The following is a 57,671-nucleotide window of genomic DNA, read 5'->3' as shown; positions in this document are numbered from 1 at the left end:
TCCAGGACCTCGGCGCCGCGGGTCTGTCCTGCGCCACCTCCGAGCTCGCGTCCAACGGCTCCGGCGGCATGCGCGTCACCCTGGACGACGTACCGCTGCGCGACTCCACGCTCTCGCCCGAGGAGATCCTCATGAGCGAGTCGCAGGAACGCATGTGCGCGGTGGTCGAGCCGGCCAAGGTCGCCCGTTTCCTGGAGATCTGCGAGAAGTGGGATGTCATCGCCACCGTCATCGGTGAGGTGACCGACGGCGACCGTCTGGAGATCTTCTGGCACGGCGAGAAGATCGTGGACGTCGACCCGCGCACGGTCGCGCACGACGGCCCGGTCTACGAGCGCCCGTACGCCCGCCCGTCCTGGCAGGACGAGCTCCAGGCGGACGACGCGAACAAGCTGCCGCGACCCGCCACGGCGGCGGAGCTGAAGCAGCAGGTCCTGCAGCTGGTCGGCTCCCCGAACCAGGCCTCGAAGAAGTGGATCACCTCGCAGTACGACCACTTCGTGCAGGGCAACACCGTGCTGGCCCAGCCCGAGGACTCGGGCATGATCCGCATCGACGAGGAGACCGGCCTCGGCGTGGCCATCGCCACCGACGGCAACGGCCGGTACGCCAAGCTGGACCCGTACGCGGGCGCCCAGCTGGCCCTCTCCGAGGCCTACCGGAACGTGGCGACCACGGGCGCCAAGCCGCTGGCCGTCTCCGACTGCCTGAACTTCGGCTCGCCCGAGGACCCGGCGGTGATGTGGCAGTTCGCCGAGGCCATCCGCGGCCTCGCCGACGCCTGCCAGCAGCTGGGCACCCCGGTGACCGGCGGCAACGTCTCCCTCTACAACCAGACGGGCGAGGCGGCCATCCACCCCACCCCGGTGGTCGCGGTCCTCGGTGTCATCGACGACGTCGCCCGCCGCACCCCGGTCGCCTTCCAGGAGGAGGGGCAGCTGCTCTACCTCCTCGGCGACACCCGTGAGGAGTTCGGGGGCTCGGCCTGGTCCCAGGTCGTCCACGACCACCTGGGCGGCCTGCCCCCGAAGGTGGACCTGGAGCGGGAGCGGCTGCTGGCCGAGATCCTGATCTCCGCCTCCCGCGACGGCATGATCGACTCCGCCCACGACCTGTCCGACGGCGGTCTGATCCAGGCCGTGGTCGAGTCCGCGCTGCTCGGCGGCAAGGGCGCGCGGCTGGTCGTACCGGACGGGCTCGACGCGTTCACCTTCCTGTTCTCCGAGTCGGCGGGCCGCGCGGTCGTCGCCGTGCCGCGCTCGGAGGAGGTCCGCTTCAACGACATGTGCGGCGCCCGGGGTCTGCCGGTCGCCCGCATCGGTGTCGTGGACGGCGACGCGGTGGAGGTCCAGGGCGAGTTCAGCCTCACCCTGGCGGAGCTGCGCGAGGCCCACGAGGGCACGATCGAGGCGCTGCTGGCGTAGCCGGCCGCAGAACGGACGAAGGCCCCGCCCGGATGCTCTTCCGGGCGGGGCCTTCTCGGGTCGCCACCCGGAGCCCTCGGCCGTGGGTACGGGTCGGTGACCGCCCGACCGTCGGACCGACGGAATACGCTCGCCGTCATGCCTACCGTCAGGAAACGCGCCAGGACGTACGACCCCGTCAGGACCCGTACGGCGGTCCTCGACCAGTTCTCGCACGTGCGGGACGCGGTCCGCGCCCTCACCCCCGAGCAGCTCGCCCTCCCCACCCGGCTCGGTGAGTGGAGCGTGCGGGACCTCGTCGCCCACCTCGGGATGGCGGTCACCGCCGTGCACCGGGCCCTGGCCGAGCCCGAGCCCGCACGGGCGGACGCGACCCCGCTGGACTGGCCGTTCCGGACCGCCGCCAACTCCGCGGCCATCGCCGACTTCACCCGGCGGCTCGCCGCCGAGCACCCCGACCTCGACGCCTACCTCACCGACATCGACGCGAGCTTCCGCGCCCTGCTCGCCGAGTACCCCGGCACCCGGCTGCTCGCCACCAGCGCCGGCGCGATGTCCCTGGACGACTACCTGGTCACCCGTGCCGTCGAGCTGGTCGTCCACACCGACGACCTCGACGCCGCCGTGCCGGGGCTCCAGGTGGCGTACGACCGGCAGGCGCTGGCCGCCTGCACCCGGCTGCTCGCCGACGCGCTCGCCGTGAAGGCGCCCGGCGGCTCCACCGAGGTGCGTGTGCCGCCGTACGCCGTGGTGCAGTGCGTCGAGGGGCCCCGGCACACCCGGGGCACCCCGCCGAACGTGGTCGAGACCGACCCGCTGACCTGGATGCGGCTGGCCACCGGGCGGCTGGGGTGGACGCAGGCGGTGGCGGACGCGATGGTCGACGCGAGCGGGGAGCGGGCGGACCTCGGGGCGTACCTCCCCCTGATGGGCTGACGGAACCGATCACCCCGTGCGTTCCGTCGAATCGGTATGTACGGGTACAAGCAGCGCACGCGGCCCAGGGCCCCGGCCATGACGGCGGTCGCCGTGCTCGTCACGCTCGCGGCGGCCTGCGCGGGCGGGAAGGACGGCTCCGTGAGCGACCGGCAACCGGTGACCGGCATCGAGTGGACCGTCGACAGCGTGACCGTCGACGGCACCACCCACCGCGCGCCGGCGCCCGCCCATGTGAAGATCGAGGACGGCAGGGCCGCCGGCAGCTACGGCTGCAACCGGTTCAGCGCCACCGCCGAGGTCACCGGCGACCTGATCCGGCTCAGCCACGCCCGCTCCACCCGGATGGCCTGCGACGAAGCCCGCATGACCTTCGAACGCGCCCTCGCCCGCACCCTCGCCGCCGGCCCGCTCACCACCCGGACCGAGGGCCGGAACCTCACCCTCACCACCCCCGGCGGAGACCGGGTCCAGCTGTCCAGGAAGTGAACCGGGCCGCCCGAATCATGTGCGACACCTCACTCAGAGATACGGTACGAGGGGGTTGCGCCGACCGCGGTCCGCACGAACAGGGCCCGTCTGGAGAATCCTCCCACCGCGCTGACCAGCAAAAATGGAGAAAGCTACGACCGCGGTCGCGATCGTAGATCCATTACGGCCGGGAATCCCCAATTCGGACCAGTGGTCGACCTCGCCTACACTCGGTGTCGTGCCACGTGGTGACGGTCTCCTCAATCACGATCTGCTCCCCGGCGAGAAGGGCCCCCAGGACGCTTGCGGCGTCTTCGGTGTCTGGGCTCCCGGTGAAGAGGTCGCCAAGCTCACGTACTTCGGGCTGTACGCCCTCCAGCATCGGGGCCAGGAGTCCGCGGGTATCGCGGTCAGCAACGGCTCCCAGATCCTCGTCTTCAAGGACATGGGCCTCGTCTCCCAGGTCTTCGACGAGACTTCGCTCGGTTCCCTGCAGGGGCATATCGCGGTCGGTCACGCCCGTTACTCGACCACCGGTGCCTCCGTGTGGGAGAACGCCCAGCCGACGTTCCGTGCCACCGCGCACGGTTCGATCGCGCTCGGCCACAACGGCAACCTGGTCAACACGGCGCAGCTCGCCGAGATGGTCGCCGAACTCCCCAAGGACCACAACGGCCGCTCCACCCGGGTCGCGGCCACCAACGACACCGACCTGCTCACCGCGCTGCTCGCGGCCCAGGTCGACGAGAACGGCAAGCCGCTGACCATCGAGGAGGCCGCGCACGTGGTCCTCCCGCAGGTGCGGGGCGCCTTCTCCCTCGTCTTCATGGACGAGCACACCCTCTACGCCGCCCGTGACCCGCAGGGCATCCGCCCGCTGGTCCTCGGCCGCCTCGAGCGCGGCTGGGTGGTCGCCTCGGAGTCCGCCGCGCTCGACATCTGCGGCGCCAGCTTCGTCCGCGAGATCGAGCCGGGCGAGTTCGTCGCCATCGACGAGAACGGCCTGCGCACCTCCCGCTTCGCGGACGCGAAGCCCAAGGGCTGTGTCTTCGAGTACGTGTACCTGGCCCGCCCCGACACCGACATCGCCGGGCGGAACGTCTACCTCTCCCGCGTGGAGATGGGCCGGATGCTCGCCAAGGAAGCCCCGGTCGACGCCGACCTGGTGATAGCGACCCCGGAGTCCGGCACGCCCGCCGCCGTCGGCTACGCGGAGGCCTCGGGCATCCCCTTCGGCAACGGCCTGGTCAAGAACGCCTACGTCGGCCGGACCTTCATCCAGCCCTCGCAGACCATCCGGCAGCTGGGCATCCGCCTGAAGCTGAACCCGCTGAAGGAAGTCATCAAGGGCAAGCGCCTGGTCGTCGTCGACGACTCGATCGTGCGCGGCAACACGCAGCGCGCGCTGGTGCGGATGCTCCGGGAGGCGGGCGCCGCCGAGGTCCACATCCGGATCTCCTCGCCGCCGGTCAAGTGGCCGTGCTTCTTCGGCATCGACTTCGCCACCCGCGCCGAGCTGATCGCCAACGGCATGACCATCGAGGAGATCGGCACCTCGCTCGGCGCCGACTCGCTGGCGTACATCTCCATCGACGGCATGATCGAGGCGACCACCATCGCCAAGCCGAACCTGTGCCGCGCCTGCTTCGACGGCGAGTACCCGATGGAGCTCCCGGACCCCGAGCTGCTCGGCAAGCAGCTCCTGGAGACCGAGCTGGCGGCCGGTCCGGCAGCCACGGCCGCGGCCGACGCGATCCGTCGTCCGTAAGCCCTGTCATCAACCCGAAAGATCCCAGGCAATGTCTGCTGTGTCTAACCAGTCGTCTCCGGTGACGGGCACCCCCTCCGGCGCCTCCTACGCGGCCGCCGGTGTCGACATCGAGGCGGGCGACCGCGCGGTGGAGCTCATGAAGGAGTGGGTGAAGAAGACGCGGCGCCCCGAGGTCCTCGGCGGCCTCGGCGGCTTCGCCGGCCTCTTCGACGCCTCCGCGCTCAAGAACTACGAGCGTCCGCTGCTCGCCTCCGCGACCGACGGCGTGGGCACGAAGGTGGACATCGCCCGGCAGCTGGGCGTCTACGACACCATCGGTCACGACCTGGTCGCCATGGTCATGGACGACATCGTGGTGTGCGGCGCGGAGCCGCTGTTCATGACCGACTACATCTGCGTCGGCAAGGTCCACCCCGAGCGGGTCGCCGCGATCGTCAAGGGCATCGCGGAGGGCTGTGTGCTGGCCGGCTGCGCCCTGGTGGGCGGTGAGACGGCCGAGCACCCGGGCCTGCTCGGCGCGGACGACTTCGACGTCGCCGGTGCCGGTACGGGCGTGGTGGAGGCCGACCGGCTGCTCGGCGCGGATCGTATCCGTACGGGTGACGCGGTGATCGCGATGGCGTCCTCCGGGCTTCACTCGAACGGGTACTCCCTGGTCCGGCACGTGCTGCTGAACCAGGCCGGCCTCGCTCTGGACGCCCACATCGAGGACCTGGGCCGCACCCTCGGCGAGGAACTCCTGGAGCCGACCAAGATCTACTCGCTGGACTGCCTGGCGCTGATGCGGACGGCGGAGGTGCACGCCTTCAGCCACGTCACCGGTGGCGGTCTGGCCGCGAACCTGGCCCGGGTGATCCCCGACCACCTGCACGCGATCGTCGACCGTGCCACCTGGACGCCGGGCCCGATCTTCGAGCTGGTCGGCCGCACCGGGGACGTCGAGCGCCTCGAACTGGAGAAGACGCTCAACATGGGCGTCGGCATGATCGCGATCGTCCCGCAGGAATCCGTGGACGTGGCGCTCACCACCCTGGCCGACCGCGGGGTCGAGGCCTGGGTGGCCGGCGAGATCACCGAGCGCGGCGAGCACACCACCGGTGCGGAACTGGTCGGCGACTACGCCTGACGGCCGCTGCGGGCCGGTCGGTGTCGGCCGACCGGTGCCTCACGGTCGGCCGCGCCGGTCGGTGAGTGAACGCGACAGCACGAAACCCGGTCCGGCGTCGAGGCCCCGGACCGGGTGAAGTGCAGTTGCTATGAGAACTGCTGGGAGTGGTACGTCAAGCACCACGACGATGTTGCGACTGGGGACTGGACTGGTCGTCCTCGTCCTCGTCGTCATCATCGTTATAGAGATCCGCGTACTGGGCGTACGGGTCGTCGTCCTCGTCGTCGTCCTCGAACGGCTCGCCGTTCGGCGGCTGGCTCGAAGTCGATGCGCCCAGCTCGCTGGCCAGACGTGACAGGTCAGTCCCACCGCTGTTGTACTTCAGCTGGCGGGCGACCTTCGTCTGCTTGGCCTTGGCCCGGCCGCGCCCCATGGCTCGACCCCCTCGGTGACGGGGCTCGACGGCCCCAGAGTCTGACACGCGTTCATGATCCGGAACGGGCTCTCCTCGGAGAGACCGGTCCGTAGGGCTTCCACGGTACCTGAGCCCGCGCCCATACGGTACGTCGCCCGCACCACGCGCCTGACTCCGTGACCCGCGGAGTGCCCCGTCCCCGCTGGTCAAGGACGATTTTAACCACTTCGTGGCGAGCGACCCGCCGACGAACGTGAGAGTTCTCTCCAACTGTCCGCCGACGGGTACCGAAATCGTGTCCGGGGACCCGGCTTCGGTCAGCGGACACCGGCCGTTCTCGCGTCGTGCATCCGCTGTTCGGCGATCCGGTCGGCCGCCGCGGCCGGCGGGATCCCGTCCTCCTTCGCACGTGCGAAGATGGCCAGCGTGGTGTCGAAGATCTTCGCCGCCTTCGCCTTGCACCGTTCGAAGTCGAAGCCGTGCAGTTCGTCGGCCACCTGGATGACCCCGCCCGCGTTCACCACGTAGTCCGGCGCGTAGAGGATCCCGCGGTCCGCGAGGTCCTTCTCGACGCCCGGGTGGGCGAGCTGGTTGTTGGCCGCGCCGCACACCACCTTCGCGGTCAGCGCCGGGACGGACTCGTCGCTCAGGGCGCCGCCGAGCGCGCAGGGGGCGTAGATGTCGAGCCCCTCGACCTGGATCAGCGCCTCGGTGTCGGCGGCGACACCCACGCCCGGGTGCCGGTCGGCGACGCGCCGCACGGCTTCCTGCCGTACGTCCGTGATCACGACCTCGGCACCCTCCGCCAGGAGGTGCTCCACCAGGTGGTGGCCGACCTTGCCGACGCCGGCGATGCCGACGGTGCGGCCGCGCAGCGACGGGTCGCCCCACAGGTGCTGGGCGCTGGCCCGCATGCCCTGGTAGACGCCGTAGGCGGTGAGGACGGAGGAGTCGCCGGCGCCGCCGTGCTCCGGGGAGCGGCCGGTGGTCCAGCGGCACTCGCGGGCCACCACGTCCATGTCGGCGACATAGGTGCCGACGTCGCAGGCGGTCACGTACCGGCCGCCGAGCGAGGCCACGAAGCGCCCGTAGGCGAGCAGCAGCTCCTCGGTCTTGTCCCGGTCCGGATCACCGATGATCACGGCCTTGCCGCCGCCGTGGTCGAGCCCGGCCATGGCGTTCTTGTACGACATCCCGCGCGCGAGGTTGAGGGCGTCGGCGACGGCCTCCTCCTCGTTCGCGTACGGGTAGAAGCGGGTGCCGCCGAGGGCGGGGCCCAGCGCGGTGGAGTGGATGGCGATGACGGCCTTCAGGCCGCTCCTGCGGTCCTGGCAGAGCACGACCTGCTCGTGACCGCCCTGGTCCGAGTGGAACAGGGTGTGCAGGACGCCGGTGGAAACGTCGGTCACTGTGGTGACTCCCGGTTGTGTTCGGCGGGTGGAAGCTGGGCTCCCGTAAGGGTGGCGGGGGCTTGGCATGAGCGTAGAGCTATTGGCCGCCCACCATCCGCGCAGTGTCAAGGATCACTCTGCCGTGCCGCGTGCGCACGTATGAGCGTGGGACCATCTGACGCTGGTTTCGAGACCGGTCCGATGGGGAGGGAGCAGGCGTGCCCAAGGTGTCCTCGGTGGTCGTGCCCTACGCGACATACCTGCGCGTGTACGAGCCGCTGGCCGCCTTTCCGGAGCCCGAGCGCGCCCACTGGGCGCGGTACGCCCGCCGCTCGGACCGTCCCTCGTACCAGGACGAACTGCGCCGCTCGCTGGCCGACCTGCTGCCCACCCCGCCGATCCCGGTGCCGGTGCAGGAGAGCGCCGACGCGTTCGTGCTGGAGGTGGACGGCGTCGTCTGCGTCTGCCCCTGGCGGACCCGGCTGCGCGGCTGGCAGGCCCTCCAGGAGCTGCCGCAGGAGCTGCCGAAGCCGGTCCTGGACGCGATGCTGCCTCCGGTGGTCCGGCGCCAGGCCGCGGTGGACTACGAGCGCTGGCTGGTGCGCAACCCCGACTCCCGGCCGTGGATCCGCACGGCGACCTGGCAGGTGCCGCTGAACTGGTTCGTGCTGGTCTCCGACGAGGAGCGCCGGTACGAGAAGGGCACCGGGGAGATCCCGCCCATGCTGCGCTACCGCACGCCGATGGTGCAGGCCCGACGGCGGGTGGCCCGGGCGTTGCGCACGCTCAAGGACACGGTGGAGGAAGGGCCGCTGATCGACGGCCTGGTGGACGTCGGCCGCTGGCTGGAGGAGTTCCACCCGCGCTCGCTGGTCGAACTGGACTACGGCGGGCTGGTGCACGCGCTGCCCGCCGGTGATCTGGAGGACGACCATTCGGCGGCGGACGTGGCGGCCGGTGTGGCGGCGCTGCGGCAGGGGGACGGGGCCGCGGCCGGGGAGGCGTACGGGCGGCTGGTGGAGCGGTGGCGGTCGGTGCGGGACCGCCGGTCGGCGAACTGACCGCCGGCGTGAGCAGCCGTGCCCGGTGATCCGTTCTGACTGACGAGTTGGTACAGGCAGAGTGACGTACGTCACGGTCGAGATGCCGTGAAACAACGTACCTTGACGGCACTTCAGTGAACTCACGGACGTTGGGCCCGATCCGGGCTTTTGTGGCAAGGGTGATGGATCACACTTACCCGGCCCTTGCGTCCCTTGCTACTCCTCGTGCCAAAATAGGACAAGGAGTCCGGGGAAGGCTCCTTCCGTCCAACTGTGGTGCACTGTGGGCGGATTCTCCGCATTACGTGCTTTGGGGGGTCTGGTGACTCCTGATCGCCCCTGTGACTGATCGTCACAGTGGCGTGACTGTCCGCTATGGCATGGTCCATCGGCTTCCGCGGCTGATGACTACCTGGGAGGGCAATTCCATCGGTTTGGCCGACGCGGCTGGACAGATGGTGTAGTTGTAGTGCCGAGGACAAGCCGTTCGTCCTATAACCGACTCGACTCGCGTCCGCCATTTCGGGCAACGCGGGTCAAGGTGCAGAATTTAGAGGAAAGAACCGAGAAGGTTCGGTTCTCCCGAGGAGGCCGCTCATGACCGCTCGCACCCCTGATGCCGAGCCGCTGCTGACCCCGGCTGAGGTCGCCACCATGTTCCGTGTCGACCCCAAGACGGTCACGCGGTGGGCGAAGGCCGGCAAGCTCACGTCGATTCGCACGCTCGGCGGACACCGCCGTTACCGCGAGGCTGAGGTCCGCGCCCTGCTCGCGGGTATTCCGCAGCAGCGCAGCGAGGCCTGACCAACTGAATAGCGGGCAAACCGACCGGTCCCCCACTGGTCGAGGTGCCCCGAACCCTAGCTACAAGCGACGCGGGACCTGCCCCAACAGGGCCCACGCCCAGGCCGACAAGAACTTCTCAGGCAAGCGACACAGGGTGCGTCGTAGATCGCGCTGGACTCCGCCGGGTCCAGCGCGATCTTTTTTGTGCGCCCGTGTCGTCCCTGTGAGCGGGCTTGGCGGAGTCTGGGGAGGGCTGTTGGAGTGAGTCGATAGGGTGGTGCAATTGCACATATTAAATTGACCGGTTGTAGGAGGGGGGTAAGTACCGCTGTTTCCTGAACTCATGCGGTGACTCCCGTCACATACCGCACGGGTTGTTTGTGTCGCCCCGGGTGCGCTAATGGGGGCGGGGGACGCCATCGCCCCACGGCCGCAAGGGCGTTGGGTCCCGCCCGGCTCAGACCCCGGCCGGCCGCTCGTCCTCCGGGGCGTCCTCGGAGGCTTCCGGCGGACGGGGGGCCGAGTCCATGGCCAGCCGCAGCAGCTGGTGGCAGACGGGACAGTGGCGGGTCAGGTGCCGGTACGACGAGGCGGCCGCCAGATGGGCCCTCAGAAGCGCCCGCGTCTCGTGCCGCACCGAAGCCGCCATACGCCACCTCCCGAGGGGGCCGAGGAAACCGGGCCCTGCTCCCTGAGTACCGACGGAATGTGACCCCGTCAATGGCACGGCTACGACTGAGGCCCGCACCTCTTGGGCGATGCGGGCCTGCGGTGTGGTGGATACGACCGAGGCCCGCATCCCTTGCGGGTGCGGGCCTCGGTGTGTTGCGGTCCTGACGGGATTTGAACCCGCGGCCTCCACCTTGACAGGGTGGCGAGCACTCCAAACTGCTCCACAGGACCAGGTTTCGCGGCACTTTCTCTGCGCTGTGCTGCGAGAAGGACTGTACAGGAGTGAGCGGGTGCTGGTCGAACTCACCCTGCGTGAGCGGTCTGTTACGGTGCCGCCGCGTCGATCGCCTTCACGATCCGCTTGTCGGAGATCGGGTACGCCGTGCCCAGCGCGTGCGCGAAGTAGCTGACCCGCAGCTCCTCCAGCATCCAGCGGATGTCCAGGACCTGCTGCGGCACCGGCCGCCCGCGCGGGAGCTGCTCCAGGAGCCAGGCGTACTCGTCCTGCATCTCGTGGACCTTCTCCATGCGGGTGGTGTCCCGCTGGACGTTCGTCGCCATCTGCTGGAGACGGCGGTCGGCCGCGACCAGATAGCGCATCAGGTCGGGCAGGCGCCGTATCCCGGCCCACGTCACGAAGCCCGGCTTCACGAGGGCGTCCAGCTGCTTGCGGACGTCCGTGAGATTTGCGAGCAGCGCGGGGCTCCGGACGCCCTTCAGCCGCCGTTCACAGGCCTGCCAGGCGGCGAGCACCTGCTGCACCTGGCCCACCGTCCGGACCGTGGTGTCGACGATCTCGGCGCGGACCTTGTCGTACAGCTTCCGGTACGACTCCTCGTCCCACACCGGCCCGCCGAAGTCGGCGATCAGCTTGTCCGCCGCGGCCGTCGCGCAGTCGTCGAACAGGGCCTGGATCGTGCCGTGCGGGTTCGCCGACAGCGCCAGCTTCTGCGCGTTCGTCAGCTTCTCCGACGCGAACTTGGCCGGGTTCACCGGGATGTTGCGGAGGATGAGCCGGCGCGTGCCCTTCCACATCGCCTCGGCCTGCTCCTCCTCGGTGTCGAAGAGGCGTACGGAGACCGTGTCGCCGTCGTCCACGAGGGCCGGGTACGCCTTCACCGGCTGTCCGGCCCGGCGCGTCTCGAAGACGCGGGTGAGTGTGCCGATCGTCCAGTCGGTGAGCCCCTTGCGTTCCAGGGACTCGCCGCCCGCACGGGACGCGGTGGCGGCCGCCGCCTGTGAGAGGGCCTGGCGCGCCTTGGGCTTCAGCCGGAGTCGCAGCGCCTCCAGGTCCTTGTCCTCGGCCAGTTTCCGGCGCCGTTCGTCGACGATCCGGAACGTGATCTTCAGGTGGTCCGGGACCTTCGCCCAGTCGAAGTCCTCGGCCTCGAAGGGCACGCCGACCATCCGCTTGAGCTCGCGGGCCATGGTCACGGTGAGCGGTTCCTGGAGCGGGACCGCCGTGTCCAGGAAGCGCTTCGCGAAGTTCGGCGCGGGTACGTAGTTGCGGCGGATCGGCTTGGGGAGGGTGCGGATCAGTTCCGTGACCACCTCTTCCCTGAGGCCGGGGATCTGCCAGTCGAAGCCCTCGTCGGTGACCTGGTTGAGCACCTGGAGCGGGATGTGGACCGTCACACCGTCCGCGTCCGCGCCCGGCTCGAACTGGTACGTCACCCGGAACTTGAGCTGCCCCTGCCGCCAGGAGTCCGGATAGTCGGCCTTGGTGACCGCCTCCGCCGACTCCCGGATCAGCATCTCCCGCTCGAAGTCCAGGTACTCCGGCTGCTCGTGCCGCTTGTGCTTCCACCAGGAGTCGAAGTGGGCGCCGGAGACGACGTGGTCGGGCACCCGCTGGTCGTAGAAGTCGAAGAGGGTGTCGTCGTCGACGACGATGTCCCGGCGCCGGGCCCGGTGTTCGAGCTCCTCGACCTCGCTCAGCAGCCTGCGGTTGTCCGCGAAGAACTTGTGGTGGGTGCGCCAGTCGCCCTCCACCAGAGCGTTGCGAATGAAAAGCTCGCGGCTGATCTCGGGGTCGATCCGGCCGTAGTTCACCTTCCGGTCGGCGACGATCGGCACGCCGTACAGCGTCACCTTCTCGAACGCCATCACGGCCGCCTGGTCCTTCTCCCAGTGCGGTTCGCTGTACGTCCGCTTCAGGAGGTGCCCGGCGAGCGGCTCGACCCACTCCGGCTCGATCTTCGCGTTGACCCGGGCCCAGAGCCGAGAGGTCTCCACCAGCTCGGCCGACATCACGAACCGGGGGGGCTTCTTGAACAGCGCCGAGCCCGGGAAGATCGCGAACTTGGCGTTCCGCGCGCCCAGGTACTCGTTTTTGGTTGTGTTCTTCCCGCCCTCCGCCCCGGCGTTCTTCACGTCCTTCATGCCGATGTGGGACAGCAGCCCGGCGAGGAGGGAGACGTGCACGCGGTCGCCGGGGGCGTCCTCCTCGTTGAGGTGGATGCCCATCTGCTTGGCGACCGTGCGCAGCTGGCTGTAGATGTCCTGCCATTCGCGGATGCGCAGGAAGTTGAGGTACTCCTGCTTGCACATCCGCCGGAAGGAGCTGGAACCGCGCTCCTTCTGCTGCTCCCTGATGTACTTCCACAAGTTGAGGAAGGCGAGGAAGTCGCTGGTCTCGTCCCGGAAGCGGGCGTGCTGCTGGTCGGCCTGGGTCTGCTTGTCGGCCGGGCGCTCGCGCGGGTCCTGGATGGAGAGGGCGGCGGCGATGACCATGACCTCGCGGACACAGCCGTTCTTGTCGGCCTCCAGGACCATGCGGGCGAGCCGCGGGTCGACCGGCAGTTGGGCCAGCTTGCGGCCGCTGTCGGTGAGCCGCTTGCGGACGTCCTTCTCGTCCGGGTTCAGCGCGCCCAGTTCCTGGAGCAGCTGCACGCCGTCGCGGATGTTGCGGTGGTCCGGCGGGTCGATGAAGGGGAACTTCTCGATGTCGCCGAGGCCGGCCGCGGTCATCTGGAGGATGACGGAGGCGAGGTTCGTGCGCAGGATCTCGGCGTCGGTGAACTCCGGCCGGGCGAGGAAGTCCTCCTCGTCGTACAGCCGGATGCAGATGCCGTCGGACGTACGGCCGCAGCGGCCCTTGCGCTGGTTGGCGCTGGCCTGGCTGATCGGCTCGATGGGGAGCCGCTGCACCTTGGTGCGGTGGCTGTAGCGGCTGATCCGGGCGAAGCCGGGGTCGATGACGTACTTGATGCCGGGGACGGTGAGCGAGGTCTCGGCCACGTTGGTGGCCAGCACGATCCTGCGGCCGGTGTGCGGCTGGAAGACCCGGTGCTGCTCGGCGTGCGAGAGCCGGGCATAGAGCGGGAGGACCTCGGTGAACCGGTAGTTCTTCCTGGTGAGCGCGTCGGCGGTGTCCCGGATCTCCCGCTCGCCCGAGAGGAAGACGAGGATGTCGCCCTGGCCCTCGCCCTGGAGCTCCTCCACGGCGTCGCAGATGGCGGTGATCTGGTCCCGGTCGGCGTCCTCGGAATCCGCTTCGAGGAGCGGCCGGTAGCGGACCTCCACGGGGTACGTCCGCCCGCTCACCTCGACGATCGGGGCGTCGTCGAAGTGCCGGGAGAAGCGTTCGGGGTCGATGGTGGCGGAGGTGATGACCACCTTCAGGTCCGGGCGCTTCGGCAGCAGCTGGGCCAGGTATCCCAGCAGGAAGTCGATGTTGAGGGACCGCTCGTGGGCCTCGTCGATGATGATCGTGTCGTAGGCGCGCAGCTCGCGGTCGGTCTGGATCTCGGCGAGCAGGATGCCGTCCGTCATCAGCTTGATGAAGGTGGCGTCCGGGTTCACCTGGTCGGTGAAGCGGACCTTCCAGCCGACGGACTCCCCGAGGGGCGTGCGCAGCTCCTCCGCGACGCGCTCGGCGACGGTACGGGCGGCGATCCGGCGGGGCTGGGTGTGCCCGATCATGCCGCGCACCCCCCGGCCCAGTTCCAGACAGATCTTCGGGATCTGGGTGGTCTTGCCGGAGCCGGTCTCACCGGCCACGATCACGACCTGGTGGTCGCGGATCGCGGCGGCGATCTCGTCCTTCTTCTGGCTGACGGGCAGTTGCTCGGGGTACGACACGGCGGGCACGAGGGCGCGCCGGCCGGCCATCCGTTCCTCGGCCCTGGCCACCTCTGCCTCGATCTCGGCGAGGACGGCGGCGCGGGCCTCCGGCTTACGGATCTTGCGCGCGCCTTCCAGCCTGCGCCCGAGCCGGTGCGCGTCACGCAGCGAGAGCTCGGTCAGGCGGGGGGCGAGGGCGCCGAGGGCGGGGGCGGGGTGCGTAGACATACGCGGTCCAGGATCTCACTTCACGGAAATCCATGGCGAACGCTTTTGCCTCCGGCGGTTCGGCCGGGTCAAGGGGGTCATGCGCCGCGCTGGGCGGGTGGGGTCGGGGCGGCCGGGGCGGAGGCGGCCGGGTCCGGGGTGGTCGGGTTCGGGGTGGTGGGGGCCGGGTGGGGGGTGGCGGTGTGGGTGGCGGCCGCGGCTGAGGTGACGATCGACTTGGCCGTGTTGGACACCGCCTTGATCCCCAGGTAGGCCGTGGTCATGCTGCTCACCGCGGTGAACGCGGCGGTGAGCACGCCGATGATCACCGAGGTGTCGCCGTGCAGCCGCCAGACCCCGAAGACCGCGACCGCGGCGATGGCGAGATTGCTGACGACGACGGCGAGCAGCCCGTAACGCGCCCGGGTCTTCTCCAGCTCGACGTCCTGGCTGACTCTGTCCTGGTCCCCGCTCATCGTCCCCGCCCTCTTGTCCCTCAGGTCACTGCTGGCCCTCTGGCCCGTTCCGACGCAGAAAGTAGCGCCACGCGTCCGCCCCGCCAAGCGGTCAGCCCACCGGAAAAAACGGAGTCCGTCGGCCGACCGCTGCCAGACTGCACGGATGGGCGAGACGATCTTTCGGTACACACGCAGGCAGCGTTTGATGATGTGGGTGTTCGCGTCGGGGATGGCGGGGTGGGCCGGGGCGGTGAGCGTGCGTGCCGCCAAGTACCTGGCCGACGGTCGGACCGGCTCCGCCGTGGGCCTGTGGCTCATGTTCGGGCTGATACCGACCGCGCTGTTCGTGCCCCTGGCAGGGATGCCGACAGGCTGGACACGCATCGACGCGGAGGGCCTGCGCACGCGCGGGATGACCGGACGCCGACGCGTGCGCTGGCGGGACATCGAGAGCATCCATGAGCTCTCGGGCCGGGGGCGCAACGGGTCCATCACCCAGATCGGCGTCACCCGGAGCGATGGCAGGTCGTTCCTGCTGCCCGTCCCCTTCACATCGGGGACGATCGCCGAGGACCCCGCCTTCTACGAAAAACTGGAGCAGATGCAACGGGAGTGGAGGAAGCACAGGGGGCGGGCGCGGAATGAGAACAGCCCCTCCGGGATCCCGGAGGGGCTGTCTGCGGTGGCTGGGGCCGGGGTCGAACCGGCGACCTATCGCTTTTCAGGCGATCGCTCGTACCAACTGAGCTACCCAGCCACGAGGTTTCACGTGAAACCTCAGCGGTCCTGACGGGATTTGAACCCGCGGCCTCCACCTTGACAGGGTGGCGAGCACTCCAAACTGCTCCACAGGACCAAGCTGTTGTGTGCAACAGTGTCGCACACGATCTTGCGTGCCCCCAACGGGATTCGAACCCGTGCTACCGCCTTGAAAGGGCGGCGTCCTAGGCCGCTAGACGATGAGGGCTATCGGCCCGCCTGGGCGCTTCTCAGCGCGTCGGGGACGTGAGAAGCATATGGGATGGCGGGGAGTATCGCCAAAACGGTTTACGGCGCCGTGGGCGACGGGACGGCACCGGCCCGTCGCCGGCCCGGCCCGCGGCGGCGCCGCTGCTCGGTCACGTGGCCGGGAGATGCTCGGTCACCTGGTCGGGAGGTGGCGGCTGACCTCGGCCGTCGTCTGGCCCAGGCCGCCCAGCCTGATCGCGTCCCAGGCCTGGAGGCGGCGGGTGTCCCGGTCGAAGTAGAGGATCGAGGCCTCGATCGGGTCCGGGTACCTGCCCTCGACGGCGCGCAGCCCGCTGCCGCCCGTGGAGCCCTCCACCCGCAGCCGGGTGCCGTGCGGCAGCAGCTCCGTCTGCTCGTGGTGGATGTGTCCCGCCAGCACCAGCGGCACCTCGCCGTCCGTCATCCGGGCCGCCACCGGCTCGTGCGCGATCGCCACGTCCACCGGGGTGCCGGCCGCCCGCTGCTCCCGCAGGGCCGTGGCCAGGCCGTCCCCGGCCCGCTCCTCGGCCGCGTCACCGCCGGGCACGGTCGAGCGGTCCGGGGTGAACTGGGGATCGCCGACACCGGCGAAGCGCAGACCGCCGATCGTCTCGGCCCGGCCGTCGTCCAGGACGTGCACGTTCTTCATGCGGGACAGGTAGCGCTGGGTGACGCGGGAGTCGTGGTTCCCGCGGACCCATACGTAGGGCACCCCGAGGTCCTTGATCGGGTCCAGGAACCCGTTCTCGGCCGCCGTGCCGTGGTCCATGGTGTCCCCGGAGTCCACGATCACGTTCACCTTGTACTGCTGCACCAGCGACGCGATGATCTTCCAGCTCGCCGGGTTGAGGTGGATGTCGGAGACGTGCAGGACCCGCAGGGTGGCCGGGTCGGGCGAGTAGGCGGGGAGCGTGGACGTGACGTCGTACAGCTTCGTCACGTTCGTCACCAGGCGGGCCAGCTCCTTCTGGTAGACGTCGAACTCGGTGACGATGCTGCGCGCGTTGCCGACCACGGCGGGGGCGGAGGAGAGCAGGCCGGAGAACCGCGGTTCCAGGACCGACTCGGGGTTCCAGGTGGCGTACGCGGTCGCGCCGGACGTGGCGAGCAGGGCCAGGGCGAGGCCGCCGGCGGCCAGGGCGCGGCGCGGGCGGCGGTAGACGGCGAGGCCGAGGGCGGTGGCGCCGGCGACCACGGCGACGCAGGAGCGTTCGGCCAGGTCGAGGGTGCCGTGTTCGACGTCGTGAGCGACCTCGTCCTGGAGTCCGGCGAGACGCTCGGGGTGGTCGACGAGGGCCTGGGAGCGGACCGGGTCCAGTTGGTCGACGTTGACGTCGAGACGGACCGGTCCGGCGTGGGTGTCCAGATAGAGGGCGCCCAGCGGGGAGACGTTGATCTTCGTGCCCCCGTGGAGGGAGGGGCGCAGGGTCATGGTGGTGTCCATCGGGCCGACCTGGGTGCGGACGTTCCCGACGATCAGGAGGCCCAGCCAGGCGCCCAGGAGGACGACGGCCGCCAGGCCGAGGACGCGGCTCCAGGCAGGCGGTTCGTGTGCGTGCGGGTCGAGTTCCAGGACGGGCGGACGGGCTTGGGCTCGGGTGCGGACGCGGGCCATTGGGGCCGTATGCCCAGGCTCGGGGGTTGATATGCGACGGTTCGTGGCCCTCCTGTCACGGGGCCGGGCTCAGCCCCAGCCCAGTTCGTGGAGGCGTTCGTCGTTGATGCCGAAGTGGTGGGCGATCTCGTGGATCACGGTCACGGCGACCTCGTGCACCACGTCCTCCGGGGTCTCGCAGAAGCGCAGCGTGGAGCCCATGTAGATCGAGACGCGGTCGGGGAGCACTCCGGCGTACCACTCACCGCGGTCGGTCAGCGGGGTCCCCTCGTACAGGCCCAGCAACTCGGGGTCGTCGGCCGGGGGCTCGTCCTCGACGAACACGGCGACGTTGTCCATCACCCGGGTCAGTTCCGGTGGGATCCGGTCCAGGGCCTCGCTCACGAGTTCCTCGAACGCTTCGCGTGTCATCTCCAGCACACGGCCATTGTCGGGGAAGGAACGCTCGGGCGGTGGGGGCGGGGTGCCGGCTTCGGATCGGTGGTCGTGCGGTGGTCGTGCTGTGGTCCCGCCTCGGGTACCGCCGCGCCGGGCGGCGCGGACAGCGTGGCGGGGCGACGCTTCGGTCGTTTGTCCCCGGTGCGCGGTCAGCGTGTCCTCTTGCGGTCGGCGGGAGTTGGGCAGGTCGACTTCTTACTTCCCCCCGGAGGTGGCCGCCGTGCGCCCCTTGAACGTACCCGTCCGTCTGGCCGTCGCGGTGATGGCCGTCGCGGCCGCCGCCGGCTGTGTGAACGTGGGCGACGACGCGGGGAAGGCCAGGCCGTCGCACTCCGCGGGGCACCGGGGCGGTGACGCGGTCGCCGGGGGCTCCGGGGTGTCCGGTGAGGGCGGCGCGGGGTACGGCGGTGCGGTGGCCGACGGGAAGCGGGGGCACGCGGGGAAGCCGAAGCCGGGGGAGTCGGCGTCGGCGTCCGGGCAGCCCGCGCGGGGCGGCGACAGCTCGGGGCCGGACGCGCCGGCGCAGCCGGGCGGCAGTGTGGCGCCGGGGGTGCCCGCGGGGCCGCCGACGGGCGACCCGGCGTCCCCCACACCCCCGGCGGTCACCCCCACCCCGCCCCCGGCTTCGCCCCCGCCACCACCCCCGGTGAGCGACCCGCCGTCGGCCGAGCCGTCCTCGTCGGCACACGGGGAGACGGGACCCCAGCTCGTCCAGCGGGAACCGGCGCCGACGGCGGGGGCCCCGGCGTAGCGGGCGGGGAGAAAACGGCGGGAGATCGGGCGGGAAGAAAGGGGCGGGGCGGGGTGTTCAGGTGTCTGTTGTCCCACGCGTCCGGTCCGTGTGGCCGTACTGGCTGTACTGCTCTGAGCTGCGAGATCGAGGCTCGGTTTGCCTTCGGGGGTGATGGGTGCGTATGGTGGTAGATCGTTTGATCCCATTTGCCCGGCGCCACCGCAGAGCGCGCCGTGTGGCGCGTACTCTCCCTTGCCGTGGCGGACCGCATTGAGGCGGTCGTGAGCGAATCACGGAGTTGACGGGCGCGTGCCGAAGAGACTCCGGAAGGTTTCGCATTCGCATGTCCGTGTCCAGTACTGATCAGTTCGTCGTGTCCGAGAACGAGTTCGAGAACGACGACCTGGTGACCAAGGCCTCCGAAGAGGCCGCTGACACCACCGACACCACCACCGACACCACCCCCCAGACCACCTTCGCCGACCTCGGCCTCCCCGAGGGCGTCGTGCGCAAGCTCGCGCAGAACGGCGTGACCACCCCCTTCCCGATCCAGGCCGCGACCATCCCGGACGCCCTGGGCGGCAAGGACATCCTCGGCCGCGGCCGCACCGGTTCCGGCAAGACCCTCTCCTTCGGTCTGCCCACCCTGGCCACGCTGGCCGGCGGCCGCACCGAGAAGAAGCGGCCGCGTGCCGTCATCCTCACCCCCACGCGCGAGCTGGCGATGCAGGTCGCCGACGCGCTCCAGCCCTACGGCGACGTCCTCGGCCTGAAGATGAAGGTCGTCTGCGGCGGTACGTCCATGGGCAACCAGATCTACGCCCTGGAGCGCGGCGTCGACGTCCTCGTCGCCACCCCGGGTCGCCTCCGCGACATCATCAACCGCGGCGCCTGCTCCCTGGAGGACGTCCAGATCGCCGTCCTCGACGAGGCCGACCAGATGTCCGACCTGGGCTTCCTGCCCGAGGTCACCGAGCTGCTCGACCAGGTCCCGGCCGGCGGCCAGCGCATGCTCTTCTCCGCGACCATGGAGAACGAGATCCAGACCCTCGTCGAGCGCTACCTGAACGACCCCGTCTCCCACGAGGTGGACGCGGCCCAGGGCGCGGTCACGACGATGTCCCACCACATCCTCATCGTGAAGCCCAAGGACAAGGCGCCGGTCACCGCCGCGATCGCCTCCCGCAAGGGCCGCACGATCATCTTCGTCCGCACCCAGCTGGGCGCCGACCGCGTCGCCGAGCAGCTGCGCGACTCCGGCGTGAAGGCCGACGCGCTGCACGGCGGCATGACCCAGGGCGCCCGGACCCGGACCCTCGCCGACTTCAAGGACGGGTACGTCAACGTCCTCGTCGCCACCGACGTCGCCGCCCGCGGTATCCACGTCGACGGCATCGACCTGGTCCTCAACGTCGACCCGGCCGGTGACCACAAGGACTACCTGCACCGCGCGGGCCGCACCGCCCGGGCCGGCCGCACCGGCACCGTCGTGTCGCTCTCCCTCCCGCACCAGCGGCGCCAGATCTTCCGCCTGATGGAGGACGCGGGCGTCGACGCCGGGCGTCACATCATCAACTCCGGTACGGCCTTCGAGCCCGAGGTCGCCGAGATCACCGGCGCCCGTTCGATGACCGAGGTCCAGGCCGAGTCCGCGGGCAACGCGGCGCAGCAGGCCGAGCGTGAGGTCGCCCAGCTCACCAAGGAGCTGGAGCGGGCGCAGCGCCGGGCCGCCGAGCTGCGCGAGGAGGCCGACCGCCTGGTCGCCCGGGCCGCGCGCGAGCGCGGCGACGACCCGGGGGCCGCGGTCGCCGAGGCGCAGGCCGAGGCCGTGGTGGCCGCGGTGGCCGAGGAGACCGTGGCGGAGACGCAGCCGGAGGTTCCGGCGGCGCGCGACGCCCGGGACGGCCGGGACCGCGGGTTCGACCGCGACCGCCGTGACGACCGTGGTGGCCGTTCCTCCGACCGCGGCGACCGTCCGTTCAACCGTGACCGCGACCGCGGCTTCGAGCGTCGTGACGACCGTCGTGACGACCGTGGTGGCCGCCCCTTCGAGCGCCGCGAGAACCGCGACCGCGGTTTCGAGCGTCGTGACGACCGCCGTGACGACCGCGGCGGCCGCTCCTTCGACCGGGACCGCGACCGCACCGACCGTCCGTTCAGCCGCGACCGTCGTGACGACCGTGGCGGCGACCGCGGTGGCCGCTCCTTCGAGCGTCGTGACGACCGCCGTGACGACCGTGGGGGCCGCTCCTTCGAGCGCCGCGACGACCGGGGCGGCGACCGTGGTGGCCGTTCCTTCGACCGCGACCGTGACGACCGCGGTGGCCGTTCGTTCGAGCGCCGTGACGACCGTGGCGGCTTCCGCCGGGACGAGCGCGGGGGCCACCGTGGCAGCGACCGTCCGTTCAACCGCGACCGTCGCGACGACCGCCCCGGCTTCCGCAGCGGCGGCCACGACCGCCCCGGCCACGACCGCCCGTACGGCCGTCGTGACGACCACCGTGGTTCGTCCTCCGGCTCCTTCGGCCGCCGCGACGACAAGCCGCGCTGGAAGCGCAACGGCTGACGTCCTGTGACGGACGTCCTGTGACGGACGTCGAGTGACCAACGGCTGAGCGCCGCGCCCGCACCGGGACGCGGCGCTCAGCCGTTTCCGCGGGCGGCAGCCGACCCTGTTTCGGCCCCGTTCCAGGTTCTTTTCGGCCAAGCTGTGACGCATGTCACGACCGCGGCAGGGGAATCGCTGGGGGCATGACAGAAGACGCGATAGGCACATCGCCTTCCGGCGGCCTCTCCGACGAGGAGCGGCTGGCCCAGCTCGGCTACACCCAGGTCCTGGCCCGGCGCATGTCGGCGTTCTCGAACTACGCCGTCTCGTTCACGATCATCTCGGTCCTCTCCGGCTGTCTCACCCTCTACCTCTTCGGCATGATCACCGGCGGCCCCGCGGTGATCACCTGGGGCTGGGTGGCCGTAGGCCTGATGACCCTCTTCGTGGGCCTGTCGATGGCCGAGATCTGCTCCGCCTACCCCACCTCGGCGGGCCTGTACTTCTGGGCCCACCGGCTGGCCCCGCCCCGCTCGGCCGCGGCCTGGGCGTGGTTCACGGGCTGGTTCAACGTGCTCGGCCAGGTGGCGGTGACGGCGGGCATCGACTTCGGCGCCGCGTCCTTCCTGGGCGCCTACCTGAACCTCCAGTTCGACTTCACCGTCACCCCCGGCCGCACGATCCTCCTCTTCGCGGCGATCCTGGTCCTGCACGGCCTCCTCAACACCTTCGGCGTCCGCATCGTCGCGTTCCTGAACAGCGTGAGCGTGTGGTGGCACGTGGTCGGCGTCCTGGTGATCGTCGGCGCGCTGACCTTCGTACCCGACCACCACCAGTCGGTGTCCTTCGTCTTCACGAAGTTCGTGAACGAGACGGGCTGGAGCAGCGGCCCGTACGTCGTCCTCCTGGGCCTGCTGATGGCGCAGTACACCTTCACCGGTTACGACGCCTCGGCGCACATGACCGAGGAGACCCACGACGCGGCGACGGCGGGTCCCAAGGGCATCGTCCGCTCCATCTGGACGTCCTGGATCGCCGGCTTCGTCCTCCTGCTCGGCTTCACGTTCGCGATCCAGTCGTACGACAAGGAGCTGAAGTCGCCGACGGGCGCGCCCCCGGCGCAGATCCTCCTGGACGCGCTCGGCGCGACGACCGGCAAACTCCTCCTCCTGGTCGTGATCGGCGCCCAGCTCTTCTGCGGGATGGCGTCGGTGACGGCCAACAGCCGTATGATCTACGCCTTCTCGCGCGACGGGGCGCTGCCCTTCTCCCGCGTCTGGCACACCGTCAGCCCCCGTACCCGCACCCCCGTGGCGGCGGTCTGGCTGGCGGCCCTCGCCGCCCTCGCGCTGGGCCTCCCGTACCTGATCAACTACACGGCCTACGCCGCCGTGACGTCGATCGCGGTGATCGGCCTGTACGTGGCGTACGTGATCCCGACGCTGCTGCGGGTGCGCAAGGGCGACGCGTTCGAGCGAGGGCCCTGGCACCTGGGCCGCTGGTCGCTGGTGATCGGCGTGATCTCGGTGACGTGGGTCGTCGTCATCACCGTCCTCTTCATGCTCCCTCAGGTCTCCCCGGTCACCTGGGAGACCTTCAACTACGCCCCGGTCGCCGTCCTCGTGGTCCTCGGCTTCGCCGCGATCTGGTGGCAGGTCTCGGCCCGCCACTGGTTCCTCAGCCCGGACAGAGCGCGCCAGGAGGACACCGCCAAACTGGTCGATCTCTGACGCTCCGGCCCACTTCCGCCACCCGACGCGGCCGTGACCCCGATACCCGATCGGCGACACGGCTCCGTCCGGCTATGCTCGGGGAGGCAACATCGCCTGGGCCGTTAGCTCAATTGGCAGAGCAGTGGACTTTTAATCCATTGGTTGTGGGTTCGAGTCCCACACGGCCTACCGGTGGTGGCGGGGGACATGGGCCCCCGACCTGCTGGGCGGCGCCCGGCTCGGCTTCGGCCGGGCCGGGCGCCGCTTCGTTCCGAGCCCCCTCGGGCGCGGTCGGCACCCCAATTTAGTTGCAAACGATACTGTATCGAGTGAAGTACTCTGGGTTGATGGCCGCCGACGTTCCACACCCGACCGCCGCCTCGCGTGCGACTGACCGCCCCGGGGATGCCTCGCCCTTCGCGCTCGGCTTGTTGCTGCGCCGGGCGCACTGGCGCGCCGCTGCGGTGATGGGGGAGGCGCTCCGTCCGCTGGGCGTGGAGTTGCGGCACTTCGCCGTGCTGATCGAGCTGGTCAATCACGGGCCCACGGTGCAGCGGGACTTGGTGACGGCGACGGGGTCGGACAAAGCGGGCATCATGCGGGTCGTGGACGACCTGGAGCGCAAGGGCCTGGCCGTCCGCAAGGCCGTTCCGGGGGACCGGCGAGTACGAGCGGTGGAGATCACCCCGCAGGGGCTCGAACTGTTCGACGCGGCCCATGTGGCTGCGGCGCCGCTGGCTGAGCGGCTGGTCGCCGAGCTGGGGCCCGACGGCACAGAGCAGTTGACGACCCTGCTCACGCTGCTGGCCCATCCCACAGACGGCGAGGCGTAAGCCCGCCCGCCCACGGGTCGTCCGTCGCGACGGCACGCCCGGTCCTGCGCGGTTGGCGCAGTGAACCTCCGGCGTGGAGAGCTGCGGCCGTCGTCGCGACGCGCCCGCCGCCCTCGGCACAGGCTCCGAGGAACGGGCCGGCGAGCGCCTGGCTCGGGCGACCACTGGGACGTGCCGGAGTGCGAGATGTATCCGCCCGAACGGCGCTCTCCATACCGCGAGCGGCGATCCGCCTTCCTGCTGCTCCGCGCCGAAGGGTTGCACAGCCCGCAGATGGCCTGGGCGAAGTACCACAGGACCGTCGCGGAACTCCTGACACCCCCGGAAGGGGCTCATCCTCTTCTGCGGCATGTCGAACGGGTTCGAAGACGTCACGGCCGGCGAAGCCCGGACAGGCCGGGCGCCGCTCGACGAGACGGTCACGTTCGTCGACGGTCCCGGACTGATCGGGTCGCAGGTCGTCAAGGACCTGAACGCCGCCGGACACGAGGCGGTACCGCACTCGAAGTCCACCGGGGTGGACATCATCAGAGGCGAGGGCCTGGACGAGGCGGTGGCGGGAGCCGACGTCGTCGTCAACCTGACGAACTCCCCGACCCTCGACGACGCCTCCCTGGCCTTCTTCCAGACCTCGACGGACAACCTCCTGGCCGCGACCCACAACGGTGGCGTCGGCCACTTCGTCTCCGAGCCACGCAGTTCATGGAGTTCATGGAACCGGCGATGTCCTGGACCGCCGACGCGGACACCGTCCGGCTGCCCGCCACCCCCATCCAGCCCATCGCCGCGAAGGACGTGGCCGCCGCGGTGGCGGAGGTCGCTGCCGGCGCGCCGCTCAACGGCATCCGCGACATCGCCGGACCCGAGATCTTCCCCCTGGACGAGCCGGGCCGGATCACCCTGTCCCACAAGGGCGACCACCGCACCGTCGTCACCGACCCCACCGCCGGCATGTTCGCCGTCGTCAAGGCGACGTCCTCACCGACAAGAACGCCCACCTCGCCCCCACCCGATACACCGACTGGCTCTCCTGACACCCCGCCGCATCCTGCGCGGTCCCCGGTCCCCGGCCCCCGGTCCCCGGTCGGACGGAGGGCGGTGGACTGTAAGGGCTTGCTAAAGGTTCTTCCGGCGGAGGACTGCCGTACGTCCCCGTGGATACGCCGTGACGCGTCCGTGGAAGAGTCCGGGAGCAGGGAGGGTCGTTGGCGGCGTCGGGGAGGCGGGCGGTGCGGTTGCCGTGGTGGCCGCGGCATGCTTCCGGGCGCCGGTCGGTGCGGCCCCGGCGGCGGAACACGCCCGGCGTCGTGGTCTTCCTCGTGCTGATGGTCGACTCCGTGGTGACCGGGCTGTTCGTACCGCTGTCCATGCTCTACCTGGCGGCGAGTTCGGGCGCCTCGCTGGTGCGGGTGGGAACGCTGCTCAGCCTGGCCGGCCTGGTCTCCCTCCCGTTGCCGTTGTGGCTCGGACCGCTCGTGGACCGGCTCGGCCCCAAACCGGTGGTTCTCGGCGCGCAGTTGCTCCAGGCTGCCGGGTTCCTCGGGTACCTCGTGGTCCGCGACGACACCGGGATCCTCCTCGCCGCGATCGTCGCCTCGCTGGGCCAACGTGCCTTCTGGGCCTCTGCCTTCACCCTCGTCAGCAATCTGTCCGACCGAGACCCCGGCGGCCACCCCCGTGAGCGGTGGTTCGGCATCGCCGGATCGTTGCGCGCGGCGGGGTACGGCGTCGGGGCCGTCGTCGCGGGCGCCGCCCTGTCGGTGAAGTCGGGGCCGGTGTACCGGGGGGCGATCGGCGCCTGTGCCGCTCTGCTGCTGGTGGCCGCCGTGCTGCTGGAGCGAGAGGTGCCGAAGCAGGTCACCCTGCCGGTCCGGGCCGATCACGAAGCGCCGGGTGCCGTGGCCCCGGACGGCCGCCGCGGCTACCGGGCGCTGTGGGCCGACCGCCCCTATCTCGCGCTCGTGGGGCTGAACACGGCGTTCGCGTTGTGCAACGTCATGCTCAGCATCGCCTTCCCGCCGTTCGTCGAACGCCGGCTGCCCGAGGTGACCTGGGCGGTCGGTCCGCTCCTCGCGATGAACACGGTGGTCCAGGCCGTGCTCCAGACGACGGTCGTCCGGCTGATCCGGCCGCTGCCCCGGCACCGGTCACTGTGCCTGGCCGGAGTCCTGTGGGCGGCATGGGCGGGTCTGACGGCCGGGCCGCTCTGGCTGCCCCGGGTGCTGTGGGTCCCCTGCCTCACGGTTGCCGTGCTCTGTTACTCGGCGGCCCAGCTGGTGCACTCCCCGGTGTCCAACGCGCTGTCCGCCGACGCCGCGCCCGCCGGGATCCGCGGGCGTTACATAGCCGTCTTCCAGTACTCCTTCGCGATCGCCACGGTCGTCGCCCCGCTGCTGTTCTCGCTGTTGTTCGAGGTGTCGAGTGCGGCCCCCTGGGCCACCCTCGCGGCACTCGCCCTCCTGACGGTCCCCGGCATGCTGGTTCTCGCACCCCGCCTGCCCCGGTCCGCGCTCATGCCAGCCGGAGCCGACGGGTGGTCAGGACCCCCTGCGCCTGCTCAGCGCCGGGCGGAACGGCGCTGACCCCGGGGCTCGGCGCACCCGCGCGGCCCCTACTCCACTTCCTCCACGGCCTTCTCCCCGAAGCGCCAGGACCCTCGATTACCAAAGGCTTCCGCGTGCAGGCCCTCCTCGCGGGCGATCTGGGCCGCGCGTTGGTACGTCATGCCGGGATAACCGCCGGGAGAGACCTTTACGTACCCGCGGCGGTCAAACTCCCTGGCCCGTAGCACCTCACGGAGCCGCTGTTCCTGATCAGCGGACAGCACCTCGGTCGGCTTCCTCTTCCAGAACGGCACGGTGCCCTCCTCCTCGCCTCTGCGCCAGCGTAGGGCGGTCCATCCCACGGCAGCCAGGCATACAGCGACGGCACCGCCCGCGCCGAGCAGATCGCCCGACGAACTGGTCTGGCCGGGTGTCTGCGGAGCCAGTTTCCCGTCGGGATCTTCGACTACGGTGATGGTCTGCCCGACGTGGAAGCGGCGGCTGTCAGTCTTGAGTTCCGGTCCCGGAACGGTGATTCCGTCGCGCTGGGTCAGCTTGTAGTACCAGGTCTTGTCGCCGCGTGAGCCGGTTTCCAGCCGCTCCTTGAGGACGACGGCTTGGACGGTCCGCCCACGCTGCTGCAGCACCAGGTCGTCCCAGGCACCCGAACCGATGTAGTACGCCAGGCCCGTCAGGAGCAGGACGAACACTGTGGCCGAGCAGCCTGTTTCCGTGCCGCCGAGGCGAGCGAGGAGCAACAGCAGACCTACTGCGTAGATCACCCACAGCAGTGGTGTGAGTCCGATGGTGTGAGCGCCGACGACCACGCCGACCGTGCCGGCGAGCACGTAACATCCGGTGGCGGCGGCCAGCCACGCCTGGCTGGCAGTACTGCGGCGGCTGCTCTGCTGCGGGCTGTCCTGTGCGGCGGTGTCGCTCATGGGGTCCTGGTCTTCTCGCTCGTCTTCGTTCAGCCGGCGGTCGACTCGGCTGGGACGCCGCCCGGGTCGCCCTCGGGTTCGGTTGCTGAGATGGTGCGGAGTATCTCGGCCAGCACCTTGAGGTAGTTGTCCCATTGGTCGACATCCTCGGTGGAGAAGGCGAAGATCGCCGTGTGCGTGCCGGTGTGCAGCGGCACCGCGAGCTGGAGCTGGCGGAGCCTGGCCGTGTCGTCCTCGGCGATGTCGAACATTGCCCCCGGTACTGGGATCTCCCGTTCCAGGGCGCAGAGCGCGGCGGGGCCGTACGGCAGTATCACCCCGCCGACCTCGGCCTCGGGGTTCTCCGAGTGCCACTGGTCGGCGATGCTCTGGGCCACTCCGAGGCGTTCCGTGGAGCCGAGGTGCTTGATGAACACGGCGAGCATGCCCTGGGAGATTCCGCCGTCGTCACGCCGGTAGAGACAGGTGGACAGGTGGACGGCTCCGGCGTCGAGCATCGACTCGATCGTGTACTCGCTGGACAGGACCAGGCTCAGCTTCTGTTCCGGCGTCGCGTCGGGGAACATGGGGTCGATGGCGTCGGCCACGCGGAGCATGCGGTCTTCCGCTGAATCATCGAGCCGTATCTCGAAGAAGCCGGTCGGAAGCACGAACCACACGTCGGGCTCGTTCGATGCCACGGCGGATATGGATGCTGTTTCCGCTGGCATCAGCTTGTCTCCCACACGCCGAGGCCGATCGCACTGCCGATCGCAGCGAGTCCGCCGAACTTGCCGGACCCGGTACCTGCGGCGACGTTCCCGACGGTGGTGCCCCAGTTCGCCGCGTCAGCAGAGCCATCGCTGGGCTTGACGGCGGCGTAGGCTGTAGGAGCGGTCCACGCGAGCCCGGCGGCGGCCTGCACACCGTCCGAGATGCGTTGCGCGTTGACGACCGACGTTCCCAGCTTTGTGGCCACAGCCTCCACCGGCCTGCTGATCAGGGGCAACGCCGGGTCTACGGCCTTTGCTGCGAGGTTCACTTCCTTGGCACCGAGGGTGAGGCCCACCTTGATGCCCGCAGCGGTTCCCTCGACCCCGCGGGCGGCTCGTACGCCCACGGACGCGCCCTTGGCCACCGCGCCGAAGCCGGGGATGGCTCCGAGCGCGTCACCGCCGAGCGTGAGGTAATTGCCGATCTTGTCCTTCGACGGCGGCCACAGCCCGTCTTTGCCGTACTTGGCTCCGTGGGCTATCAGCGCGACCGCGCTCAGCGCGAATGCCACCGGAGCCAGGGCCGGGAAGAAGATGGCTGCCACGCCGACAACGGAGGCGGCGACGGTGATCCAGTCGGCATTGTCCTTGATCGTCTGGCCGATCTCGGAGAGCGCTCCGCCCATCTTGTCGCCGAGCTTGTCCCAGAAGCCGGGCTCGTCCGGGGCGAGGTCGCCGGCCTGCTTGAGGCGCCGGGCGACAGTCGCCCCTTCGGCCTCGAAATCTCCGTGCAGCCTGCGGGCCTGCGCGCGGTATGCCTCGACGGGATCTTCGCCGTCGGTAACCGTAGTGGCCGTCTTGCCGTCGGCCTTCGCCCCCTTGCCCGACGGCTCCCGCTTTGCCTGGTCTGCCTTCCGCTTGGCTGCGGCTGCCAGCTCCTCCAGGTGAGCTGCCTGTTTCTGATAGCGCATCATGGATCCGGCCCAGTCGTTGAGGGCCTTGCGTGCCTCCTCGAACGACGCGTATGCCTTCTCTACCTTGGGCCGGAAGTCGTCCGAGAGCAGCTCACGGAACGCGGTAGCCGTTTTACCGCGCCAGGCACCCTTGTCCGCGCCCCGCAGCACACGTACTGCCTCGTCGAGCGCGGTGGTCGCCATCCTGAGGGTGTTCACCACGTCCGTCACCGCCTCGTGGTCACCGGGGCAGGGCACGAATCCGAGCGTGGGAAAGTCGTCAACGGTCGGGGTGGTCACTTTTGTTTCGCCACCTTGCTGAGCTGCCTGGCCAGCTCGTCATCCTGACCGGCGAACTTCTCCTCAATTCTGTCCAGTGCTTTGACAGCCTTGCCCGAGAACTTCTTCAGCTGCTTGATGCCGTAGTGCCAGTCGTCGCCGAAGGACTCCATGCGCTTTTCCAACTCGGAGGCACCCATGGCCCGTACGTCGACGGATGCCATCGCCTTGGCCGGCCTGGTCAGCAATTGGTCTATGTGGGCGAGGTTCTTACGGACACGCCGCAGCATCGCGTTGTCTATGTAGAGATCACTCATCAGTCCCCCGACTTTCCGTTACCTGTTAACGGCCTGGATCTCCTGGACCACCACGTCCTGCTCGGCGCCGAACGTCCCGTCAGGCAGGTCTCGTTCTCCGTTCACGCCGGTGCCGGTCCAGTGGATCTTCCATGTGACCGTGGCCTGTAGTTTGTACGAGCTGTCACCGGAGGACCTGAGGTACTTCACACCGCACGGCGGGGACTGATCAGCCTTGCCTTTGGCGTAGGGCTCGCCGATCGAGCCGTCTTTGTTGATCTGGCACGCGCCGGACGCAGGGTATGTGAGCGCGTCGTCCGTTCCTGGAGTGATCTCCAAGGAGACCGGCTCGGCGGTGGTCGTCGCCTCGATACCGAGGACGGGCACTCGCGCGGTGACGGACACCGGCTTGAATTTCGCTGTGTCCAGCCATGCCCAGGTCGGCAGGTTCACCTTCGTGGTGCCCGCGGGTGCCAGCTTCACCGTCGTCGACGGGACGCGGATCTCCCCGTAGGCGAGCTGGGCGAGTATCTCAGGGGTGATCGCATGAGGGATGTCAGCAGGCGGCTGGTCACCCTTGTCGACCCAGAAGATCGGCTTGTCGCAGTTGAGTGAGCCCGGAGCGCCGATCTGGCTCTCGGGGATGTAGGAATCCCACCAGTAGCCTTTGCCGGCCTTGTCCTTGTTGAAGTCCTTGTACGGGTGCCCGTCGACGTAGTGGTCACGCTGTTGCGCATCCCATTCGTACCCCGTCGACTCGGCTTCCCAGATCGGCGTCAGATACTTCTCAAGCTGTTCGGGTGTGTATTTCGGCGCGTAGTAGCAGGGCGGTGGGGTCCATGAACCGGCGGCTGTCACGGCGCCCGCAGACTGACCCGAGCCGTTCTTCGAGCGGTCGAAGACGATCACACCGCTGGCCGACGAGGCAAGCCTGTCCCCGTCAGCCTTCCCCGATGTGTGAGTGCTCGGACCATTGTCCGTGCTGCCGCCCCAGCCCGTGTCCGCATACGCGGGGTTGGCAGTCGTCAGGGCCAGCACAGCGACCCCTGCCGGCAGGGCCAGGGCGGTCCGCTGGATCAGGGCTGGCACTTGGCGCTTCCTCGCTGCGAGACGATGCGTTCGGTGATCCAGATGCCGCTCTTGTTCTTGTGCAGGTTGCTGGCGTAGATGACGTAACTGTTCTTCGTCACGGGTGTGACGTCGGTCTTACCGGTCTTCAGGTATTTGTTGAACGCCTTGCTCTGGTCCTCGCAGTACACCACTGCTGCGGTGCCGTCGTCTTTGACGGTCACGCTTTCGTTGTAGTAGCGCGTGACGCCGGTCGTGCGAGCTTCGTGGTCCACGTATTCCTGAATGTACTTCTGGCTCCCGGCCGCTGCCGTGCCCTCGGAGTAGAAGCGATACGCCGGATCAAGCGGCTTCTGCTTCGCGATGGCCATGTCGACGGCTTTGATCCGCTGCTCGGCGTCACTCAGCACCGCGTCCTTGTCCGGGTTGCCCGTCTTGCTCCACTCGAACTCGTAGGAGACGTCCGACGGCAGGACGATCTTGGGACGGTCGGTAGTCGTCGAGGCCGGTGCCGAGGGCGTCCCCGACCTGTTGCTACCGACGTCCGCACCTGCGATCTTGCCGTTGTTCTCGGAACCGCCACCTCCGCCTCCGCATGCGGTGAGTAGCAGAGCCGCGGATGCGGTGAGCGCGGCTGTCACGAGCCGGGCGGGGCGGTTCACTGTGGGCTCCCGTCGAGGTGGGGGTAGCTGGAGCGAACCAACGTTATCCGTGAGGCTTGGTGACATACCAGCCAGATTCTCGTCAAGATCCAGTAAGCCCGGGAACGGTCGGAGATCCGCACGGCCCGGAACACCCTTCAGTGGCAGGCACGTTCGTCGCCCCGTCCCTCGACGTCCCGCCCGCCGACGCGCTCACGGACAGGAATCCGGCTTCCTCGGCTACCGGGTCGAAGTCCCGTGGAGGCGCCCCGGCGCTGCGGTTGCGAAGATCCCGCGATAGGTGCTGGGACCCGTCGCGGGGGTGACAGGGTCACAGTTGGGAGTGAGACATCGATCACCCGCATTCGTGGTCACCACCAGCGGGGTGCGGCCCGAACCGAATTCCCGGGGAGAGGGCTGTGTCTTCCCGACGCCGACGGGGCAGGCCGTGTGCGGCCCGGAGCTGGGGGAAGCTCTGCCACCAGGGCTCGCCGAGACGACTCTGGCCGCGCGTGGCGGCGATGACCGGAGCGCCGCCCAGGTCCTCGCGAACCGGTCCGGCCGGCCGGGTGTTCAGCCCGCGTTGAGTTCCGTCAGTTCCGCCAGGGGCAGGGTGTGCTGGGTGTGCAGGACCTTGGCGCGCAGGTAGCGGACGTTGTGGGCGGTGCTGAAGACGCCGGTCGGGACGCGGTCGCGGACGGTGATGCCGAGGGTGCGCAACTGCTCGGCCTTGTCGGGGTTGTTGGAGAGCAGGTCCAGCTCGCCGTGGCCGAGGGCCTGGAGCATCTGGGCGGCGGCGGTGTAGTCGCGGGCGTCCTCGGGCAGGCCGAGGGCGGCGTTCGCCTCGTAGGTGTCGAGGCCCTGGTCCTGGAGGGCGTACGCGTCGAGCTTGTTGTAGAGGCCGATGCCGCGGCCCTCCTGGCGCAGGTACAGCAGGACGCCGCCGCGCTCGGCGATGCGTTCGACGGCCTCGCGCAGCTGGGGTCCGCAGTCGCAGCGGGCCGAGCCGAAGACGTCGCCGGTGAGGCACTCGGAGTGCAGGCGGACCAGCGGGAGGGTGCCCGGTGCGGGCTCGCCCAGGACGACGGCGACGTGTTCCTGACCGTCGGTCAGGCCGTGGAAGGTGACGAGTTCGGCGTTGACGCTGTAGCCGTCGGTGAAGCGCAGCGGGACCCGGACGCGGGCGCGCTGGGTGGCGGCGGGGAAGTCGGTCATCGGGGTCTCCAGTGTCCGGGTGCAGGACGGCTGTCCCGTGCGGGACGCGTGCTCCTGCTTCAGATTTGAAGCAGATCCACGGCTGGAACCATACCCCATGCTTTAAATTTGAAGCAACAGGTTTCCGGGCGGCCCGCGAAATCGGGGTTCACGAACCGGAACACGGCGACGACGAGCGCCGCCGCCACGGCACCTCGTCGGAGGTCGGCCGCGGCTTCTCGTCCCCCTCCAGCGCCCGCGCGATCACGGAGCTGATCTCCTCCAGCTGCGTGACCTGCTCCTCGGAGAGGTGGTCGAACACCGCCGCGCGCACCGTCTCCACGTGCCCGGGCGCCGTGCGCTCCAGGGCCGCCATGCCCTTGTCCGTCAGGATCGCGAAACTGCTCCGCTTGTCCCACTGGCAGTCCTCGCGCCGGATCAGCCCGTCCTTCTCCAGCCGGGTCACGGCGTAGGTCAGCCGGCTTCGGGTGATCTTGGACCTGGCGGCGAGATCGGTCATCCGCAGCTTGCGCTCCGGTTCCTCGGAGAGGTTGGCCAGAATGCCGTAGTAGAGGTGCGGCATGCCGGCGTCCTGCTGGAGCTGGCGGTCGATCGCGTCCTCCAGGAGGTGGGTCGCCGCCATGAACGCGCGCCAGGCGCGCTGCTCCTTCGGCGTGAGCCAGCGAGTCGTCATGGGACCAGTGTAGGTTTGTTTCAAACTTTAACCAAGCGTCCGGTTCACACCCCGCCGACCGTCGAGAGTGGTCCAGCCGACCGCCGAGAGTGGTTCCGCCGACCGCGGGAGTGGTCCCGCCCGCCGCCGAGAGTGAGCGCGTCCGATGCCGTACCCCCACGTCCTGCTGTCCGCCGCCGTCTCCCTGGACGGCTACCTCGACGACACCGGCCCCGAACGGCTGCTGCTCTCCTCGCCGGCCGACTTCGACCGGGTCGATGAGGTGAGGGCCGGCTCCGACGCCATCCTGATCGGCGCCGGCACGATCCGCGCGGACAACCCACGGCTCCTGGTGTACTCCGAGGCCCGCCGTGCCGCCCGGATCGCCGCCGGCCGGCCCGAGTACCCCCTCAAGGTCACGGTCACCGCGACCGGCGACCTCGACCCGGGCGCGAAGTTCTGGCACACGGGCGGCGACAAGCTCGTCTGCACGACCGACTCGGGCGCGGAGCGGGCGGCCGCCCTGGGCATCGCCGCCGACATCGTCCCGCTGGGCCCCGAGCTCGACTGGCCCGCGCTGCTGACCCACCTCCACGACGTCCGCGGTGTGGCCCGCCTGATGGTGGAGGGCGGCGGCACCGTCCACACCCAGCTGCTCCAGCGGGGCCTGGCCGACGAGCTCCAGCTGGTCCTCGCCCCGGTCTTCGTGGGCGACCCGAAGGCGCCGCGCCTGTTCGGTCCCGGCGGCTACCAGGCCGGACGGCTGCGCCTGGTGGAGACCCGCCGTATCGAGGACGTCGTCCTGATGCGCTACGAGCCCACCGCCCCCGGCGCGGGCGGCTCAGTGTCCGCCGCCGACCGCCACTGGCTGCGGCTCGCGTGCGAGCTGGCGGCCCAGTGCCCGCCCTCGGCGACGGCGTTCAGCGTCGGCGCGGTGGTGGTCGCCGCCGACGGCACGGAACTGGCCCGCGGCCACTCCAGGGAGGCGGGCGACCCGGTGGCCCACGCGGAGGAGGCGGCCCTCGCCAAGATCGACCCCGCCGACCCCCGGCTGGCCACGGCCACCGTCTACACCAGCCTGGAGCCCTGCACCCACCGCGCCTCCCGTCCCCACCCCTGCGCGGAGCTGATCCTCGGCGCGGGTGTGCGCCGGGTGGTCACGGCCTGGCGCGAGCCGGACACGTTCGTGCGGGCGGCGGACGGGACGGGGATGCTGCGGGAGCGGGGGGTGTCGGTGGTGGTCCTGGCCGAGTACGAGGCCCTGGCCAAGGCGCCGAACGCGCACCTGGAACGGCCCCGCGGCTAGGCCTCCGCGCGGCGGCGCTCGTAACCCGTGTGACTCGCACTCTTCGGATGGCGTATGCTGGTGTCACCGACGCGGGGTGGAGCAGCTCGGTAGCTCGCTGGGCTCATAACCCAGAGGTCGCAGGTTCAAATCCTGTCCCCGCTACTGAAACTCAGGGCCGGAATCCAGATCACGGATTCCGGCCCTGAGGCGTGTCCGGGCGCGTGTTTCTTGAATGCGTGGTCAACTCGACCGTTTTTGGCCGGTCGTGGCAGGTAAGTCCACCCTGTGGAAGCTTAATGATCAAGGCGAATGGCTTGGAATCTTACCTCCGGGTCTATTAACGTTCGATAACGCAGCGCGGTCGTCCCAGCCGTCACCCGAGATGGCTCCGTGCGCACGCGCCGAATCCCGTCAAGGGAACCGGGGAACCACCACCTTGGGGTGAATCGCACGGCTGCCGCCGAGTACGAATCGGTCGGTATACGCGCGTAGGAGACCTTCCTGCTCCGAACCCGTCAGCTAACCCGGTAGGCGGCGGAAGGAAAGGAGTGCGCCCGCGTGGCGTCCAACCGGCCTGCTCCGACAGCCCCGTTCGTGCCCAGCCAGCGGCAGCCCGACACCTTCGGTTACGGCACCTACCGCACCGACGAGGGCCCCTGGGAGGAGTGGAACCCCACCGAGGAGTCCCTCGCCCCCGAGCGCGGCCGGCACCGGATCGCCAAGCAGCGCGGCGGCGGACTCGCCCGCAGCTCCACGGTCCTCGGCGTCGGTGTCATCGCCGCCGTCGGCGCGGGCGGCATGGCCAGCGCCAACACCGGCCACCCGCCGGTCTCCATCTCCCTGCCGGACCTGCCCTCCGTCGACTCCCTGCTGGGCGACGGCGGCGGCCACCAGGCCACGCAGACGGCGCTGAGCAGCGTCACCACGACGGCCGCCACGGACGGGGACTCCTCGTCCGACGCCGGCGAGGCGCTGCGCAGCCGCATCATCGCCCAGGCCGAGCGGCAGCAGAACCAGCTGGACACCAAGGCCGGCGCCAAGGCCGTGGCCGCCGCCGACAGGGCGCTGGCCGCCGCGGAGGCGAAGGCGGAACAGGCCGCGGCCGCCAAGGCCGGCGCCGCCAAGGAGAAGGCGGTGGCCGCCGCCGCGCAGAAGGCCGAGCAGGCCCGGATCGCGGCGCTGGCCAAGCAGTACACGCTGCCGGTCGTGTCGTACACGATCACCGGCACCTTCGGTCAGGCCGGCTCCATGTGGTCCTCCGGCTACCACACCGGCCTCGACTTCGCCGCGCCCACCGGCACGCTGATCAAGGCCGTCCACGGCGGCACGATCACCGAGGCGGGCTGGGCCGGCTCCTACGGCTACCGCACGATCCTCACCCTCGACGACGGCACCGAGCTGTGGTTCTGCCACCAGTCGTCGATCGGCGTCAAGGTCGGCCAGAAGGTCGCCACCGGCGACGTCATCGGCCGCGTGGGCGCCACCGGCAACGTCACCGGCCCGCACCTCCACCTCGAGGTCCACCCCGGCGGCCAGCCCACCGGCATCGACCCGATGACCTGGCTGCGTGGCAAGGGCCTCAACCCCTGACGCACCTCCACCGGCCCCGGCGGGCCTCCCGCTTTTACGAGAACTTCGTACTGCCTGGGATGGCCCGCCTGCCGCGCCGCGTTGGAATGGAGCATGACTGCTTCTTCCGCATCCCCTGTCCTCCGTAAGCTCGGCGCCTCCGACCTGGAGGTGTTCCCGCTCGCCCTCGGCGGCAACGTCTTCGGCTGGACCGCCGACGAGGCCACCTCCTTCGCCGTCCTCGACGCGTACACCGCCGCGGGCGGCAACTTCGTCGACACCGCCGACTCCTACTCCGCCTGGGTCGAGGGCAACCAGGGCGGCGAGTCCGAGACGATCATCGGCAAGTGGCTCAAGGCGCGCGGCAACCGCGACGACGTGGTCGTCGCGACTAAGGTCAGCCAGCACCCCGCGTACCAGGGTCTGTCGGCCGCCAACATCAAGGCCGCCGCCGACGCGTCCCTGCGCCGCCTCGACACCGACCACATCGACCTCTACTACACCCACTTCGACAAGCCCGAGGTACCGGTGGAGGAGATCATCGGAGCGCTGGACGAGCTGGTGCGCGCCGGCAAGGTCCGGCACATCGCCGCGTCCAACATCAGCGCCGAGCGGCTCCAGGAGTCCCTGGACTTCTCCGACCGCGAGGGCCTGGCCCGGTACGTGGCCCTCCAGCCGCACTACAACCTGGTCTCCCGCGACACCTACGAGGGCCCCCTCCAGGACCTCGCCTCCCGTACCGGCCTCGCCGCGGTCCCGTACTTCGCCCTCGCCTCCGGTTTCCTCACCGGCAAGTACCGCCCCGGCACGACGGTCGACAGCGCCCGGGCGGGCGGCGCCGCCAAGTACCTGGAGTCCGAGCGCGGCCAGCGGGTGCTGGTGGCCCTGGACGAGATCGCCGAGGCCCACGCGGCGCCCGTCCCGGCGGTCGCCCTGGCCTGGCTGGCGGCCCAGCCCACCGTCACGGCCCCCATCGCCTCGGCCCGCACGGTGGAGCAGCTCCCGGCCCTCCTCGCCGTGGCGGACCTGACCCTGACGGAGGAGGAACTGCAGAAGCTGACGCGGGCTTCGGCCTGACGGCGACGGCGCACCGCTACGGCGACCGCGACGGGGCGGTGGCCCGGCTGCCCTCCGCCCCCGGTCCTCTCCCCGGGGGCGGCTGCATGTGCCGGTGCCGCGGGGTCGGCCGCGCGCCCCGGCGGCGCACGGTACGTGCACGACGGGCGTCCCGGTGGTGCCGGGCCGGCCCCCGCCTTCCCCCGGCCCCTACGACCGGTACGGGTTGTAGGGCGTGGACGGCAGGGGTGTCGCGCCGTACCACGCCGGGGCTCCGGGGAGCGGTGTGACCGGGTAGCCGTAGCCCGTGCCCGACGTGCGGGACGCGTACTCCAGGGCGGGGCGGGCGAGTTCGCGGCGGCTCCACAGTTCGGTCAGCAGTTCCCGTTCCCGTACGACGAAGTCGGCCCCCGCCCGTCCCCGCTGCCCCCGGCGCCGCAGCTGCGCGAGTGTCGTCGCGTACTCCTCGTACTCGGCGACCGCCCGCCCGGCGGGCTTCCCGAAGTGGTACGCGGCGTACTCCCGGGCGATCTGCCGGGCCCGCATCGACCCGAGGACGAACGGCTCGGCCACCCCCAGCCACCCCGCGTACACGTACGCCGGCAACTCCTCCCGCACCGTCCGCAGCTCCCGCTGCCGGGTCCACACCGCCAGCCAGGTCAGCAGCCCGAACAACGGCACCATGAACATGCCGTACACGGCGAAGAACCCGAACTGCCCGAAGGTCGAGGACCCGTTCCAGAGCGCGTGCATGCTCATCGCGAGCAGCAGCCCGCACACCGGCACCAGCACGCGCCGCGCCCGCTGCCGTTCCCCGGAGAGCGCGGCGATGCCGAAGCCGATCCCGGTGAGGACGGTGAACAGGGGGTGCGCGAAGGGCGACATGACGATGCGCACGAAGAAGGTGGCGGCGGTGACGGAGGCGATCCCGCGGTCACCGGTCAGCTGGTCGGTCCCGAAGGCGGTACCGAGGTAGAGGATGTTCTCGGTGAACGCGAACCCCGTGGCGGTGACCCCGGCCACCACCACCCCGTCCACGATCCCGGTGAAGTCCCGTCTGCGGAAGAGGAAGACCAGCAGCACGGCCGCGGCCTTCGCGGACTCCTCGACGATCGGCGCTATCACGGTCGCCCCGAGCGTGTCCGCGCCGCTCGGATCCGCGGTCGCCGTCGCTATCCAGTGGGTCGCGAAGCTGTTGGCGACGATGGCTATCAGCGCGGCCGCGCAGGCACCCCAGGCGAAGGCGAACAGCACGTTCCGCCAGGGGCCCGGCTGCACGCGGTCGAGCCACCGGAAGGCGCCCACCAGCAGCGGCACGGGCAGCACGGCGAGCCCGAGCCCGACGAGGAACCCCTCGGTCCCCGTCTGTTCCCGTACCAGCGCGAGGATGACGAGCCCGGAGACGGCCAGCAGCGTGCCCAGCGCCCCGTACCGCACCCAACGCCGCTGCCACCAGCGAGGATGCCGCAGCCCTTCGTCGGCGGGATGCGGCGGGTACTGCGGGTACGGCGGGTACTGCGGCGGGGAGGTGGCCACGGCATCGACCCTAACGAGGTGACTCCAGTCGGTGCTGCTCGCTCGGCCGCACCCGATGCTGTACGCGACGGAAGAGCAGATCGTTCACCACATGTCCCTTGTCCAGCCCCTGACCCTCGAAACGGGTCAGCGGCCGGTACGGCGGACGTGGCGCGAAACCGCCGTCGGCCTGCGTGTTCTCGAAGTCGGGGTGCGCTTCGAGCACGTCGAGCATCTGCTCGGCGTACGGCTCCCAGTCCGTCGCGCAGTGTACGGTCGCCCCCGGCTTCAGCCTGGTCGCGGCGAGGTCGAGGAACTCGGGCTGGATCAGCCGCCGCTTGTGGTGCCGCTTCTTCGGCCAGGGGTCGGGGAAGTAGACGCGCAGCCCGTCGAGCGAGTCGGGCCTGAGCATCTCCCGGAGCAGGATGATCGCGTCGCCGTTGCCGACCCGGACGTTGGACAGCCCCTGCTGGTCGGCGAGGTTGAGCAGGTTGCCCTGCCCCGGCGTGTGCACGTCCACGGCGAGGATGTTGACGCCCTGGTCCTCGGCGGCCATCTGCGCGGTGGCCTCGCCCATCCCGAACCCGATCTCCAGCACCACCGGGTTGCCGTTGCCGAACAGCTCGTCGAGGTCGATGACCCGCTGCCCGTCGATGTCCAGCCCCCACTTGGGCCACAGCCGCTGGAGCGCGTCGGCCTGCCCGGCGGTCACCCTGCTGCGGCGCGGCTGGAAGCTGCGGATCCGCCGCTCGAAGTGCGACCCGGCGGGATCGGCCCTGGGTCCGTCCGGGAACCGCGGCTCCCCCTTGGCCCGGGTGTGCCGGACGGACACCCCGGGGGTGTGGTGGGAGCCGGGGCCGGGGACGGTCCCGGCGGGCTGGGGGGCTTCGGGGGCATTGAGGGAGTCAGACACAGTGCATCCGATTTTACGGCCCGTACCCGCCGTGGCCGGGCCCCGTGCGGGAGTCACACCGAACCCAGCATCTCCAGCGCCCGCCGTGCCACCTCCCGCCCGATCGGCAGCGAGGCCGTCGCCGCGGGCGAGGGTGCGTTCAGCACGTGCACCGCGCGCGGCCCCTCCTTGATCAGGAAGTCGTCGACGAGCGTCCCGTCCCGCAGCACGGCCTGCGCCCGCACCCCGGCCGCCGCCGGCACCAGGTCGTCCTGGGCCACGGCGGGCAGCAGCCGCCGTACGGCCTTGGTGAACGCCTTCTTCGACACCGACCGGCGCAGTTCCCCGCCCCCGTACCGCCAGTGCCGGCGCGCCAGCGTCCACGAGCCCGGCCAGGCCAGCGTCCCGGCGACCTCCCGGGGCCGGACGACGCCCCAGCCGTACCCCTCGCGGGCCAGCGCCGGCACCGCGTTGGGCCCGATGTGGACACCGCCGTCGATCCCGCGCGTGAGGTGCACCCCGAGGAACGGGAACGCCGGGTCCGGCACCGGGTACACCAGCCCACGCACCAGCTCCGGCCGGGCCAGCTCGTAGTACTCGCCGCGGAACGGCACGATCCGCATGCCCGGCTCGTCGCCGGTCAGCCGCGCGAGCTCGTCGCAGTACAGCCCGGCGCAGTTCACCAGCACGCGCGCGCGTACGACGTCGCCGCGCGAGGTGAGCACGGCCACGCCCCGCTCCGGGCGCCGGTCCACCCGGACGACCCGGGCGCCGTACCGGATGTCGGCCCCCGACGCCGCGGCGAGCTGCCGCGCGACGCCCACGAAGTCGCAGACCCCGGTGGTCCCCACGTGTATGGCGGCCAGCCCCCGCACCTCGGGCTCGTACTCGCCGATCTGGGCGGCCCCCAGTTCGCGCACCGGTATGCCGTTCTCCCGGCCGCGCTGGACGAGCGCGTGCAGCCGGGGCAGCTCGGCCCGCTCGGTGGCGACGATCAGCTTGCCGGTGACGGCGTGGGCGATGCCGTACTCCGCGCAGAACTTGACCATCTCGGCGGCGCCCTCGACCGCGTACCGGGCCTTCAGCGACCCGGGCCGGTAGTAGATCCCGCTGTGGATGACCCCGCTGTTCCGCCCGGTCTGGTGCCGGGCGGCCCCGGCCTCCTTCTCCAGCACCGTGACCCGGGTCCCGGGCGCGGCGCGGGTGATCGCGTACGCCGTGGACAGCCCGACGATCCCCCCACCGACGACGAGCACGTCACAGTCGTAAGCAATCCCGGCGCGCACCTGCACCACCTCCCACATCGATAGTGCACTGCGCCACTGACAGTCACTTCAAACGCACGCGATTGCGCGACAAGCCCCCACGCACCCGCACCCGCCCGATCACATGAACCCGGCAGACGTTGAGGCGCCCCTCACGCAGGCGCCATCAACAACGGCCGCGCCCGCTCGCGCAGCTCCACCACCCGCGGCTCGTCCCCGTACGGTTCCAGCCGGTGCAGCAGATCCTTCACGTACTCGGTGGTCCGCGCCGACGAGATCCGCCCCGCCACCTCCACGGCCCGCACCCCCTGCTCGCACGCGGCGTCGAGGTTCCCGGACTCCAGTTCGGCCACGGCGGACACGACCAGCCGCAGCCCGTGCGACCGCACGAACTCCTCCGTCGGCTTCGACAGCGCCTGCTCCGTGAACCTGCGCACCTGGCGCGGCGCCTTCAGGTCCCGGTAGCACTCGGCGGCGTCGGCGGCGAACCGGTCGTAGCCGTAGAAACCGAGCCACGAGGGATCGTTGTCCCCCTCGCGCGCCCGTTCCAGCCAGCCCTCCGCGGCCTTCAGCGCGGCCCCCGCGGCCGGGGCGTCGCCCGCGCGCGCGTGGGCCCGCGCCTCGACCAGCCGGAAGAAGCTCATGGTCCGCGCGGTCGCCAGCCCCCGGTTGCGTTCGACCGCGGCCTGCGCGAGGTCCACGCCCTCGTCGCCGAACCCGCGGTACGTCGCCTGCAACGACATCGATGCCAGCACGTACCCGCCGAGCGGTACGTCCGCGGCCGCGCGGGCGAGCCGCAGGGCCTGGATGTAGTACCGCTGCGCGGCCTCCTGCTGACCGGTGTCGAACGCCATCCACCCGGCCAGCCGCGTCAGCTCGGCACTCGCCCCGAACAACGCCCGCCCGACCTCGTCGGAGTACGCGCCGAGCAGCAGCGGTGCCGCCTCCACCCGTAAACACTCCGGCACCATCGAGGAACGCCAGTCACCGCCGCCGTACTTGGAGTCCCAGCGCCTGGCGTCCTCGGCGGCCTCCCGCAGTTTCTGCACATCGCTGTGGCCGACTTTGAGCGGTGCGCCCGCACCCTCGGCGCCGATCGCCTCGCGCGCGACCGAACTGTCGGCGGGGGTTATCAGCCAGCGCGAGGCAGGCGTTGCGTATGCGCTCACTGCGAACGATCCGGCCAGCGACTGCCAGATGCCGCCGGTACCTGCCCGGCGGCCGGCCAGGTCGAGACGGTACAGGTCCGTCGCGGACCGCACCGCCTGTCCGACGTCCCTGGGGAAGGCGAGGCCCACTTCGGGCGCGGGATCCGCGTCCGCCAGGCCGATCTCGTGGAGCGGCACCGGGCGGCCGAGCTTCTGGCCGATCGCGGCGGCGATGAGGTGCGGCGCGGCACCCTGCGGCACCATGCCCTTCGACACCCAGCGCGCCACCGACGTCTTGTCGTAGCGAAGAGTCAACCCGCGTTGCGCGCCAAGGTCGTTGACGCGTCGTGCGAGTCCTGCGTTGCTGATTCCCGCGAGGGCGAGAACGGCGCCGAGCTTTTCGTTCGGCCCGCGTTGCTCCCTGGACATGCGCCACCCCTCGACACAGACGGCTGCCGCGCTGGCATAACCACGCGGCATTCGTAAACCCAGCGTAGTTCGCCGCATCCCAAGCGTTAAGGGGCATTGTTCCGGATGGCGGGATTGTGGTCCGTACGCGAGTGCGGCCCATATACGCACCGTGCACGGCCTGTCGCGCCGTGCCCCCGCCGTGTGGCCGTGCGCCCGCCCGTGCGCTCTTCTCCGGCCATGGGGGGAGCGGTTCCATGGTTTCTGCGTGGGTCGGCCCGCTGTACTGGATCCAGCGGGCTGGGGGACACCGCCACCTTCATCCCCGCGGGTGGCGGACCGGTCCGGGAGGCGATGCCCGCCTCCCGGACTGTGCGTGTCCCGACACGCGCGCGTGTGATGCGCAAAGCATGTACGGAGCGTGCGCAAGCCCCCGCGGCCTTCGCCGATTTGGCCGAAAATCGACCCCGCCCTTCGTGGGTGATCAACGCTCCTACCATGGGAATTGAGGGCGCGAAGGGCGTTCTGGGGGAGCGTTCAGGGGGCGCATTCACGTCGCAGTTGACCTGCGCCCCACGGCGGTTCGCCTCTTCCGCGGCATTCGCATGCGCCCTCTCCTGCGACAACTCCGCGACGCCCGACGGGGATCAAAGGCACCCCCGCCGTCCCTACGAAGCGAGCCGTTCATGGCAGCATGGGGACCCGGTTCGTACCGTGCATGGTTGTCCACAGCCTGTGGAGGCGTCGATGCGGTGGTTGGTGGGATGGAGCAGCACCGCCTCCGGTGCCGCCACGATCGGCTCCGCCGGCGCCCTGGGGTACGACGGCGAGACCGTCCACCCGGTCGGCTCCATGCTGCTGTGGGGCGACCCCGACCCGCTCTGGGCGGTCGGCGACTGGCGTCCCGACGAGGTTCGGGTGATCAAGGCCGACGGACCGAACCGCATCGCCGTCCTCGGCACCTGCGGCGCCACCGACGAGGAGCTGCGCCTCGGCCTCTTCACGGCGCGCGGGGGCGCACTCCGGCATCTGACCGCCTGGCCCGGCAGCTACACGGCCGTCGTCCAGGTCGGCCGCCGGATCACCGTCTGCGGCGACCTCGCGGGCGCCCGCCCGGTCTTCCACAGCTCCTGGGCCGGTGGTACCGCCTACGCCACGGCCGCGCTGCCGCTCGCCGACCTCATCGAGGCCAACCTCGACTACGGCCACCTCGCCGCGCTGCTCGCCGCCCCCGACGTACCGGCCGCGCTGCACGACTCCACGCCCTACGAGGGCGTACGGCGCGTTCCGCCGGGGCATGCGCTGATCCTGCGCGCCGGGGCGCGCGAGGTCGCGGGGTACGAGCAGGTCACCTCGCTGGCCGTCGCGGCACCCTCCGCCGACCCCGACAGCGCGGTGGACGCGGTACGGGACGCGCTCGTAGAAGCCGTACGCGCACGGCTGTCGGCGCCCCGGCACGTCCCGGACATCGACCCCGGTCCGGTCCCCGGAATGGGCCCCGCCGAGCGGCGGGCGGCCCGCGGGATGCCGGTGCCCGGCATCGGCGCGGATCTCTCCGGCGGCCCGGCGTCCGGGACCCTCGCCCTGCTCGCCGCCGGGCTGCCCGGCATGCCCGGCACCGTTCTCGGCCACGGCACGGGCGCCGGCGAACGCCTCCTCGCCGTCACCTTCAACGACCTCGCCGTGGCCGGCCGCGAGTCGGAAGTCGAACGGGCCGGAACCCTGGCGGCCAACCCGCGTCTGCACCACGTGGTGGTGACCGGCGGCGAGGAGATCCTCCCGTACGCCGACCTGGACGGTCCCCTGACCGACGAACCCGGGCCGTCCCTGGTCTCCGCGGCCCGGCACCGCGCCCGGCTCGCCGCGGGCAGCGCCGACCACTTCACCGGCTACGGCGCCCGCCAGGTCCTGGACGCGCACCCCGCCCGCCTCGCCGACCTCCTGATGGACCGCAAGCGGCGCCACCTGGTCCGCCCGGTGGCCGCGCTCGCCAAGGCCGACGGCTCGGTGATGGTCCCCGCGCGCGTGTACGGCGCGGCGCGCAAACTGGCGCGTACGCCGTACCGCGCGGGCGTCGAGTCCCTCGCCGAACGCCTGCTCAGACGCCGCTTCGACGACCCCGGAGGCGCCGTCGGGGCGTCCCTGGCGGCGCTCACGTGGGCGAGACCCGGCCCCGCGGCGCGCTGGCTGACAGGTGAGGCCCTGGCAGAAGTATCGGTTCTGCTCCAGGGCTCGGCGAACCGCTCCGGCGTCGGCCCCGGGCAACGCCCCGGAGACTACCGCGCGCGTGCGGTGCTGGCCCGGCACGCGGCCGACATCCGGGTGCTGGAACAGGCCGCCGAGATCCGCTCCCAGCGGCTGCACGCGCCCTTCCTCGACAACCAGGTGGTCCGCGCCTGCCGCGCCCTCCCCGAGGCGCTGCGCGTCCAGCCGGGCGCCCGCGCGGCCATCCTCCGCATGGTCCTGGAGGGCGCCGGCGTCACCGACCTCCCGCCGGGCTGGGGCGCCCCCTCGCACGCGTCCTCCGCGGCGGCCACCCGTACCGGGCTGCGCGTGGCGGTCGACGAACTGATCGAACTCTTCTCCACGCCGTTGCTGGCGCAGGCCGGGCTGGTGGAGGCACGGGTGGTCCGCAAGGCGCTGCGCGCCGCGGCGGCGGGCGAGCCGCTGCCGCTGGACGGGCTGGCCGACCTGGTCTCCCTGGAGCTGTGGCTGCGCCGGCTCCTCTCCCGCCGGGGCACCTGCTGGACCGGCACCCCGGCCCGCGCGCGTGCGGTGCCGGCGGGGATCCGACCGATGCGGGGGGCCCTGGCCTCGGGGGCGTGACCCTGCGGGGGCCGGGGGGCCGGTGGGGCGGCGTCGGCGGTTGTCCGGCCGCGAGCCGGCGGGAGTCGCTCACGCCCGTGCGGCGGCAGCCACGTATCGGATACGGCCCCGTGCCTCCGACGGGGCGCTGTCGGCTGTGTCTCGTCGACCGTGGGCGGGCCGTGCCTTCCCGAGTGCCCGAAGGCATGGGGCCCAGGCGGCACGGGCGGGTGCGGCGGCAGGCGGATATCGGATGGGACCCCGTGCCTTCGACGGGGTGCTGTCCGGCCGTGTCCCGTCGAGCCGCGGGCGGTCGTGCTTCTCCGAGTGCCCGAAAGGCATGGGAGGTGCCCCAGGCGGCACGGGTCGGTGCGACCGGTGCCCCGTCGGCGCTGGTGAGCGTCCCCCGGCCCGGGCGGCCTTTCGACACCCCGCGTTCGAAACTCCGTGACCCCGCTTCCCGGCCCGGTGACAATGACCCGGTGCGGTACCGAATCCTGGGCGTGGCCCGAGCCAGCGACGACCAAGGGGTGACCGTACCCGTCGGCGGCCCCCGGGTCCGGGCCCTGCTCACCGCCCTCGCCCTGCATCCCGGCCGCAGCCTCACCCCGGAAGCCCTCGTCGGGGAGATCTGGGCGGCCGACGAGACCCTGCCCCAGGACGCCCCCGCCGCCCTCCAGGCCCTCGTCGGACGCCTGCGCAGGGCGTTGGGCAGGGACAGCGTCGCCTCCACCCCCGGCGGTTACCGGCTGACCGCCACCGAGGACGACATAGACCTGCACGTCTTCGAGCGGCGGGTACGCGAGGGCACGGAAGCCCTGGCCACGGGCGACACCGCGACGGCCCACCGCGTCCTCACCGAGGCCCTCGCCCTGTGGCACGGGCCCGCCCTCGCCGACCTCCCCGACCGTGCGACGGCCGCCGCCCGGCCCGAAGCGCTCCGCCTGGACGCCACCAGGGCCCGCGCCGACGCCGCCCTCGCCCTCGGCCGTGCCCGCGACGTCCTACCGGAGCTGACCGAGCTGACCACGGCCCACCCGTACGACGAACCGCTGCACGCCCTCCTCATCCGTGCGCTGCGCGACACCGGCCGCCCGGCGGACGCCCTCGCCGCCTACGAGACCGCCCGCCGCACCCTCGCCGACGGCCTCGGCACCGACCCGGGACAGGAACTCCGGGACCTGCACGCGTCGTTGCTGACACAGGAGCCCACCCTGCTCCCCGCGCCCCCGCCCCGCACCGGCAACCTCCGTCCGCGCCTTACCTCTTTCGTGGGCCGGGAACCCGAGCTGGAAGCCATCCGTTCCGAATTGCACAGGGCCCGTCTCGTCACCCTCACCGGACCGGGCGGCTCCGGAAAGACCCGTCTCGCCGAGGAGGCCGCCGTCCGGCTCCCACAGGCCTGGCTGGTCGAGCTCGCCCCGCTCGACCGGCCGGAGGCGGTGCCAGGCGCGGTGGTCAGCGCGCTCGGTCTGCGCGAGACCGTGCTCATGACCAACGAACTGGCGAACCCGGGGGCCGACCCCACAGCCCTGCTCATCGAGTACTGCGCCCGCCGCAGCCAACTCCTGATCCTTGACAACTGCGAACACGTCATCGAAGCGGCGGCCGCCCTCGCCGAGACCCTGCTCACTCACTGCCCCGGGCTCACGATCCTCGCCACCAGCCGGGAGCCCCTGGGCGTCCCGGGTGAGTGGGTGCGCCCGGTCGAGCCCCTCGCCCCCGAGCAGGCGCACCGCCTCTTCGAGGAGCGCGCAGCCACCGTCCGCCCCGGCACCGGCGCCGAGCCGGGGTACGCGGCGGCGGTCGGCGAGATCTGCCGGCGCCTGGACGGACTGCCGCTCGCCATCGAGCTCGCGGCGGCCAGGCTGCGGCTGCTGACGCCCCGGCAGATCGCGGACCGCCTCGACGACCGCTTCCGGCTGCTCACCTCCGGCAGCCGCACGGTCCTGCCCCGCCAGCAGACGCTGCGCGCGGTCGTCGACTGGTCCTGGGACCTGCTCGACGAGCGGGAGCGGACGGTCCTGTGCGAGGTCTCCGTCTTCGCGGGCGGCTGGGACCTCGCGGCGGCGGAGGCCGTGTGCACCGGCCCCGCGGCGGACCTGATCGGGGCTCTCGTCGACAAGTCCCTGATCGTCGCCACCCCGGACGTACCACGGGTGCTCGACGGCGCCGCCGGTGACAGCGTCCCCGGAGCCATGCGCTACCGCACCCTGGAGACCATCCACGAGTACGCCGTGGAACGCGCCGCGGAGCGGCCCGGACTGCGCGCCGCGGCGGAGCAGCGGCACCGGGCGTGGGTGCGCGCGCTGGTGACGCAGGCGGAGCCGAAACTGCGCTCCGCGGAGCAACTCCCCTGGATCCGCCGCCTGGAGACCGACCTGGACAACATCCGTGCCGCCGTCGCCCGCGCGGTGCGCGCGGGCGACGAGGCGGAGGCGGGCGCGATCGTCTTGGCCGTCTGCTGGTTCTGGTGGCTGCGCAACTACCGTCAGGAGGCGATGGCCTCGGTGCGTGCGGTGCTGTGCCTCGGCGTCGCCCGGGACGCCCTGCCGAAGGACGCGGGACCGGACGAACTGCGGGTGTTCGCCGACACGGCCGACCCGATCGGCGCCCTGCTGGCCACCACCGAGGACGCCGAGGCCGGGCACCCGCTGCGCGAGCTGCGCATGGACCTGCGGCTGTTCCACCTCTTCCTGATGTCCGAGTCCGACCCCACGGACTTCCTGACGGACCAGCGCCTCCGGCCGTACCTCGCCCGGGTACGGGCCGCCTACGAGCGCGGCGGGCCCCGGGCCGCGCGGCTGCCCGGCCTCATCTGGCCGCTGACGGCCTGGTACCTGGGCGGCCCGGTGGACATCGGCCCCGACATGGCCGCCGTCGTCGCCAACTGCCGGGCCCACGGCGGGGACTGGGAGGTCGGCGTCACGCTGATGTACCGCGCCCATGTCCGGGTCGACTCACCGGGGAATCTCCGGGGCATCGACGAGGACCTGGCCGAGTTGCGGATCCTCAGCCGGCGGGTCGGGGACCGCTGGATGCGGGCGCAGGTGTGCAGCGCGGCGGGCGAGGCCGACATGGCGCGCGGCCGGTTCGGCCAGGCGGCGGGTGAGTACGAGGAGGCGCTGCGGCTCGCCCACGAGGTGGGCGCGCACGCCGAGACGCCGTTCCTGCTGGCGCGGCTCGCCGAGATCGCCTTCCGGGCCGGTGACGTGGCGGGTGCCCACACCGCCCTGGACCGGGCGGCCGAGGCCTGCGAACGGTACGGGGTGGCGGAGACGAAGGCGTACGTGGCGCTGCTGCGGGCGCAGCTCGCTCACCACGACGGGGACCTGCCCACGGCGCTCGAGCACTACGCGGTCGCCCGCACGGCCACCGCGCAGGGCACCCCGCCCCCGCAGTTCACAGCGGCGTTCCGAGCGGTGGAGGCGCTGCTCGTGGCGGTGGAGCACGGTCCGGCCCAGGGGCTGCCGATCGTGGCCGACGCGCTGCGCGAGGCGACGGCACAGCGGTGCGCCGAGGTCATCACGGCCGGCCTCGCGGACATCGCCGCCGACCTGCTGGCCCGGCTCGGCGATCTGGCGGTCGCGGTACGGCTGTTCGCGGCCGCCGACCAGTGGCGCGACGGAGCCCCCCGGCCGGAACCGGAACGCGGCCGCGCCGAGGAGGTCGACGCGGCGGCCCGCACGGCGCTGACCCCGCAGCGCTACGCGGCCGAGCGCTCGCGCGGTGCGTCCCTCACCGAGGAGGACGTCGCACGCGAGCTGGACGGGACTTTCGCAACACGCCCTAGCGGCAGCTGAACGTCGACTCGGCCCAGTCGGCGAGCGCGAGCGAGTCGAAGGCGCCGTTCTGCGGCTCGACCACCAGGCGCACGGTGCGGCGCCCCGTGAGGTTCACGTGGACGGGGACGGCTGCCTGGCCGCCCTCGACCGTTCCGGACCGCCACAGCCGCACCCCGTCCCCGTAGACGGCGAAGACGACCTTGCCGAGGCCGAGGGTCAGGTCGTCGACGCCGGCCATCGCGTCGTAGGCGGTGCACTGCCGGTTCAGGTCGATGGTGACGGAGGAGGAGCCGTGCACGGTGACGCCGTGCGCGTACTCCTTGCCGGCGACCGTCACGCCGTGGCGCTGCCACACCCAGCTGCTCTGGCCGAGCCGCATCTCGGGCCGGGTGCCGTCGCCGGTGACGTCGAAGCGCAGCTCGTTCCACTGGTAGACGACCGGGGCGGGCGGCGGCGTGGGCGCCTGGGTGGGCATGGGGATCGGGCGCGGGCTGGGTGTGGGCGGCGGAGTGGGGGTCGGGGTGGGGGCCGGTTTCGGCTTCGGGCTCGGGCGCGGGCTGGGTGGGGGAGCCGAGGCCGGGGTGGGCGTGGGGGTCGGCTCGGGTGCGAGGACCACGGGCTCGGGTGCGGGCTTCTGCCTGGGCGGGGCGGGGGCCGGGGAAGCGGGCCGGACGACCGGTGCGGACGGGGCGGGGCGGGCGGCCTCCTTCACGGGGTGGCCGTGGTTCGTCAGGGCGAGGGCGACCGCGGCGATCGCCGCGGCGACCACGCCGGCGGCGACACCGGCCTTGACCGGCGCCCCCAGGCCCTTCGAGGCCGCGGCCCCGCCGCCCGCCCCACCGCCGGACGAGCCGCTCGCCGCGGCCGCCGCACCCGCGGCCCCGGCTCCGGCGCCACCGGCGACGATCCCGAGCGCCTTGGCGTACCCGGCGGCCCCGAACCAGCCGATGACCGCGACCGGTACGACGGCCGGGATACCGGCGGCCACCTCCTCGATCTGGACGGCGGCCAGCCGGCACCGGGCGCACTCCTCCAGATGCTTGCGCAGCCCCCGCTCCGCGCGGATGCGCAGCTTTCCGCGGGCGTAACCGCCCAGTTGGTCGGCGTAGCGGGCGCACTCCTCGTCGTCGGTGAGGGCGGCGCTGACATGGGCCTGGAGGTAGGCCTGCTTGAGCCCTTCGCGGGCCCGGCTGGCGAGCACCCGGGTGCCGTTGGCGTCGAGTCCGAAGAGGGTGGCCACCTCGCTCGGCGACTCGTCCTCGACCTCGGTGTGCCACAGCACGGCCTGCCAGCGCTCGGGCAGCGAACGGAAGGCCCGCATGGCCATCGACTGCTCGGCCTCGTGCATCGCGCGGACGTCGGCGCCCGGGTCGAGCGTGTCGTCGCCGGACCCCCCGGAACCGTGCGAGGCCTGCGCCGCGAACACCGCGAAGTCGTCGACGAGCTGCTCACGCCGGGCCGACCTGATCCACTGGGCCGCGACCCGCCGTACGGAGGTGAGCAGATAGGCGCGCACGGCGTGTTCGGGCCCGTGTCCGCCGCGCACGGCCTGCAGCATCCGGGCGAACACCTCGGCGGTCAGGTCGTCGGCGGTGTGGCCGTCCCGGCAGCAGCCGCGCGCGTACCGCCGTACCGCGTCGGCGTGCCGCCGGTACAGCTCCGCGTACGCCGCGTCGTCGCCGGCCCGCATCCGCTCGATCAGCAGCCCGTCGGCGGGCGGCAGCTCCCGGCGCGGCGGCAGCACGCTCCCGTCGCGCTGTGCCGGAACGTTCCCCTCCGGCGGCGCGGGGGGCGGGGCAGCGGACCGGCCGCCCTGGCCGGGCACCTGGGGCGCGGTCGTCTCGTCCCCGACGGACGCGTCGTCCCACCCGTCAACGCTCATCGCGGACGCCCCCGATGCCTGCCCGAACCGACCGATTCACCGGGTCAGACTCCCACAGGGGAGTTCGTCCCGGCCGCTGAGGAACGGACGTACCACTCGTCCGAGCGCACTTGCCGGCGCGGTGCATCCGACGGTCACCCCCGAGGGGAGACCGGCGACGGCCGCGCCGCGAAGGGACCCCGGGCGGTGACCGGCGGGTGGCCACCGCCGCGCGGGCGCACCGTCAGGACCGCGACCGCAGTCCCTCCAGCAGGATGTCCAGCAACCGGGCCGAAGCCGCCGCCTGCTGGGCCGCGTCCGGCAGCGACGGCGCCGCCGTGGCGATCACCAGCAGCACGTCGGAGACGGAGACGTCCGGCCGCAACTCGCCGGCCGCCCGCGCCCGGTCCACCAGCCGCCCCACCACGTCGAGCAGCGCGGCGGCCCCCGCGTCGTCGGCGCCGCCGGCCACCGGCTCCTCCGCCACCAGCCGCAACTCCGCTGCCCCCGGCTGGGTCCGCTGCTGCGGCACCCGGGTCTCCTCGGCCCCGGCGCCCGCGCTCACGCCGCCGACCTCCTCCGGCACCCCGACCCGCAGCACCTGCGGCGGCAGCAGCCGCCCCGCGCCGGACGCCACCGACGTGCGCAGGAAGCGCGCCAGCGCCGACCACGGCTCGTCCTCCTGGCCGAGGGCGGCCCGCGCCTGGTCGGTCAGCCGGGAGGTCTCCTCCTCGGCTATTCGCCGGACCAGCACGTCCTTGCTCGGGAAGCGCCGGTACACCGTGCCGACCCCGACCCGCGCCCGCCGCGCCACGTCCTCCATCGGCGCGCCGTAGCCCAGTTCGCCGAAGACCTCGCGCGCCGCCCGCAGCACGTGTTCCAGATTGCGCTGTGCGTCCACCCGCAGCGGCGTCGTACGCGGGCCGTCACCGCGTCCGCTGCCCGCCGCCGCGCTCACCGTTCCGCCGCCGGACGCGAGAGCGGAAGCCGGTGACCAATGTGTGTCCTGAATATGCATCTGTGTTCCCCCGGTTAATGACGTCTCCCCCCGGAGACTCTCCCCGCACTGATAGCCGGAGCGAGCGGAACCGACGCCGGGCGGACCGCCCGTCGTGGGCCGTTCGGCCACTTCCCCCACACCCCGTCGACACACGAACATAGTTGAGAGGCTGTCAATTCAGAAGGGGGACGTTCCGCACGGAGCGCCCCCCGATCGGAGTACGCGTCGCCTACGTCCCGATTCGATGCCTTCGCGCCCCCTCGTCCGCCCCCACTGACCTGGCCCCTTTCGTCCGGTGCGGAAGGCGCACCCGGCGCCCCGCACAGCCGCCCGCCGGTCACACAAATTGCCGGGGCTGTGGACAAACAAGAGTCACGGGTGCGTCATGGGATGGTGAAGGAACGTGCGCGCATTCTCGTTGTCGGCGGCGGCTACGTCGGGATGTACACGGCCCTGCGGCTGCAACGGACACTGAAGCGGGAGCTCAGCCGGGGCGAGGTCGACATCACTGTCGTCGCTCCCGACCCCTACATGACGTATCAGCCGTTTCTTCCCGAGGCGGCCGCGGGTTCGATTTCCCCTCGTCATGTCGTCGTACCCCTGCGGCGCGTCCTGGACCGGTGCCATGTCGTCATCGGCGAGGTGACGTCCGTCGAGCACGCCGCGCGGACCGCCGCCGTCACCACGCTCGCCACCGCGGAGGAGCGAAAAGGCGCCACTTTTCTGCAGTACGACGAACTGGTGCTCGCCCCCGGCTCCGTCGCGCGCACGCTGCCCATCCCCGGCCTCGCCGAGCACGGCATCGGCTTCAAGACCGTCGAGGAGGCCATCGGCCTGCGCAACCACGTCATCGAGCAGATGGACATCGCCTCCTCCACCCGCGACCCCGCGGTCCGCGACGCCGCCCTCACCTTCGTCTTCGTCGGCGGCGGCTACGCGGGCGTGGAGGCACTCGGCGAACTGGAGGACATGGCCCGCTACACCGCGCGCTACTACCACAACATCCAGCCCGAGGACATGAAATGGATCCTGGTCGAGGCCACCGACCGGATCCTCCCCGAGGTCGGCCACGAACTCGGCCGCTACACGATCACCGAACTGCGCCGCCGCAACATCCAGGTGCTACTCGGCACCCGCCTGGAATCCTGCGCCGACCGGGTCGCCGTGCTCAGCGACGGCCAGCGCTTCCCGACCCGCACGCTCGTCTGGACGGCCGGCGTCAAACCGAACCCCCTGCTCGCCGCCACCGATCTGCCGCGCACCCCGCGCGGGCGGCTGAAATGCACCGCCGAGCTGACGATCGACGGCGTCGACCACGCATGGGCCGCGGGCGACGCCGCCGCCGTCCCCGACGTCACCGCCGCCGAACCCGGCACCGAGACCGCCCCCAACGCCCAGCATGCGGTCCGCCAGGCCAGGGTCCTCGGCGACAACATCGCGCACGCCCTGCGCGGTGAACCCCTCGACACCTACCAGCACGCCTACGTCGGCTCCGTCGCCTCCCTCGGCCTGCACAAAGGCGTCGCCCAGGTCTACGGGCGCAAGCTGAAGGGCTACCCTGCCTGGTTCATGCACCGCGTCTACCACCTGAGCAGGGTGCCCACCGTGAACCGCAAGGCCCGCGTGCTCGCCGAATGGACCCTCTCCGGGCTCTTCAAACGGGAGATCGTCTCGCTCGGATCACTCGAACATCCCCGAGCGGAGTTCGAACTCGCGGCCGGTGGAAAGCCTCCTCACAGCCCCTCCGACGACTCGAACGGGTCGTCCTGACGGGAACGAGGAACTCCACGGGCCGCCCCGGCGTCTGACGGATGTCGCCGCCGACGGCCACCCTGCCAGACTGCCCTGCGACCGAGCACAAGGCTTCTCCCCAGAACTGCACCGGGGGACCTCCCCCGGACTCCCCGGCCGCTCCCGTCAGCCGGCCGGAGACGACGACACGAGGCAAGGATTCGTGAACTTCACGCGCTGGAGCGCCCGGCTCCCCGGAACGCAGCGCCGCGCCGCAGCGCGGACCGAGCACGCGGTCCCCCCGGACCGACGGGGAGAAGGCTCCGTGCCGGCTGCCCGCGCCGAACAACTGACCGACGACCCGCTCGGCGTGCCCGCCGTCGACGAACTGCCCGCCCGTGACGTCCTCGACCACGTCCCGGCCCTGGTCGCCCTCGTCCACGGCCCGGACCACCGCATCGCCTACCTCAACGACGCCTACACGGCGGCCTTCGGCGCGAGACCCCAGGGCGCCCCGGCCCGCGAGGCCCTCCCCGAACTCGCGGAACTCGGTCTCCTCCCGCTCCTCGACCAGGTGCTGCGCAGCGGCAAGCCCCGCACCCTCAAGTCCCGCAAGGCCCTCGACGGCCGCACCTACACGTTCACCTGCACCCCCGTAGCAGAGAACGACGACCGTGACGGCGGTGTCCTGCTCTTCGCCACCGACGTCACCGACCACGCGGAAGCGGCGGAGCGACTGCGCGCCAGCGAACGCAGCCAGCGCGAGACGGCCGTGACCCTCCAGCGCAGCCTGCTCCCGCAGGAACTCGAACAGCCGGACGACCTGCGCATCGCGGCCACCTACCAGCCCGGCGGCACCGAAGCCGCGGTCGGCGGCGACTGGTACGACGTCATCACCCTCGGCGGCGGCCGCACGGCCCTCGTCATCGGCGACGTCATGGGCCGCGGTGTCCGCGCGGCGGCCGTGATGGGCCAGCTCCGTACGGCCGTCCGGGCCTACGCCCGCCTGGACCTCCCCCCGCACGAGGTGCTCCAGCTCCTCGACGGCCTCGCCACCGAGATCGACCCCAACCAGATCGCCACCTGCGTCTACGCCGTCCACGACCCGAACGAGGGAAGGCTGGTGTACGCCTCCGCCGGCCACCTCCCGATCCTCGTCCGCGACGAGAGCGGGACCGTGCTGCGCACCGACGAGCCGACCGGCCCGCCGCTGGGCACCGGCGGCTGGGTGCACACGTCGGGCTCGGTACCGCTGGGGCCCGGTTCCACGGCCGTCCTCTACACGGACGGCCTGGTGGAACGCCGCAACGAGGACCTGGACGAGGGGATCGCGGCGCTGGAACGCGCGCTGGCGGGGGCCACCGGCACCCCGGGGGTCGTCTGCGACCGCCTGGTCCGCTCCGCCGGCGTCACGGCCGGCCACGACGACGACGTCGCCGTCCTGGTGCTCCAGCACCCGGCCCGCACCGGCCCCGACGGCGAGCTGTTCCGCAACGCCGCACTGGACCTCCTCGGCGGGATCGAGGCGGCGCCCCGTGCGCGGGCGTTCGCCTCCGGGGTGCTGACCAGCTGGCGCTTCCCGGCCGACCTCCACGACCTGGGCGTCCTCGCCACCAGCGAACTGGTCGCCAACTCCCTTCAGCACGGCACCCCGCCCATGCGGCTGCGGCTCCGCCGCACCGACCGCCGACTGATCATCGAGGTGACGGACGGCGACGACCACCTGCCCCGGCGCCGCCGCGCGGAACCGGGGGACGAGTCGGGGCGGGGGATCGCGATCGTCGCGACGATCGCGTCCGGCTGGGGGTCCCGGCGGACGCCCGGGGGCGGGAAGGCGGTGTGGTGCGAGTTCGTGCTGCCGAAGGGATAGCCCCGTAGGGTGCGGCCCTTACGCGGACACGGACTCCGAAGCCGCGCCGCCCCGTGCCACGACCCTGCTCCTCGCGGCGAGCCAAGGGTGATCCTGGGCCGTCGTCAACCCCTTCCCGAGCCGTATCGCCAGGACACTGATCCCCAGGGAGAACAACAGGAACGTCGCGATGTACGGCGTCGGCAGCGAGGCCCCCAGCGGGCCTCCCACTGCCGGGCCGACCGCTAGCGCGAGCTGCTTCACCAGAGCGAACGCCGAGTTGTACTGGCCGGCCATCCCGGTCGGCGCAAGGTCGGCCACCAGCGGCGCCACCGTCGGCGACAGCATGGCCTCACCCAGCCCGAACAGCGCGTACGTCGACACGAACGCGGCCGTCGCCATCTCCTGACTGCCGTGCCCCAGCCCCGCGTATCCGGCCACGGCCCACGCCACGGCCCAGATCAGCCCGACCCCGGCGATCACCCGCGACCGCCGTCGGCGCTCGACGAACTTGAGCACGGCGAACTGGACGACGACGATCATCAAGGTGTTCGCGGCCAGCGCGGTCCCCAGGGCCGACGTCGATATCCCGGCGGCCTCGACGCCGTACGCGCTCAGCCCGGACTCGAACTGTCCGTAGCAAGCGAAGAACAGCACGAAGCCCAGCACGGAGAGCTGAACCATCGCCCGGTTCTCCAGCAGCTGCCGCCAGCCGCCCTTGGCGGAGACGGCCGGAGCGTCCGCGATCCGCGGCGCGTGAGGCGTGCGCACCGTCGACATCACCACGGCCAGCAGCAGGAACATCGCCGCCTCGATCGCGAACAGCAGCGTGAACGACGAGACGCGGGCCGTGTCGACGAGGTGGCCGCCGATGAGACCACCGACGCCCAGCCCCAGGTTCTGCAGGAAGAACTGGGTCGCGAAGGCACGCGACCTCGTCTCCGCAGCCGAGCAGTCCACGATCATCGTCGCCAGGGCGGGCTGCATGACCGCCTGTCCCGCCCCGAGCAGCGCGGCGGCGCCCAGCACGGTCGGCGCGCTCCCCGCCAGACCCAGGCTCAGCGCTCCGACAGCGGCCGTGACCAGGGTGGCGAGAAGGACCGGAAGTGGACCGCGCCGCACGATCGCCCGACCGGCGAGCGGCAGCACGATCAGCGCGGCCACGGCGAAGACGGCCAGCACGAGCCCCGCCGTCATGGCACCGAGCCCCCGCACCTGCGCCACATAGACGTACAGGTAGGGGACGGTGAAACCGAGCCCGAACGCGCTGAGTGCGTTGCCCACGTGGATCCGGCGCATCGCTGCGCCCATCGCCCTGGTCACGTTCACCTCTCTCAGGTAGTTGAGTCGTCGGACTGCTGAAGTCTGAAGACTTAGAAGCTAAAGTTCGAAGCTAAAGAGTACATCCCGAAGGACTTCGACGCCAAGCCCGGCCGTGCGATACTGCGCCCATGGCCGAGACCCCCGGCGCCGCCGAGCCGACACTCGACGAACAGATCGCCGCCTACCAGCGCGAGTTCCAGGACCTCGACCCACAGGTCGAGCAGGTCGTCTCGGCGCTGTCCCGGCTCAACCGCCGGATGAACGTGGCCTATGGCCGCCAGACCGCGGCCCTCGGCATCAGCAACGCGGAGTGGGAGGTCCTCAAGGCCCTCGTCCTCTCCGGCGCCCCCTACCGCATGGGCCCCAGCGAGCTGGCCAAGCGCCTCGGCCTCACCCCGGCCGCGATGACGCACCGGATCGACCGCATGGTCACCGAGGGCCTCGTCACCCGGGAGCGGGACGAGAACAACCGCGTTCGGGTGATCGTCGAGCTGACCCCCGAGGGCCGCGAGAAGTGGCTGGAGGCGATGCGCCTCGCCACGGTCTTCGAGGAGGACCTGCTCCAGGACCTCTCCACCGCGGAGCGCGCGGTGCTCGGCGAGGTCCTCATCAGACTGCTGCGCCGCGTGGAGCACGCCCAGCCCGACGCCGGCGGCCGGCTCACGGACCTGGACTAAAAGATCTTGACAGAGGGTGCTTGACACGCCCCTGGCCGATCCGTAGAGTTCTTCGGGTTGCCGGAGAGCCGGAACGGTTCTTCGACAGCACCTCAGCCGCCCCGAGCGGCACAACAAACCACAGCACGATCTCCTGACGGGGTTGTATTCGGCATGCCCGAATTCAATTCGAATATGGGTCGGCGGCCTCGATTGGGAATCGCCGAGCGGATCCGCTAAGGTTTGAGACGTCGGAACGGCCCAACAGCCGGGATGACAACCCCCGCTGACTGGGGATCAGGGCCGAAAGGATCTGATAGAGTCGGAAACGCAAGACCGAAGGGAAGCCCGGAGGAAAGCCCGAGAGGGTGAGTACAAAGGAAGCGACCGTTCCTTGAGAACTCAACAGCGTGCCAAAAGTCAACGCCAGATATGTTGATACCCCGTCTCCGGCCGATACCGGCTGGGGCGAGGTTCCTTTGAAGAAATACACAGCGAGGACGCTGTGAACGGTCGGATCATTCCTCCGATCGTTCCGCTCTCGTGGTGTCGTCCCGATTACGGGAAAACATTCACGGAGAGTTTGATCCTGGCTCAGGACGAACGCTGGCGGCGTGCTTAACACAT

At 71.2% G+C, this 57,671-nt stretch carries 42 protein-coding genes, 6 tRNA genes, 2 pseudogenes and 1 riboswitch (1 of these 51 running past the window's edge); of the genes and pseudogenes, 24 read left to right on the top strand and 26 right to left on the bottom strand.

The features are described 5' to 3' along the window. From purL to purM, 5 genes are all read left to right on the top strand, one after another. On the top strand, positions 1 to 1,424 hold the 3' portion of the coding sequence (gene purL / locus AB0G52_RS02635; protein ID WP_361333037.1) for a phosphoribosylformylglycinamidine synthase subunit PurL. It extends 835 nt beyond the left edge of the window; 1,424 of the gene's 2,259 nt are visible here — the last part of the coding sequence; its start codon lies off the left edge, out of view; it ends in the stop codon at positions 1,422 to 1,424. Between the two features lie 138 nt (positions 1,425 to 1,562). Then, a complete protein-coding gene (locus AB0G52_RS02630) occupies positions 1,563 to 2,360 on the top strand; it encodes a sterol carrier family protein (protein WP_361333034.1) in 798 nt (265 codons plus the stop codon). 78 nt (positions 2,361 to 2,438) lie between these two features. Further along, on the top strand, positions 2,439 to 2,849 hold the full coding sequence (locus AB0G52_RS02625) for an META domain-containing protein (protein ID WP_361333031.1): 411 nt from the start codon (positions 2,439 to 2,441) through the stop codon (positions 2,847 to 2,849). A 220-nt stretch (positions 2,850 to 3,069) separates the two neighbouring features. After that, positions 3,070 to 4,599, top strand: coding sequence for an amidophosphoribosyltransferase (gene purF / locus AB0G52_RS02620; protein WP_132888210.1), 1,530 nt, complete (start codon positions 3,070 to 3,072; stop codon positions 4,597 to 4,599). A gap of 31 nt (positions 4,600 to 4,630) precedes the next feature. Further along, the gene (gene purM / locus AB0G52_RS02615; RefSeq protein WP_358971261.1) at positions 4,631 to 5,728 is read left to right on the top strand and encodes a phosphoribosylformylglycinamidine cyclo-ligase; all 1,098 of its coding nucleotides are present in this window, start codon (positions 4,631 to 4,633) and stop codon (positions 5,726 to 5,728) included. A gap of 154 nt (positions 5,729 to 5,882) precedes the next feature. On the opposite strand, the gene AB0G52_RS02610 is transcribed toward purM, so the two are convergent. Both AB0G52_RS02610 and AB0G52_RS02605 read right to left on the bottom strand, forming a co-directional pair. After that, positions 5,883 to 6,143 carry a DUF3073 domain-containing protein gene (locus tag AB0G52_RS02610; RefSeq protein WP_132888208.1) on the bottom strand — a complete coding sequence of 87 codons (261 nt, stop codon included), beginning with the start codon at positions 6,141 to 6,143 and terminating at the stop codon, positions 5,883 to 5,885. Between the two features lie 299 nt (positions 6,144 to 6,442). Continuing rightward, complete coding sequence (locus tag AB0G52_RS02605) at positions 6,443 to 7,534, bottom strand: Glu/Leu/Phe/Val dehydrogenase dimerization domain-containing protein (RefSeq protein ID WP_132888207.1); 1,092 nt, start codon at positions 7,532 to 7,534, stop codon at positions 6,443 to 6,445. Between the two features lie 200 nt (positions 7,535 to 7,734). Between AB0G52_RS02605 and AB0G52_RS02600 the strand changes: the two genes are divergently transcribed. Then, a complete protein-coding gene (locus tag AB0G52_RS02600; RefSeq protein WP_132888206.1) occupies positions 7,735 to 8,577 on the top strand; it encodes a hypothetical protein in 843 nt (280 codons plus the stop codon). Positions 8,578 to 9,156: 579 nt separating this feature from the next. Further along, positions 9,157 to 9,363: a developmental transcriptional regulator BldC gene (gene bldC, locus AB0G52_RS02595; protein ID WP_003949541.1), complete on the top strand. Its 207-nt coding sequence runs from the start codon at positions 9,157 to 9,159 to the stop codon at positions 9,361 to 9,363. Between the two features lie 439 nt (positions 9,364 to 9,802). On the opposite strand, the gene AB0G52_RS02590 is transcribed toward bldC, so the two are convergent. From AB0G52_RS02590 to AB0G52_RS02575, 4 genes are all read right to left on the bottom strand, one after another. Then, positions 9,803 to 9,994 (bottom strand): DUF6274 family protein, encoded by a 192-nt coding sequence (locus AB0G52_RS02590; RefSeq protein WP_132888205.1) that lies wholly within the window; start codon positions 9,992 to 9,994, stop codon positions 9,803 to 9,805. A gap of 179 nt (positions 9,995 to 10,173) precedes the next feature. Then, positions 10,174 to 10,248, bottom strand: a tRNA-Asp gene (locus AB0G52_RS02585). Between the two features lie 93 nt (positions 10,249 to 10,341). Next, a complete protein-coding gene (hrpA, locus tag AB0G52_RS02580) occupies positions 10,342 to 14,310 on the bottom strand; it encodes an ATP-dependent RNA helicase HrpA (protein WP_361333025.1) in 3,969 nt (1,322 codons plus the stop codon). Between the two features lie 77 nt (positions 14,311 to 14,387). Further along, entirely contained in the window at positions 14,388 to 14,765 is a 378-nt protein-coding gene (locus AB0G52_RS02575) for a hypothetical protein (RefSeq protein ID WP_361333022.1), read from the bottom strand. Between the two features lie 145 nt (positions 14,766 to 14,910). Between AB0G52_RS02575 and AB0G52_RS02570 the strand changes: the two are divergent. Continuing rightward, positions 14,911 to 15,195: pseudogene (locus AB0G52_RS02570) on the top strand (hypothetical protein); the annotation flags it as partial. 235 nt (positions 15,196 to 15,430) lie between these two features. Here the strand turns inward: AB0G52_RS02570 and AB0G52_RS02565 are convergent. From AB0G52_RS02565 to AB0G52_RS02545, 5 genes are all read right to left on the bottom strand, one after another. Continuing rightward, a tRNA-Phe gene (locus AB0G52_RS02565) sits at positions 15,431 to 15,504 on the bottom strand. A gap of 24 nt (positions 15,505 to 15,528) precedes the next feature. Then, positions 15,529 to 15,603, bottom strand: a tRNA-Asp gene (locus AB0G52_RS02560). Between the two features lie 38 nt (positions 15,604 to 15,641). Continuing rightward, a tRNA-Glu gene (locus AB0G52_RS02555) sits at positions 15,642 to 15,714 on the bottom strand. Between the two features lie 174 nt (positions 15,715 to 15,888). Next, positions 15,889 to 17,349 (bottom strand): metallophosphoesterase, encoded by a 1,461-nt coding sequence (locus tag AB0G52_RS02550; protein ID WP_361333019.1) that lies wholly within the window; start codon positions 17,347 to 17,349, stop codon positions 15,889 to 15,891. A gap of 69 nt (positions 17,350 to 17,418) precedes the next feature. Then, complete coding sequence (locus AB0G52_RS02545; protein WP_132888200.1) at positions 17,419 to 17,769, bottom strand: metallopeptidase family protein; 351 nt, start codon at positions 17,767 to 17,769, stop codon at positions 17,419 to 17,421. Between the two features lie 238 nt (positions 17,770 to 18,007). Between AB0G52_RS02545 and AB0G52_RS02540 the strand changes: the two genes are divergently transcribed. From AB0G52_RS02540 to AB0G52_RS02510, 7 genes and pseudogenes are all read left to right on the top strand, one after another. After that, a complete protein-coding gene (locus tag AB0G52_RS02540) occupies positions 18,008 to 18,538 on the top strand; it encodes a hypothetical protein (protein ID WP_132888199.1) in 531 nt (176 codons plus the stop codon). A 325-nt stretch (positions 18,539 to 18,863) separates the two neighbouring features. After that, entirely contained in the window at positions 18,864 to 21,086 is a 2,223-nt protein-coding gene (locus AB0G52_RS02535; protein WP_361333015.1) for a DEAD/DEAH box helicase, read from the top strand. Positions 21,087 to 21,271: 185 nt separating this feature from the next. Then, on the top strand, positions 21,272 to 22,798 hold the full coding sequence (locus AB0G52_RS02530; RefSeq protein WP_361333012.1) for an amino acid permease: 1,527 nt from the start codon (positions 21,272 to 21,274) through the stop codon (positions 22,796 to 22,798). Positions 22,799 to 22,896: 98 nt separating this feature from the next. After that, a tRNA-Lys gene (locus AB0G52_RS02525) sits at positions 22,897 to 22,969 on the top strand. 158 nt (positions 22,970 to 23,127) lie between these two features. Continuing rightward, on the top strand, positions 23,128 to 23,613 hold the full coding sequence (locus AB0G52_RS02520) for a MarR family transcriptional regulator (RefSeq protein WP_132888196.1): 486 nt from the start codon (positions 23,128 to 23,130) through the stop codon (positions 23,611 to 23,613). A gap of 442 nt (positions 23,614 to 24,055) precedes the next feature. After that, positions 24,056 to 24,647: pseudogene (locus AB0G52_RS02515) on the top strand (LysR family transcriptional regulator). A gap of 273 nt (positions 24,648 to 24,920) precedes the next feature. Next, positions 24,921 to 26,195 (top strand): MFS transporter, encoded by a 1,275-nt coding sequence (locus AB0G52_RS02510; RefSeq protein ID WP_361333008.1) that lies wholly within the window; start codon positions 24,921 to 24,923, stop codon positions 26,193 to 26,195. 29 nt (positions 26,196 to 26,224) lie between these two features. On the opposite strand, the gene AB0G52_RS02505 is transcribed toward AB0G52_RS02510, so the two are convergent. The 8 genes from AB0G52_RS02505 to AB0G52_RS02470 all read right to left on the bottom strand — a co-directional run bounded on the left by AB0G52_RS02505 (position 26,225) and on the right by AB0G52_RS02470 (position 32,914). Beyond that, a complete protein-coding gene (locus AB0G52_RS02505) occupies positions 26,225 to 27,097 on the bottom strand; it encodes a hypothetical protein (protein ID WP_361333005.1) in 873 nt (290 codons plus the stop codon). A 29-nt stretch (positions 27,098 to 27,126) separates the two neighbouring features. Then, positions 27,127 to 27,777: a hypothetical protein gene (locus AB0G52_RS02500; RefSeq protein ID WP_361333002.1), complete on the bottom strand. Its 651-nt coding sequence runs from the start codon at positions 27,775 to 27,777 to the stop codon at positions 27,127 to 27,129. 29 nt (positions 27,778 to 27,806) lie between these two features. Beyond that, positions 27,807 to 29,042, bottom strand: a complete 1,236-nt coding sequence (locus AB0G52_RS02495) for a putative T7SS-secreted protein (protein WP_361332999.1) — start codon at positions 29,040 to 29,042, stop codon at positions 27,807 to 27,809. Beyond that, entirely contained in the window at positions 29,039 to 29,338 is a 300-nt protein-coding gene (locus AB0G52_RS02490) for a hypothetical protein (protein WP_361332997.1), read from the bottom strand. The genes AB0G52_RS02495 and AB0G52_RS02490 overlap by 4 nt, the downstream gene beginning before the upstream one ends. 18 nt (positions 29,339 to 29,356) lie before the next feature. After that, a complete protein-coding gene (locus AB0G52_RS02485) occupies positions 29,357 to 30,406 on the bottom strand; it encodes a hypothetical protein (RefSeq protein ID WP_361332994.1) in 1,050 nt (349 codons plus the stop codon). Beyond that, complete coding sequence (locus AB0G52_RS02480; protein WP_361332991.1) at positions 30,394 to 31,047, bottom strand: hypothetical protein; 654 nt, start codon at positions 31,045 to 31,047, stop codon at positions 30,394 to 30,396. The genes AB0G52_RS02485 and AB0G52_RS02480 overlap by 13 nt, the downstream gene beginning before the upstream one ends. Before the next feature lie 552 nt (positions 31,048 to 31,599). Further along, positions 31,600 to 32,241 (bottom strand): GTP cyclohydrolase II, encoded by a 642-nt coding sequence (ribA, locus tag AB0G52_RS02475; protein WP_132888189.1) that lies wholly within the window; start codon positions 32,239 to 32,241, stop codon positions 31,600 to 31,602. Positions 32,242 to 32,389: 148 nt separating this feature from the next. Then, positions 32,390 to 32,914 (bottom strand): MarR family transcriptional regulator, encoded by a 525-nt coding sequence (locus tag AB0G52_RS02470; protein WP_361332988.1) that lies wholly within the window; start codon positions 32,912 to 32,914, stop codon positions 32,390 to 32,392. A 145-nt stretch (positions 32,915 to 33,059) separates the two neighbouring features. On the opposite strand from AB0G52_RS02470, the gene AB0G52_RS02465 reads away from it, so the two are divergent. The 4 genes from AB0G52_RS02465 (at position 33,060) to AB0G52_RS02450 (ending at position 36,827) form a co-directional block, all read left to right on the top strand. Then, a complete protein-coding gene (locus AB0G52_RS02465; RefSeq protein ID WP_361332985.1) occupies positions 33,060 to 34,199 on the top strand; it encodes a dihydrofolate reductase family protein in 1,140 nt (379 codons plus the stop codon). A gap of 70 nt (positions 34,200 to 34,269) precedes the next feature. Further along, a tRNA-Met gene (locus AB0G52_RS02460) sits at positions 34,270 to 34,343 on the top strand. 227 nt (positions 34,344 to 34,570) lie between these two features. Beyond that, positions 34,571 to 34,732, top strand: a riboswitch (cyclic di-AMP (ydaO/yuaA leader). A 7-nt stretch (positions 34,733 to 34,739) separates the two neighbouring features. Continuing rightward, on the top strand, positions 34,740 to 35,771 hold the full coding sequence (locus tag AB0G52_RS02455) for a M23 family metallopeptidase (protein WP_132888186.1): 1,032 nt from the start codon (positions 34,740 to 34,742) through the stop codon (positions 35,769 to 35,771). Between the two features lie 93 nt (positions 35,772 to 35,864). After that, a complete protein-coding gene (locus AB0G52_RS02450; protein ID WP_361332982.1) occupies positions 35,865 to 36,827 on the top strand; it encodes an aldo/keto reductase in 963 nt (320 codons plus the stop codon). Positions 36,828 to 37,016: 189 nt separating this feature from the next. Here AB0G52_RS02450 and AB0G52_RS02445 read toward each other — a convergent pair whose 3' ends face one another. The 4 genes from AB0G52_RS02445 to AB0G52_RS02430 all read right to left on the bottom strand — a co-directional run bounded on the left by AB0G52_RS02445 (position 37,017) and on the right by AB0G52_RS02430 (position 42,055). Next, complete coding sequence (locus AB0G52_RS02445) at positions 37,017 to 38,276, bottom strand: PrsW family intramembrane metalloprotease (protein WP_361333666.1); 1,260 nt, start codon at positions 38,274 to 38,276, stop codon at positions 37,017 to 37,019. A 76-nt stretch (positions 38,277 to 38,352) separates the two neighbouring features. Beyond that, positions 38,353 to 39,234, bottom strand: a complete 882-nt coding sequence (gene trmB / locus AB0G52_RS02440) for a tRNA (guanosine(46)-N7)-methyltransferase TrmB (protein ID WP_207921674.1) — start codon at positions 39,232 to 39,234, stop codon at positions 38,353 to 38,355. Between the two features lie 53 nt (positions 39,235 to 39,287). Next, on the bottom strand, positions 39,288 to 40,508 hold the full coding sequence (gene lhgO, locus AB0G52_RS02435) for an L-2-hydroxyglutarate oxidase (protein ID WP_361332979.1): 1,221 nt from the start codon (positions 40,506 to 40,508) through the stop codon (positions 39,288 to 39,290). Positions 40,509 to 40,630: 122 nt separating this feature from the next. Next, complete coding sequence (locus AB0G52_RS02430) at positions 40,631 to 42,055, bottom strand: MFS transporter (RefSeq protein WP_132888182.1); 1,425 nt, start codon at positions 42,053 to 42,055, stop codon at positions 40,631 to 40,633. A 726-nt stretch (positions 42,056 to 42,781) separates the two neighbouring features. On the opposite strand from AB0G52_RS02430, the gene AB0G52_RS02425 reads away from it, so the two are divergent. Both AB0G52_RS02425 and AB0G52_RS02420 read left to right on the top strand, forming a co-directional pair. Continuing rightward, positions 42,782 to 44,860 carry an asparagine synthase-related protein gene (locus AB0G52_RS02425; protein ID WP_132888181.1) on the top strand — a complete coding sequence of 693 codons (2,079 nt, stop codon included), beginning with the start codon at positions 42,782 to 42,784 and terminating at the stop codon, positions 44,858 to 44,860. A 461-nt stretch (positions 44,861 to 45,321) separates the two neighbouring features. Further along, complete coding sequence (locus tag AB0G52_RS02420) at positions 45,322 to 48,642, top strand: BTAD domain-containing putative transcriptional regulator (protein ID WP_361332974.1); 3,321 nt, start codon at positions 45,322 to 45,324, stop codon at positions 48,640 to 48,642. Here AB0G52_RS02420 and AB0G52_RS02415 read toward each other — a convergent pair. Continuing rightward, positions 48,629 to 50,506 (bottom strand): sigma-70 family RNA polymerase sigma factor, encoded by a 1,878-nt coding sequence (locus AB0G52_RS02415; protein WP_361332971.1) that lies wholly within the window; start codon positions 50,504 to 50,506, stop codon positions 48,629 to 48,631. The two genes, AB0G52_RS02420 and AB0G52_RS02415, sit on opposite strands and share 14 nt — an antisense overlap. A 223-nt stretch (positions 50,507 to 50,729) precedes the next feature. Beyond that, positions 50,730 to 51,503, bottom strand: a complete 774-nt coding sequence (locus AB0G52_RS02410; protein ID WP_132888179.1) for a helix-turn-helix domain-containing protein — start codon at positions 51,501 to 51,503, stop codon at positions 50,730 to 50,732. A 372-nt stretch (positions 51,504 to 51,875) separates the two neighbouring features. On the opposite strand from AB0G52_RS02410, the gene AB0G52_RS02405 reads away from it, so the two are divergent. Beyond that, positions 51,876 to 53,255 carry an NAD(P)/FAD-dependent oxidoreductase gene (locus AB0G52_RS02405; protein WP_132888178.1) on the top strand — a complete coding sequence of 460 codons (1,380 nt, stop codon included), beginning with the start codon at positions 51,876 to 51,878 and terminating at the stop codon, positions 53,253 to 53,255. 184 nt (positions 53,256 to 53,439) lie between these two features. Then, a complete protein-coding gene (locus tag AB0G52_RS02400; RefSeq protein WP_361332967.1) occupies positions 53,440 to 55,086 on the top strand; it encodes a SpoIIE family protein phosphatase in 1,647 nt (548 codons plus the stop codon). A gap of 18 nt (positions 55,087 to 55,104) precedes the next feature. On the opposite strand, the gene AB0G52_RS02395 is transcribed toward AB0G52_RS02400, so the two are convergent. Further along, positions 55,105 to 56,364, bottom strand: a complete 1,260-nt coding sequence (locus AB0G52_RS02395; protein WP_361333662.1) for an MFS transporter — start codon at positions 56,362 to 56,364, stop codon at positions 55,105 to 55,107. Between the two features lie 152 nt (positions 56,365 to 56,516). Between AB0G52_RS02395 and AB0G52_RS02390 the strand changes: the two genes are divergently transcribed. Beyond that, complete coding sequence (locus AB0G52_RS02390) at positions 56,517 to 57,065, top strand: MarR family transcriptional regulator (RefSeq protein ID WP_132888175.1); 549 nt, start codon at positions 56,517 to 56,519, stop codon at positions 57,063 to 57,065. The last annotated feature ends 606 nt before the right edge of the window (positions 57,066 to 57,671 follow it).

The organism is Streptomyces sp. NPDC021562 (assembly GCF_040640875.1).
GTDB lineage: Bacteria > Actinomycetota > Actinomycetes > Streptomycetales > Streptomycetaceae > Streptomyces.
The sequence above is the reverse complement of the archived record's forward strand: the minus strand, read 5'-3'. Positions and strand labels throughout refer to the sequence as shown.

What these genes read in the sequence shown, in the direction of transcription:
- AB0G52_RS02630 (WP_361333034.1), top strand. Translation starts at nt 1,563, where the DNA reads ATGCCTACCGTCAGGAAACGCGCCAGGACGTACGACCCCGTCAGGACC.
- AB0G52_RS02625 (WP_361333031.1), top strand. Translation starts at nt 2,439, where the DNA reads ATGACGGCGGTCGCCGTGCTCGTCACGCTCGCGGCGGCCTGCGCGGGC.
- purM (WP_358971261.1), top strand. Translation starts at nt 4,631, where the DNA reads ATGTCTGCTGTGTCTAACCAGTCGTCTCCGGTGACGGGCACCCCCTCC.
- AB0G52_RS02610 (WP_132888208.1), bottom strand. Translation starts at nt 6,143, where the DNA reads ATGGGGCGCGGCCGGGCCAAGGCCAAGCAGACGAAGGTCGCCCGCCAG.
- bldC (WP_003949541.1), top strand. Translation starts at nt 9,157, where the DNA reads ATGACCGCTCGCACCCCTGATGCCGAGCCGCTGCTGACCCCGGCTGAG.
- AB0G52_RS02590 (WP_132888205.1), bottom strand. Translation starts at nt 9,994, where the DNA reads ATGGCGGCTTCGGTGCGGCACGAGACGCGGGCGCTTCTGAGGGCCCAT.
- hrpA (WP_361333025.1), bottom strand. Translation starts at nt 14,310, where the DNA reads ATGTCTACGCACCCCGCCCCCGCCCTCGGCGCCCTCGCCCCCCGCCTG.
- AB0G52_RS02575 (WP_361333022.1), bottom strand. Translation starts at nt 14,765, where the DNA reads ATGAGCGGGGACCAGGACAGAGTCAGCCAGGACGTCGAGCTGGAGAAG.
- AB0G52_RS02550 (WP_361333019.1), bottom strand. Translation starts at nt 17,349, where the DNA reads ATGGCCCGCGTCCGCACCCGAGCCCAAGCCCGTCCGCCCGTCCTGGAA.
- AB0G52_RS02535 (WP_361333015.1), top strand. Translation starts at nt 18,864, where the DNA reads ATGTCCGTGTCCAGTACTGATCAGTTCGTCGTGTCCGAGAACGAGTTC.
- AB0G52_RS02530 (WP_361333012.1), top strand. Translation starts at nt 21,272, where the DNA reads ATGACAGAAGACGCGATAGGCACATCGCCTTCCGGCGGCCTCTCCGAC.
- AB0G52_RS02520 (WP_132888196.1), top strand. Translation starts at nt 23,128, where the DNA reads ATGGCCGCCGACGTTCCACACCCGACCGCCGCCTCGCGTGCGACTGAC.
- AB0G52_RS02505 (WP_361333005.1), bottom strand. Translation starts at nt 27,097, where the DNA reads ATGAGCGACACCGCCGCACAGGACAGCCCGCAGCAGAGCAGCCGCCGC.
- AB0G52_RS02490 (WP_361332997.1), bottom strand. Translation starts at nt 29,338, where the DNA reads ATGAGTGATCTCTACATAGACAACGCGATGCTGCGGCGTGTCCGTAAG.
- ribA (WP_132888189.1), bottom strand. Translation starts at nt 32,241, where the DNA reads ATGACCGACTTCCCCGCCGCCACCCAGCGCGCCCGCGTCCGGGTCCCG.
- AB0G52_RS02470 (WP_361332988.1), bottom strand. Translation starts at nt 32,914, where the DNA reads ATGACGACTCGCTGGCTCACGCCGAAGGAGCAGCGCGCCTGGCGCGCG.
- AB0G52_RS02465 (WP_361332985.1), top strand. Translation starts at nt 33,060, where the DNA reads ATGCCGTACCCCCACGTCCTGCTGTCCGCCGCCGTCTCCCTGGACGGC.
- AB0G52_RS02450 (WP_361332982.1), top strand. Translation starts at nt 35,865, where the DNA reads ATGACTGCTTCTTCCGCATCCCCTGTCCTCCGTAAGCTCGGCGCCTCC.
- AB0G52_RS02430 (WP_132888182.1), bottom strand. Translation starts at nt 42,055, where the DNA reads ATGTCCAGGGAGCAACGCGGGCCGAACGAAAAGCTCGGCGCCGTTCTC.
- AB0G52_RS02425 (WP_132888181.1), top strand. Translation starts at nt 42,782, where the DNA reads ATGCGGTGGTTGGTGGGATGGAGCAGCACCGCCTCCGGTGCCGCCACG.
- AB0G52_RS02415 (WP_361332971.1), bottom strand. Translation starts at nt 50,506, where the DNA reads ATGAGCGTTGACGGGTGGGACGACGCGTCCGTCGGGGACGAGACGACC.
- AB0G52_RS02410 (WP_132888179.1), bottom strand. Translation starts at nt 51,503, where the DNA reads ATGCATATTCAGGACACACATTGGTCACCGGCTTCCGCTCTCGCGTCC.
- AB0G52_RS02405 (WP_132888178.1), top strand. Translation starts at nt 51,876, where the DNA reads ATGGTGAAGGAACGTGCGCGCATTCTCGTTGTCGGCGGCGGCTACGTC.
- AB0G52_RS02395 (WP_361333662.1), bottom strand. Translation starts at nt 56,364, where the DNA reads ATGCGCCGGATCCACGTGGGCAACGCACTCAGCGCGTTCGGGCTCGGT.
- AB0G52_RS02390 (WP_132888175.1), top strand. Translation starts at nt 56,517, where the DNA reads ATGGCCGAGACCCCCGGCGCCGCCGAGCCGACACTCGACGAACAGATC.